Source organism: Rhizobacter sp. P5_C2, assembly GCF_054049715.1.
The window spans coordinates 1-51,479 of the sequence record NZ_JBFULV010000036.1 but is presented as its reverse complement, the minus strand read 5'-3'; the positions used below and the strand labels follow the sequence as shown (position 1 = coordinate 51,479).

The 51,479-nt window shown below is 66.4% G+C and carries 66 protein-coding genes (1 of these 66 running past the window's edge); 37 read left to right on the top strand and 29 right to left on the bottom strand.

Features of this window, described 5'->3' with window-relative positions:
- The 5 genes from ACXJLU_RS15435 to ACXJLU_RS15415 form a co-directional block, all read right to left on the bottom strand.
- Positions 1-5: the start of a Tsi2 family anti-toxin gene (locus ACXJLU_RS15435; protein ID WP_457332348.1), read on the bottom strand. Its footprint begins 223 nt before the window's first position; 5 of the gene's 228 nt are visible here — the first part of the coding sequence; its start codon is at positions 3-5; its stop codon lies off the left edge, out of view.
- Positions 6-123: 118 nt separating this feature from the next.
- Positions 124-270 carry a hypothetical protein gene (locus ACXJLU_RS15430; RefSeq protein WP_457332346.1) on the bottom strand — a complete coding sequence of 49 codons (147 nt, stop codon included), beginning with the start codon at positions 268-270 and terminating at the stop codon, positions 124-126.
- Positions 271-893: 623 nt separating this feature from the next.
- Positions 894-1,184, bottom strand: a complete 291-nt coding sequence (locus tag ACXJLU_RS15425) for a hypothetical protein (protein ID WP_457332344.1) — start codon at positions 1,182-1,184, stop codon at positions 894-896.
- Positions 1,185-1,451: 267 nt separating this feature from the next.
- Positions 1,452-1,751 carry a hypothetical protein gene (locus ACXJLU_RS15420; protein WP_457332342.1) on the bottom strand — a complete coding sequence of 100 codons (300 nt, stop codon included), beginning with the start codon at positions 1,749-1,751 and terminating at the stop codon, positions 1,452-1,454.
- Positions 1,738-3,882 (bottom strand): PHP domain-containing protein, encoded by a 2,145-nt coding sequence (locus ACXJLU_RS15415; protein ID WP_457332340.1) that lies wholly within the window; start codon positions 3,880-3,882, stop codon positions 1,738-1,740. Before ACXJLU_RS15415 ends, ACXJLU_RS15420 begins: the two co-directional genes overlap by 14 nt.
- Positions 3,883-4,193: 311 nt before the next feature.
- Here ACXJLU_RS15415 and ACXJLU_RS15410 point away from each other — a divergent pair, with 311 nt between their 5' ends.
- Both ACXJLU_RS15410 and ACXJLU_RS15405 read left to right on the top strand, forming a co-directional pair.
- Positions 4,194-5,345, top strand: coding sequence for a type I restriction endonuclease (locus ACXJLU_RS15410; protein WP_457332338.1), 1,152 nt, complete (start codon positions 4,194-4,196; stop codon positions 5,343-5,345).
- Between the two features lie 52 nt (positions 5,346-5,397).
- Complete coding sequence (locus ACXJLU_RS15405) at positions 5,398-5,691, top strand: hypothetical protein (RefSeq protein WP_457332336.1); 294 nt, start codon at positions 5,398-5,400, stop codon at positions 5,689-5,691.
- Here the strand turns inward: ACXJLU_RS15405 and ACXJLU_RS15400 are convergent.
- Both ACXJLU_RS15400 and ACXJLU_RS15395 read right to left on the bottom strand, forming a co-directional pair.
- A complete protein-coding gene (locus ACXJLU_RS15400; protein ID WP_457332334.1) occupies positions 5,688-6,134 on the bottom strand; it encodes a GNAT family N-acetyltransferase in 447 nt (148 codons plus the stop codon). The genes ACXJLU_RS15405 and ACXJLU_RS15400 overlap by 4 nt on opposite strands.
- A gap of 39 nt (positions 6,135-6,173) precedes the next feature.
- Entirely contained in the window at positions 6,174-6,419 is a 246-nt protein-coding gene (locus ACXJLU_RS15395) for a hypothetical protein (RefSeq protein ID WP_457332333.1), read from the bottom strand.
- A 119-nt stretch (positions 6,420-6,538) separates the two neighbouring features.
- Between ACXJLU_RS15395 and ACXJLU_RS15390 the strand changes: the two genes are divergently transcribed.
- From ACXJLU_RS15390 to ACXJLU_RS15355, 8 genes are all read left to right on the top strand, one after another.
- Positions 6,539-7,192, top strand: coding sequence for a uracil-DNA glycosylase family protein (locus tag ACXJLU_RS15390; RefSeq protein WP_457332331.1), 654 nt, complete (start codon positions 6,539-6,541; stop codon positions 7,190-7,192).
- Positions 7,193-7,204: 12 nt separating this feature from the next.
- Positions 7,205-7,828, top strand: a complete 624-nt coding sequence (locus tag ACXJLU_RS15385) for a hypothetical protein (protein WP_457332329.1) — start codon at positions 7,205-7,207, stop codon at positions 7,826-7,828.
- Positions 7,829-7,838: 10 nt separating this feature from the next.
- Complete coding sequence (locus ACXJLU_RS15380; RefSeq protein ID WP_457332327.1) at positions 7,839-8,330, top strand: hypothetical protein; 492 nt, start codon at positions 7,839-7,841, stop codon at positions 8,328-8,330.
- A 77-nt stretch (positions 8,331-8,407) separates the two neighbouring features.
- The gene (locus tag ACXJLU_RS15375) at positions 8,408-8,926 is read left to right on the top strand and encodes a YcxB family protein (RefSeq protein WP_457332325.1); all 519 of its coding nucleotides are present in this window, start codon (positions 8,408-8,410) and stop codon (positions 8,924-8,926) included.
- Positions 8,927-8,989: 63 nt separating this feature from the next.
- The gene (locus ACXJLU_RS15370; RefSeq protein ID WP_457332323.1) at positions 8,990-9,448 is read left to right on the top strand and encodes a hypothetical protein; all 459 of its coding nucleotides are present in this window, start codon (positions 8,990-8,992) and stop codon (positions 9,446-9,448) included.
- Between the two features lie 361 nt (positions 9,449-9,809).
- Positions 9,810-11,021 (top strand): hypothetical protein, encoded by a 1,212-nt coding sequence (locus ACXJLU_RS15365; protein ID WP_457332321.1) that lies wholly within the window; start codon positions 9,810-9,812, stop codon positions 11,019-11,021.
- Between the two features lie 18 nt (positions 11,022-11,039).
- Positions 11,040-11,666 carry a hypothetical protein gene (locus ACXJLU_RS15360; protein ID WP_457332319.1) on the top strand — a complete coding sequence of 209 codons (627 nt, stop codon included), beginning with the start codon at positions 11,040-11,042 and terminating at the stop codon, positions 11,664-11,666.
- 127 nt (positions 11,667-11,793) lie between these two features.
- Positions 11,794-12,303, top strand: a complete 510-nt coding sequence (locus tag ACXJLU_RS15355) for a hypothetical protein (RefSeq protein WP_457332317.1) — start codon at positions 11,794-11,796, stop codon at positions 12,301-12,303.
- Positions 12,304-12,325: 22 nt separating this feature from the next.
- Here the strand turns inward: ACXJLU_RS15355 and ACXJLU_RS15350 are convergent, their stop codons facing one another.
- Positions 12,326-12,904: a hypothetical protein gene (locus tag ACXJLU_RS15350; RefSeq protein ID WP_457332315.1), complete on the bottom strand. Its 579-nt coding sequence runs from the start codon at positions 12,902-12,904 to the stop codon at positions 12,326-12,328.
- A 247-nt stretch (positions 12,905-13,151) separates the two neighbouring features.
- Between ACXJLU_RS15350 and ACXJLU_RS15345 the strand changes: the two genes are divergently transcribed.
- On the top strand, positions 13,152-13,478 hold the full coding sequence (locus ACXJLU_RS15345; protein WP_457332313.1) for a DnaJ family domain-containing protein: 327 nt from the start codon (positions 13,152-13,154) through the stop codon (positions 13,476-13,478).
- Between the two features lie 16 nt (positions 13,479-13,494).
- On the opposite strand, the gene ACXJLU_RS15340 is transcribed toward ACXJLU_RS15345, so the two are convergent.
- The gene (locus tag ACXJLU_RS15340) at positions 13,495-13,944 is read right to left on the bottom strand and encodes a hypothetical protein (protein ID WP_457332311.1); all 450 of its coding nucleotides are present in this window, start codon (positions 13,942-13,944) and stop codon (positions 13,495-13,497) included.
- A 53-nt stretch (positions 13,945-13,997) separates the two neighbouring features.
- Entirely contained in the window at positions 13,998-14,543 is a 546-nt protein-coding gene (locus ACXJLU_RS15335; protein WP_457332309.1) for a GNAT family N-acetyltransferase, read from the bottom strand.
- 150 nt (positions 14,544-14,693) lie between these two features.
- Here ACXJLU_RS15335 and ACXJLU_RS15330 point away from each other — a divergent pair, with 150 nt between their 5' ends.
- Both ACXJLU_RS15330 and ACXJLU_RS15325 read left to right on the top strand, forming a co-directional pair.
- The gene (locus ACXJLU_RS15330) at positions 14,694-15,071 is read left to right on the top strand and encodes a VOC family protein (protein WP_457332307.1); all 378 of its coding nucleotides are present in this window, start codon (positions 14,694-14,696) and stop codon (positions 15,069-15,071) included.
- Positions 15,072-15,578: 507 nt separating this feature from the next.
- Positions 15,579-15,971 carry a hypothetical protein gene (locus ACXJLU_RS15325; protein ID WP_457332305.1) on the top strand — a complete coding sequence of 131 codons (393 nt, stop codon included), beginning with the start codon at positions 15,579-15,581 and terminating at the stop codon, positions 15,969-15,971.
- Here ACXJLU_RS15325 and ACXJLU_RS15320 read toward each other — a convergent pair.
- From ACXJLU_RS15320 to ACXJLU_RS15300, 5 genes are all read right to left on the bottom strand, one after another.
- Entirely contained in the window at positions 15,943-16,305 is a 363-nt protein-coding gene (locus tag ACXJLU_RS15320) for a hypothetical protein (protein WP_457332303.1), read from the bottom strand. The two genes, ACXJLU_RS15325 and ACXJLU_RS15320, sit on opposite strands and share 29 nt — an antisense overlap.
- Positions 16,306-16,307: 2 nt before the next feature.
- The gene (locus ACXJLU_RS15315) at positions 16,308-16,703 is read right to left on the bottom strand and encodes a GFA family protein (protein WP_457332301.1); all 396 of its coding nucleotides are present in this window, start codon (positions 16,701-16,703) and stop codon (positions 16,308-16,310) included.
- 205 nt (positions 16,704-16,908) lie between these two features.
- Positions 16,909-17,529 (bottom strand): hypothetical protein, encoded by a 621-nt coding sequence (locus tag ACXJLU_RS15310; protein WP_457332299.1) that lies wholly within the window; start codon positions 17,527-17,529, stop codon positions 16,909-16,911.
- 1 nt (position 17,530) lies between these two features.
- The gene (locus tag ACXJLU_RS15305) at positions 17,531-18,046 is read right to left on the bottom strand and encodes a hypothetical protein (RefSeq protein ID WP_457332297.1); all 516 of its coding nucleotides are present in this window, start codon (positions 18,044-18,046) and stop codon (positions 17,531-17,533) included.
- Positions 18,047-18,083: 37 nt separating this feature from the next.
- On the bottom strand, positions 18,084-18,704 hold the full coding sequence (locus ACXJLU_RS15300) for an FMN-dependent NADH-azoreductase (protein WP_457332295.1): 621 nt from the start codon (positions 18,702-18,704) through the stop codon (positions 18,084-18,086).
- A 75-nt stretch (positions 18,705-18,779) separates the two neighbouring features.
- Between ACXJLU_RS15300 and pdxR the strand changes: the two genes are divergently transcribed.
- The 3 genes from pdxR (at position 18,780) to ACXJLU_RS15285 (ending at position 21,088) form a co-directional block, all read left to right on the top strand.
- Positions 18,780-20,201 (top strand): MocR-like pyridoxine biosynthesis transcription factor PdxR, encoded by a 1,422-nt coding sequence (pdxR, locus tag ACXJLU_RS15295; protein WP_457332293.1) that lies wholly within the window; start codon positions 18,780-18,782, stop codon positions 20,199-20,201.
- Between the two features lie 109 nt (positions 20,202-20,310).
- Entirely contained in the window at positions 20,311-20,769 is a 459-nt protein-coding gene (locus tag ACXJLU_RS15290; RefSeq protein ID WP_457332291.1) for a carboxymuconolactone decarboxylase family protein, read from the top strand.
- A 1-nt stretch (position 20,770) separates the two neighbouring features.
- Positions 20,771-21,088, top strand: coding sequence for a DMT family transporter (locus ACXJLU_RS15285; RefSeq protein ID WP_457332289.1), 318 nt, complete (start codon positions 20,771-20,773; stop codon positions 21,086-21,088).
- Here the strand turns inward: ACXJLU_RS15285 and ACXJLU_RS15280 are convergent.
- A complete protein-coding gene (locus ACXJLU_RS15280) occupies positions 21,081-22,694 on the bottom strand; it encodes an esterase/lipase family protein (protein ID WP_457332287.1) in 1,614 nt (537 codons plus the stop codon). The genes ACXJLU_RS15285 and ACXJLU_RS15280 overlap by 8 nt on opposite strands.
- 30 nt (positions 22,695-22,724) lie before the next feature.
- On the opposite strand from ACXJLU_RS15280, the gene ACXJLU_RS15275 reads away from it, so the two are divergent.
- On the top strand, positions 22,725-23,144 hold the full coding sequence (locus ACXJLU_RS15275) for a hypothetical protein (protein ID WP_457332285.1): 420 nt from the start codon (positions 22,725-22,727) through the stop codon (positions 23,142-23,144).
- Here ACXJLU_RS15275 and ACXJLU_RS15270 read toward each other — a convergent pair.
- Positions 23,125-23,877 carry an SDR family oxidoreductase gene (locus ACXJLU_RS15270; RefSeq protein WP_457332283.1) on the bottom strand — a complete coding sequence of 251 codons (753 nt, stop codon included), beginning with the start codon at positions 23,875-23,877 and terminating at the stop codon, positions 23,125-23,127. The genes ACXJLU_RS15275 and ACXJLU_RS15270 overlap by 20 nt on opposite strands.
- A gap of 100 nt (positions 23,878-23,977) precedes the next feature.
- On the opposite strand from ACXJLU_RS15270, the gene ACXJLU_RS15265 reads away from it, so the two are divergent.
- Positions 23,978-24,886, top strand: a complete 909-nt coding sequence (locus tag ACXJLU_RS15265; protein ID WP_457332281.1) for an AraC family transcriptional regulator — start codon at positions 23,978-23,980, stop codon at positions 24,884-24,886.
- Here ACXJLU_RS15265 and ACXJLU_RS15260 read toward each other — a convergent pair.
- Entirely contained in the window at positions 24,883-25,815 is a 933-nt protein-coding gene (locus tag ACXJLU_RS15260; protein ID WP_457332279.1) for an AraC family transcriptional regulator, read from the bottom strand. The genes ACXJLU_RS15265 and ACXJLU_RS15260 overlap by 4 nt on opposite strands.
- Positions 25,816-25,914: 99 nt before the next feature.
- Between ACXJLU_RS15260 and ACXJLU_RS15255 the strand changes: the two genes are divergently transcribed.
- The 3 genes from ACXJLU_RS15255 to ACXJLU_RS15245 all read left to right on the top strand — a co-directional run bounded on the left by ACXJLU_RS15255 (position 25,915) and on the right by ACXJLU_RS15245 (position 27,454).
- On the top strand, positions 25,915-26,664 hold the full coding sequence (locus tag ACXJLU_RS15255; RefSeq protein WP_457332277.1) for an SDR family oxidoreductase: 750 nt from the start codon (positions 25,915-25,917) through the stop codon (positions 26,662-26,664).
- Positions 26,665-26,841: 177 nt separating this feature from the next.
- Positions 26,842-27,156 carry a transcriptional regulator gene (locus ACXJLU_RS15250; protein WP_457332275.1) on the top strand — a complete coding sequence of 105 codons (315 nt, stop codon included), beginning with the start codon at positions 26,842-26,844 and terminating at the stop codon, positions 27,154-27,156.
- Entirely contained in the window at positions 27,149-27,454 is a 306-nt protein-coding gene (locus tag ACXJLU_RS15245) for a helix-turn-helix domain-containing protein (RefSeq protein WP_457332274.1), read from the top strand. The genes ACXJLU_RS15250 and ACXJLU_RS15245 overlap by 8 nt, the downstream gene beginning before the upstream one ends.
- Positions 27,455-27,496: 42 nt before the next feature.
- Here the strand turns inward: ACXJLU_RS15245 and ACXJLU_RS15240 are convergent, their stop codons facing one another.
- On the bottom strand, positions 27,497-28,492 hold the full coding sequence (locus ACXJLU_RS15240; protein ID WP_457332272.1) for an AraC family transcriptional regulator: 996 nt from the start codon (positions 28,490-28,492) through the stop codon (positions 27,497-27,499).
- Between the two features lie 88 nt (positions 28,493-28,580).
- On the opposite strand from ACXJLU_RS15240, the gene ACXJLU_RS15235 reads away from it, so the two are divergent.
- A complete protein-coding gene (locus ACXJLU_RS15235) occupies positions 28,581-29,774 on the top strand; it encodes an MFS transporter (protein WP_457332270.1) in 1,194 nt (397 codons plus the stop codon).
- 16 nt (positions 29,775-29,790) lie between these two features.
- Entirely contained in the window at positions 29,791-30,828 is a 1,038-nt protein-coding gene (locus tag ACXJLU_RS15230) for an NADP-dependent oxidoreductase (protein ID WP_457332268.1), read from the top strand.
- 1 nt (position 30,829) lies between these two features.
- Here ACXJLU_RS15230 and ACXJLU_RS15225 read toward each other — a convergent pair whose 3' ends face one another.
- On the bottom strand, positions 30,830-31,672 hold the full coding sequence (locus ACXJLU_RS15225) for a helix-turn-helix transcriptional regulator (RefSeq protein WP_457332266.1): 843 nt from the start codon (positions 31,670-31,672) through the stop codon (positions 30,830-30,832).
- A gap of 90 nt (positions 31,673-31,762) precedes the next feature.
- Between ACXJLU_RS15225 and ACXJLU_RS15220 the strand changes: the two genes are divergently transcribed.
- The 3 genes from ACXJLU_RS15220 (at position 31,763) to ACXJLU_RS15210 (ending at position 33,542) form a co-directional block, all read left to right on the top strand.
- The gene (locus ACXJLU_RS15220) at positions 31,763-32,653 is read left to right on the top strand and encodes an SDR family oxidoreductase (protein ID WP_457332264.1); all 891 of its coding nucleotides are present in this window, start codon (positions 31,763-31,765) and stop codon (positions 32,651-32,653) included.
- Positions 32,654-32,727: 74 nt separating this feature from the next.
- A complete protein-coding gene (locus ACXJLU_RS15215) occupies positions 32,728-32,955 on the top strand; it encodes a hypothetical protein (RefSeq protein ID WP_457332262.1) in 228 nt (75 codons plus the stop codon).
- Positions 32,952-33,542 carry a hypothetical protein gene (locus ACXJLU_RS15210; RefSeq protein WP_457332261.1) on the top strand — a complete coding sequence of 197 codons (591 nt, stop codon included), beginning with the start codon at positions 32,952-32,954 and terminating at the stop codon, positions 33,540-33,542. Before ACXJLU_RS15215 ends, ACXJLU_RS15210 begins: the two co-directional genes overlap by 4 nt.
- A gap of 8 nt (positions 33,543-33,550) precedes the next feature.
- Here ACXJLU_RS15210 and ACXJLU_RS15205 read toward each other — a convergent pair whose 3' ends face one another.
- On the bottom strand, positions 33,551-34,867 hold the full coding sequence (locus ACXJLU_RS15205) for an aspartate aminotransferase family protein (RefSeq protein WP_457332259.1): 1,317 nt from the start codon (positions 34,865-34,867) through the stop codon (positions 33,551-33,553).
- A gap of 99 nt (positions 34,868-34,966) precedes the next feature.
- Between ACXJLU_RS15205 and ACXJLU_RS15200 the strand changes: the two genes are divergently transcribed.
- The 3 genes from ACXJLU_RS15200 to ACXJLU_RS15190 are packed head-to-tail and all read left to right on the top strand — an operon-like array spanning position 34,967 to position 36,565.
- Positions 34,967-35,836 (top strand): LysR family transcriptional regulator, encoded by an 870-nt coding sequence (locus ACXJLU_RS15200; protein ID WP_457332257.1) that lies wholly within the window; start codon positions 34,967-34,969, stop codon positions 35,834-35,836.
- 52 nt (positions 35,837-35,888) lie between these two features.
- On the top strand, positions 35,889-36,068 hold the full coding sequence (locus ACXJLU_RS15195) for a GFA family protein (RefSeq protein ID WP_457332255.1): 180 nt from the start codon (positions 35,889-35,891) through the stop codon (positions 36,066-36,068).
- Positions 36,065-36,565 (top strand): hypothetical protein, encoded by a 501-nt coding sequence (locus ACXJLU_RS15190; RefSeq protein ID WP_143171749.1) that lies wholly within the window; start codon positions 36,065-36,067, stop codon positions 36,563-36,565. The genes ACXJLU_RS15195 and ACXJLU_RS15190 overlap by 4 nt, the downstream gene beginning before the upstream one ends.
- A 111-nt stretch (positions 36,566-36,676) precedes the next feature.
- Here the strand turns inward: ACXJLU_RS15190 and ACXJLU_RS15185 are convergent, their stop codons facing one another.
- Both ACXJLU_RS15185 and ACXJLU_RS15180 read right to left on the bottom strand, forming a co-directional pair.
- A complete protein-coding gene (locus tag ACXJLU_RS15185) occupies positions 36,677-37,600 on the bottom strand; it encodes a hypothetical protein (RefSeq protein WP_457332253.1) in 924 nt (307 codons plus the stop codon).
- A gap of 178 nt (positions 37,601-37,778) precedes the next feature.
- Positions 37,779-38,957, bottom strand: a complete 1,179-nt coding sequence (locus tag ACXJLU_RS15180; protein WP_457332251.1) for a Fic family protein — start codon at positions 38,955-38,957, stop codon at positions 37,779-37,781.
- Positions 38,958-39,095: 138 nt separating this feature from the next.
- Here ACXJLU_RS15180 and ACXJLU_RS15175 point away from each other — a divergent pair, with 138 nt between their 5' ends.
- Genes ACXJLU_RS15175 through ACXJLU_RS15150 form a run of 6 tightly spaced genes read left to right on the top strand, consistent with a single transcriptional unit; the run spans position 39,096 to position 46,168 of the window.
- On the top strand, positions 39,096-40,067 hold the full coding sequence (locus ACXJLU_RS15175) for an ABC transporter ATP-binding protein (protein ID WP_073468028.1): 972 nt from the start codon (positions 39,096-39,098) through the stop codon (positions 40,065-40,067).
- 8 nt (positions 40,068-40,075) lie between these two features.
- Positions 40,076-41,134: an ABC transporter ATP-binding protein gene (locus ACXJLU_RS15170; protein ID WP_457332249.1), complete on the top strand. Its 1,059-nt coding sequence runs from the start codon at positions 40,076-40,078 to the stop codon at positions 41,132-41,134.
- A 19-nt stretch (positions 41,135-41,153) separates the two neighbouring features.
- Positions 41,154-42,668: an ABC transporter substrate-binding protein gene (locus tag ACXJLU_RS15165; protein WP_457332247.1), complete on the top strand. Its 1,515-nt coding sequence runs from the start codon at positions 41,154-41,156 to the stop codon at positions 42,666-42,668.
- A gap of 7 nt (positions 42,669-42,675) precedes the next feature.
- Positions 42,676-43,617, top strand: a complete 942-nt coding sequence (locus tag ACXJLU_RS15160) for an ABC transporter permease (protein WP_457332245.1) — start codon at positions 42,676-42,678, stop codon at positions 43,615-43,617.
- 2 nt (positions 43,618-43,619) lie between these two features.
- Positions 43,620-44,510 carry an ABC transporter permease gene (locus ACXJLU_RS15155; protein WP_457332243.1) on the top strand — a complete coding sequence of 297 codons (891 nt, stop codon included), beginning with the start codon at positions 43,620-43,622 and terminating at the stop codon, positions 44,508-44,510.
- A gap of 38 nt (positions 44,511-44,548) precedes the next feature.
- The gene (locus ACXJLU_RS15150) at positions 44,549-46,168 is read left to right on the top strand and encodes a gamma-glutamyltransferase family protein (RefSeq protein ID WP_457332241.1); all 1,620 of its coding nucleotides are present in this window, start codon (positions 44,549-44,551) and stop codon (positions 46,166-46,168) included.
- A 162-nt stretch (positions 46,169-46,330) separates the two neighbouring features.
- Here the strand turns inward: ACXJLU_RS15150 and ACXJLU_RS15145 are convergent, their stop codons facing one another.
- From ACXJLU_RS15145 to ACXJLU_RS15130, 4 genes are read right to left on the bottom strand one after another with little or no spacing between them, the layout of a single operon-like run.
- Positions 46,331-47,074 (bottom strand): VWA domain-containing protein, encoded by a 744-nt coding sequence (locus ACXJLU_RS15145; RefSeq protein ID WP_457332239.1) that lies wholly within the window; start codon positions 47,072-47,074, stop codon positions 46,331-46,333.
- Positions 47,074-48,024, bottom strand: coding sequence for a hypothetical protein (locus tag ACXJLU_RS15140; protein ID WP_457332237.1), 951 nt, complete (start codon positions 48,022-48,024; stop codon positions 47,074-47,076). The genes ACXJLU_RS15145 and ACXJLU_RS15140 overlap by 1 nt, the downstream gene beginning before the upstream one ends.
- A 34-nt stretch (positions 48,025-48,058) precedes the next feature.
- A complete protein-coding gene (locus ACXJLU_RS15135; protein ID WP_457332235.1) occupies positions 48,059-48,700 on the bottom strand; it encodes a TerD family protein in 642 nt (213 codons plus the stop codon).
- A 7-nt stretch (positions 48,701-48,707) separates the two neighbouring features.
- Positions 48,708-49,904, bottom strand: a complete 1,197-nt coding sequence (locus ACXJLU_RS15130) for a hypothetical protein (protein WP_457332233.1) — start codon at positions 49,902-49,904, stop codon at positions 48,708-48,710.
- Between the two features lie 125 nt (positions 49,905-50,029).
- On the opposite strand from ACXJLU_RS15130, the gene ACXJLU_RS15125 reads away from it, so the two are divergent.
- Positions 50,030-50,434, top strand: a complete 405-nt coding sequence (locus ACXJLU_RS15125) for a nuclear transport factor 2 family protein (RefSeq protein ID WP_457332231.1) — start codon at positions 50,030-50,032, stop codon at positions 50,432-50,434.
- 46 nt (positions 50,435-50,480) lie between these two features.
- Positions 50,481-50,723, top strand: a complete 243-nt coding sequence (locus ACXJLU_RS15120; protein ID WP_073468039.1) for a glutaredoxin domain-containing protein — start codon at positions 50,481-50,483, stop codon at positions 50,721-50,723.
- A gap of 6 nt (positions 50,724-50,729) precedes the next feature.
- Here the strand turns inward: ACXJLU_RS15120 and ACXJLU_RS15115 are convergent, their stop codons facing one another.
- Together ACXJLU_RS15115 and ACXJLU_RS15110 are read right to left on the bottom strand one after the other, a co-directional pair.
- The gene (locus ACXJLU_RS15115; RefSeq protein WP_457332229.1) at positions 50,730-51,137 is read right to left on the bottom strand and encodes a DUF1801 domain-containing protein; all 408 of its coding nucleotides are present in this window, start codon (positions 51,135-51,137) and stop codon (positions 50,730-50,732) included.
- 90 nt (positions 51,138-51,227) lie between these two features.
- Positions 51,228-51,479: di-heme oxidoredictase family protein (locus tag ACXJLU_RS15110; protein WP_457332227.1), on the bottom strand; the 252-nt coding region annotated here is incomplete at its 5' end.

The window sequence follows — 51,479 nt, the reverse complement described above, 5'->3', positions numbered from 1 at the left end:
GCCATTCTTGACTCTTCCTTCCATGTGACCAGGTTCAACGGAGCGAGCGGCGGCTGCTCGCGCCGGATTGTCTGTCCTGTGCAGGAGAGGGTGCTGCCTGCACGCCGGCAGCACCCCGGGGCATCAACCCGGCTGAGCCGGCGGCCTGCGGCGCCGCGGCTGCATCACGCCGAACTCGGGCACGTGGAACTGCTGGTCGCCGACCCAGCCGGTGAGGCGCTTGGCCTGGTCGCCGATGAGTTCGAGCGAGGCGATGCACAGGCCGCGCATGGTGGACGGTGGATGACACGTCGTCGGGCGGGGGCTTGGGGCGCTCGCGTTCATCGACCTCGAGCCACGCGGCGACGCCGTCGCTGACATCGATGACGTGCTCCAGCAGGCGATGCACCAGACCGGCCTTGAGCGTGAACTCGACGCTGTCGACCGGGGAGTTGCGGCAGGCGTGGAGCCGGGGCTTGAAGCGCGGGCCGTGGGGCTCGCTGGATGCGGGGGAGGCGATCGGATCGGTGGCGGTCATCTTGACGGCCTCCTCGCGGCGGAGGGAGAACCCGCTTGGTCGGACTGCGATGAAGAAGCGGGAAAGGTCGGCGCGTGCGGGGCGCCAACGGGGGTACCAGCCATGTGAAGGGCTCCTTGGTTGCGGTTAAAGCCGCCAAGCGCGCTGTCAAACACGGGTGGCGGCCCAAAGCAGGGTTGACAGACCGGAACCAAGGGACCGGCGAGCCCGAAGGCTCCCCCACCCGGGCCGCCCAAATCTGGAGAGGCATAGGTGTGCGACGCGCAAAAGAAAAGCCGCTGTAGCGGCTGCGCGCCTGTGTGTTCAGGCTGTCAAACCCGGCCTGCGATGTGGCAAGCCGGGGGACTGTAGCACTGGCGATGCGGGCGGTTTTCAGTCAGTCCCGCGGGTCGCCAAACGTCTCGATGAATTCGTCGATGAAGCGTTGCGATCCGGTGAGGGTCAGCGTGATCGCATGCCACCCGCCGTCTTCGACGTTCACCTGCAGGTCGTGATCCCAGTCCATGCCTTCATCGGCGGGGCCGTGCGTGTGTGGGAAGCGGCGCCAGGCCCAGTCAAGGAGGTGCTGGGCTTCGGCCAATGCGGCGGGGTGGTGCTCGGCGGTGGTGGAGGCGAGGGCTTCCAATGTGGAGATGCCTTCGGAGTTGTCGCTGAGGTCGAAAGTCAAATACTGCATTGGTCGAGCATACAAAGGATGACTGCTTCAGCTGATCTGAGTCGCTCAAAGCGGATCGCCGGATGACGGCTGTCGATGGCACCGGTTGTTGTCGTGAGGTCGCATCGAGTGTCACCTGCACTCTCAATATTGTCATTCGACCGCCGGCGACCAGTACGCGCCCGAGGGCCGCTTGTGCTCCAAGCGATGTACTCGAATCGAGGCTATGCGGCGCATGGTGATGGGTGCGTGAAGCCCCGGCGGATCGAAGCGAAGCTACTAAGCTTGCTCTACCTTGACTAGGTCATATTCCTTCATCTGACTACGCACCTCTTGAATCTCACGATTCAATTGGGCGAGGTACTCATTTGCGACCATAGAGAACAAGTCTTCACCGACTATATCCAGCTTGATGGTGAACTCCCCGATGCTGATCCGCTGTATGAGCTTGTTGAAAGCGCTTTTCACCGCATTTGGGTTGTCGTCGGACAGCGGAATCGTGATAGGGCCTTCTTCTACGTTGATCTTGAGAAAGTACTTTTCCTCAACGCACTCTACTGTTGCATCAAGCGTGACCATAGATTTTCCCTCTCTCTCCAAATGCGGCCTTGCCGCCCTCGAGGGTGCGCATGCTGACCATCTTCCAGTCAAGCAACTCCTCAGGGTTCGCTACGTTCACGAGGTTGTTAGTGAACGGGTTGCCGATGAATGTGTTGTACCCCGCCGCCCCATGAGTGCGGTAGATTGAGCAGTACGGCAGTGTTCGCACCGCGATGTTGGCATCGTGCGTTGAGATGAATACTTTCCGGCCCGACTTCGCTCGCTCCTTGATGAGCGGGACGATAACGTCGTTGATGTATTCGTTCCCGAGGCTCTTCTCGGGCTCATCGAGAATGTAGACATCCTTGTCAGAGCCGAGCTCCTTTTGCAGCATTACCATTGACGCCTCGCCACTCGAGGGCGTATAGGGCAGGCCGTCGAGAGTGAAGTACCTCTTGAACAAAAGCAATTCGTTGACCGTCTTCACCTCATCGACGTCCTCGATGCCATTGAACTCGGAGATGTAGTGGAACAGGTCGTCCTGGAACACGTGCCTTCCAACGTCACGGAGAGCATTGACGAACTTCTTCTGAACACCTTTCTTGACACTGGTCAGGCTGGACATCTCTCCGTCGGTGACGGTGCCATGCTGAAATAGGTACCGAGTCACGAACTTCAATTCACCCTTGTCTGAGCCGAGGTCGCCAACAATCTCTTCGTCATTCGCAATTGCGGACTTTAGGCTCTGACCGATCGCTCTGACACTGGCAGAGATCTTGATGCGGTTCATCGCGTAGTCACGAAAACCTGTCGTGGTTGGCTTCGCGCGCAAGCCTGTCTTGCGTTCTACTTCATTCCGAAAGGTCTTGATCGCCGAATTGAGCAACGAGACCTCTTTCCAATCTACAAACCCGGACCATTCCTTACCATTGAGGCGGGCGAGAAGCAGCCCGAGGACGCGCTGCAGCTCGTTGAACTCGTTGTCCGTAAGCTCCTTCCTGACGAGCGGATCATTTCCCAGCAAGGTAGAGAATGCCTCGATCCTTGAAGCAGTGTCGTGGTACTTGGAGAAGTTTCGCTCTGCGCCACCTTCCTCCTGAGTGTCGATGTCTTTGATTAGGATCAGCTTCGCATTCTTGTTCGAAACAGTGGACTCGAAGAACGCCTTGAACTTGGTCACGCTCGTGACGTCCACTTCGACAGCGATGCGCACCACCTGAATCTCGTCTTGGCAGTAGTTGATCCCCAAGGGATTGAGGTTAAGGCTTAGGCCCTTCCCCTTGACATCAAAGATGTCGTTGAGACGTCCGCTCGCGGACTCATACACCTTGGCATCGATCCCATTTTTGGTGTAGTGCTTGGCAATAGCATTGAGGATGCAAGACTTCCCGGTCCCTTTCGGTCCGAAGATGATGTTGATGTCGTTGAACACCCTGATCGTGAGCTTCTTACCGTCTTCGAAGGGAACCACAGTGAGCTCCTCAGGCGTCTTGCGATCCATTACCGTGTTGATGGTCGTGGGGTCCTTCTTCAAGAGCAGGCAGAAGTGCTCGAAGCTATCGATGGGAAGGCGTAGGTCAGGCAACTGAGCGGCACCCTCGACATACTTCCCCCAATCGTGGATGTCCGAGCCGTAGATCGAAGACCGCCCATGCGAAATGTGAATGCCAGCGGAAATTGCGTTGCTAACTTCTTTGAGGATGCTCCACTTGTTCCGCGTTCCCGCTTCGAGGACTGCAAGCATTTCGTCCGAGACGCTCGGGCGCTTCTGCTTGTAGTGGGCGACGTAGAGCGGTTCCATTGCATCAAACGTCGCGAGAACATCAGGCATCGTCACCTTGAACGAGTCCGGCGTGTAGCCGTTTGTTAGAGCGGTCACTGCGGCGGAGAACTGTGTCGCGAGATTGGGCGAGGTAATGACTAGCAGGTGGCCTTTGCCTTGAGCGTCGTAAACGTCAAGCTCCACGCCCGGCCATACCTGGGCATCCGTTTCGATGCGCGCCTGAATTGCCTGGAACTGAGAGAGGTCGAACACGTTGTGGTTCGTGATCGCAACGATCCGAACTTCGGTCGACAGGATCGCGTCGCAGAAGCCCTCTGGCGAAATCTCTCTCGTCTGAGCGTCACCAGACTTGCATTTCCTGGTGTGCGTGTGGATATCGATCTTCACAGTCGCATCTCCCATAAGTGTCCCGGACATCGGGTGACGACACATGTGACCCATCCGCTAACGCCCGATTGCGACCCTTTTTAACAGCCTGCATGTGTGCCTTGAACATAGGCGACATTGCAAGAATGACGCCCCGGGGTTATCCAGAATGAGAGCTGTGGAGGCGCGCAATTCTCACGTTCTTCTGCAATGTGGCAGCGTCGAAGTCATCTTCAATGGAGGTTCCGTCGTCGGCATCATCAATCTGGCGGTTGACCTGACAACAAAAACGGCAGCAGCATCGTGATCGACTTCGGACAACGAAAGGCCACATGGACTTCATCGACCACCTCCGCGTGCTTGCCAACCGCATCGCGAACACAAAGGATCTGATTCAGACCGAGGAGGCGACCAAGAATGCGATGGTCATGCCCTTCATCCAGATCCTCGGCTACAACGTGTTCGACCCGTTGGAGGTCACGCCCGAGTTGATCGCCGATGTCGGCACCAAGAAAGGCGAGAAGGTCGACTACGCCATCCTTCGAGACGGCAAGCCGATCATGCTGTTCGAGTGCAAGAAGTCAGGGGGCGACCTCAGCATCAACCATGCGGGGCAGCTCTTCCGCTACTTCCATGTCACAGATGCCCGCTTCGGCGTGCTCACCAATGGCTTGGTCTACCGCTTCTTCACGGATCTCGAGCAGCCGAACAAGATGGACGAGAAGCCGTTCTTCGAGTTCAACATCCTCGATTTCAAGGAGCGCGATGTCGAGGAGCTCAAGAAGTTTGCGAAGTCAGCGTTCGACCTGGAGACGATCCTCACGACAGCCAACGAGCTGAAGTACACCAGAGCGATCCAGACGAGGTTGAGCCAATGGATCCATTCGCCATCCGAGGACTTTGTGCGCATCCTCTCCGTCGATCTGCTCGGCAACAGGCGGTTCACGCCGGCAGTGAGGGAGCAGTTCACCGTTATCGCGAAACGGGCGTTCGATCAGTTGATCGGCGAGAAGATCAATGAGCGCTTGAAAGGCGCCATGACGCCTGAGTCACCCAGCTTGGTGGAGACGATTCCCATCGTGGCACCGGTGGCCGGGCCTGCATCGGGCGGCGCAGCGCCTGCAGCGAGTGACAACGGAACCAATGCCGAGCCAACCGTTGCCACCAGCGCAGAAGAGCTGGAAGGCTTCCACACGGTTCGAGCCATCGTGCGTGATCTCATCTCGACGAAGCGCGTGGTGATGCGCGATGCACAGAGCTACTGCGCCATCCTGCTGGACGACAACAACCGCAAGCCCATCTGCCGTCTTCGCTTCAACAACACCGAGAAGCTTCGCATCGGCATCTTCAATGACAAGCGAGAAGAGGAGCAGTTCGCCTTGGACGATGTCGATGCTCTCTACACGTACTCGACACAGTTGAGGGCAACCGTCAGCGGCTACCTTGTGAACGGTGGCAAGACAGTCGGTGGGCAGCAAGAATGATGGCCGCGCGCCTCAGTTGCAGAATGCAGCCTCCGAACTTGGGAGGCCCGCGATGAGGCTTGCTGAAATCATCGCCAACCTGGAGGCGGCCGACGACTCGCTTTGCATCGTGGCACGCCGCCCGTGGACGCCTGATGCTGAAGCGAAGTTGATTGCATTGACCGACGACTACCGCGTGCCGCAAGACGTGCTGGCCGACCGCTATGAGTACTTCCTCGAGGTCAATGTCGCTCGAGAGGAGGTTCTCATGGATCGGCTGCGGCTTTCACCCGAGCAGCGAGTGGCTGCGTGCATCTACTACGCGGAGTACGACGCATATCCCGAATGGATGAACGATCTTGGCTAGCCGCCAGTTCCGCGCGCGGCAGCCGCGCTGTAGGCGTCGGGCACATGAACCTCCGTCATCCGGTCGGGTGCCGCGAGCGGCGTGAAGCCGAACTTTGCGTACAGGCCGTGGGCGTCCCGCGTCACCAGCATCATGCGGCGCAGGCCCTGCAATTCAGGATGGGCCTTGACCGCTTCCATCAGACGGAGAGAGAGGCCTTTTCCGCGATGTTTTTCCAGCACATAGACATCCGCCAGGTACGCGAAGGTCGCCTTGTCCGTCACGAGCCTCGCGAAGCCGACTTGCCGACCTTCGAGCAGGACGCCGAAGCACAGTGAGTTGTCGATGGCGCGCTGGACAATGTGGCGCGGGATGCCAGGCGACCAATAGGCCGTCGACAAGAAGGCGTGGATCGCATCGACGTCCAAGCGGGCAGCATCGGAGGTGATTTCGTAGTCAGGCATGCCTGGATTCCGGACGATGCGGAGGTTGGGAATGCTTGGTCATTCGCGCCGAGGAGCCTCAACCCAGATCATCTGACCCGGGTGGTGCTCTTCAACGGTCGCGATGGCGCCATCATCCAGCGTCAGATCTGCAAGGCTGTAGCTGAACCGACTCATGTTCGGGCGCCGCAGCTTCACATACTCAACCTCGGAAATCGCATCGCTGCCGCACCAGATCGCGTCATCGGCCGCAGCCCGGTCAAGAGCTTCCGCCAAACCAGAGGGCGTGATCGCAACGAAGACCATTGGGGTGTCCTTCCATGTTTCGCCAGCGGTCAGTTTGCCAGCTGGGCTGGTAGTCGAAACGACCAGTGCCTGATTGGAGAGCTGGGCGCTGCAGTCGCACCAGCACGCAGAATCCCCGAATGACTGAAGCGATCATCAGCGAGTTGCAAAACATCGTGCGGCGACACGCCCAGCTGGATACCGACGCGCACGGACCGGAACTTCGGCCGGTGCTCCCCCGCGGCCCGCGAGACGCCGCCATCTGTTTCGTCGGCAGGGATCCCGGCGAAAAGGAGGCGAAGTGCGGCATCCCCTTCATCGGCGAGTCCGGGCAGCGCCTGCGCAATGGCTTGCTGGAGTTCTACACGCCGTCCGTCCTGCCAAGCAAGCAAAGCAGGCTCGAAGTCGGTGAGCGTTTTTTCTGGATGAGCACGGTGCCGTTCAAGCCCAGGGGCAACAAGCCCTGGAGCCAGCAGGTTCGGGGCGCGTGCCAGCCCGTGCTCCTGCAGCTGATGCATGACCAGTGGGGCGGCCGCGATGTCGTGACGTTCGGCAACGAGGCGTTCTTCTGGTTCGGCATCGGTCAACCGGACGAAACCCAGCAGAAGCTCCACGCCTTCTGGAACCAGGGCGACACCAAGTACGAGCGGAGCATCGAAGTGCCGTTGCCCGGCCTGGCGCGCAGCGTCTGCCTGCACCCGATGCCGCATCCATCGCCCGCCAACGCCCGATGGCGCGCGCGGTTCCCGGAGCTGTTCAAGCAGCGGCTGTCGTCGTTGTCATCGCCACGTTGAACAGTTGGCACAATGACCGCTGCTGCATCAACTCCCTCGGCCCACTCAATCATGCTTGTCAACGGTGCCTTCGCGAGCGATGGCGAATCCACGGCGCCTCTCCATCGTTTGCGTGATCTGTACGCGGTGGCCGAGATCGCGGCCGCACAGTACGGGCTGAGCGCTGAAGGCGTATTCGATCCATGCGGGCTCTTGCTCGAAACTCCGCCTCAGTCCGGCTACTACCGGTGCACGCCCAAGAATGCCTTGACGTTCGCAAGAACCGGCGGTGACGGGGTTCACTACAGCTATCTCGCGATGCCGGGGCTACCCGAAGGCATTGTTCCCATCGTCATGACGATGCCCGCGGTCGCGCAGAACTTCGTCGTGGCCGAGAGCTTCGACGAGTTCCTCGGCGTGGGGTATCACGTGGGCTGGTTCGCGGTCGAGCAGATCGCCTATCAAGCGACCGAAGCAGAAGCGTACTTCGCGCAACCTGATCGGGACGCAGGTCCACGCAAGACTGCGTTGATGGCGTTGCTGCGAGAGCGGCTGGCCCTTCAGCACGTGCAGCTCCGTCGGGAACGAGTCGAGTTGCTGACGCAGCGCTACGCGGAGCATCTTGTAGTTCCAGATGATCCCGAGTCCTTCCAATAGGAATCGAGGAATGGAAACCCGCAACCACTACGCTCCGCCACGAGCGCCGCTCAACAAGGAGCCAGCGCTCTGGGGCAGCCCGGTCTCGCTGCGCGCTCGCACGAGGCTCGCATTCGTCGCGGGTGCCGTGGCCTTCGCGATCTTTCATACCGAGTTCGTCTACTCGCCTGTGGCGTTCCCCTGGTCAGAAAGCATCGTCTGGGGCCTTATCAGCTCCGCCGTGTCTATCGCAGGTTGCCTGGTGATCATCAGTCCCGCATGGGTGCCGATGTTGATCCCGCAGAGATACCCGAAGGTCGCGCGCACGGCGTTTGTGTTGGGCGGGCTGATGTTGCTCGCCGCGGGTGGCGGCGCCGCCTTCGCCGAAGTTCACGGCATTCCGCACGACGGGTTCAGCTTCCTTGCGCTGTACGGGCTTCTCGCATCGATCATCGGCACCTGCTTTCTTTGGTTGGCGGCGTCTCGGACCGATGCGAACGCGCCGCCTGTGAGCGACAGGTGACGACATGCATTCGGTAAGCCCGTTCCGACGCCTGCCTCGCGCTGGTGCAACTCAGTTCGTACCCTCCAATCCTTCAAATGACTGAACAAACCTTGAACGTCACCGGCACCTACACCGCGAGCGACATCTTGTCTGCCACGTGGCTGTCCCTGCGGCCGCGTCGCAGCTGGCGCGTCGCCGGCGTTATCGTCATCCTCCTTGTTGTGTGGGCGGGGTGGGCGGAGTTCTACGGGCCCCACGCCCAGACCGACGGCTGGATGCGATGGATGATTCCCGGTGGCGCGCTCTACTTTGCGTTTGCTTTGGGAGTCCTCCTCCCGATCAAGTCGCGCCGCACCTACCAGCAGCGCAAAGATCTGCAGCGCCCGTGCTCATTCACCGCCAGCGATGCCGGGCTGCTCTTTTCGGCGGAGGGCGTGGCGGGCCTGAAGCCCTGGAGCGACTACCTCAAATGGAAAGAGAGCGATTCGACGCTGCTGCTCTACATGTCCGACAACATGTACCAGATCATCCCGAAGCGCTTCTTCACGTCGACCGCCGATCTGGATGCGTTCAGGGCGGTGGTGAGCCATAAGATCGCAAACCGAGTGGCATGACCCGATGACAAGCTCGCAGCGGCGAGCCATCAAGAACAATGAACGGAGCGGGAGGATGTGGATATGAAACCATTTCTGATGGCCGTGGCCCTGCTGGTCATCGCGGCGCAGGCGCATGGCCAGACCGCGCCTCTCGCGAAGTATTCCTCCAGGGAGGAGTACCGCGCGTGCTTCAAGGAAGAAGACGCGCTCAAGGCACAAAAGGCGGTGTTCAGTGAGCAGACCAAGGCTCACGGTGCGAACCTGAAGCGCGTGCAGGATGAATTGCAAGCCCATGTGGCGACACAACCGAAGCCGGGCCAAGCCGATGATGCGGCAGTGGATGCGTTCAACGACAAGATCGACGCCCTGAATGCGCGTGTCGATGCGTCGAACCAGGAAGCCGAACGCCTCAACCAGGAAACTCGCAGCCTGAACGCCAAGGTCGCCGCATTGAACCGGCGCTGCGCCGGCATGGTGGTCTCGCATGCCGACCATGTGACCGTCTTGAAGGAGCGAGCCGCATTCGGGAAGCAGAAGTGAGGCCGCGAAACTCACCTTGAGGCAGGTCGATCACGAAGTGTCCGACGTATGGATCGAAGCGTTCGATCTCGGGCCGCCCGTGCTCATCGCCAAGAATTTGACGGGGTTCTTCGCGACGTACTGCAGGCGGCCCAGTCTGATGTTGGATCCGCCGTCACGATAAAACATCGAACGCAGAGGCATCGAGATCGGCGCACCACCACCCACTACGCTCCGCCACGAGCGCCGATCAACAAGGTGCCAGAGCTCCGGGGCAGCCCGGTCTCGCTGCGCGCTCGCACGTGCCCCCTAGAACCAGGGGGTACGGCATCCCAACGAATTCCTATGCTGGATTCACGTTCATCCACAGGGGGATCCGTCCATGAAAACAGCATTGCGCCTCATCGCTTCACTCGTTGTCGGTTCCGCCGCCGTCGTCTGCGCGCCCGCCCATGCCGCCGGCTATTCGGTGTTCGACATCGGCCAGTTGTCCGCCGGCACTGCAACCTACGCCACCGGCGTCAACAGCAGCGGCCAAGTGACGGGCTACTCGTACCAATTCGACAACGAAGGCGACGAGATCAACTACCAGGCCTTCGTCACCGGCGCCAACGGCGCGGGCATCACCGGGCTGGGCACGCTCGGCGGCGCGTGGAGCAAGGCGTGGGCCATCAACGACTCGGGCACCGTGGTGGGCCAGTCGCAAACCGCCAGTGGCGATGCACGCGCCTTCATGAGCGGCCCGGGCAACACGCTCACCAACCTGGGCACGCTGGGCGCGGGCACCCACAGCGTTGCCACCGGCATCAACCGGTTCGGGCAGGTGATCGGCATGACGATGTCGTACTCAGACCCCGCCTACTTCTACGCCTACGGGCAAGAGGGCTTCATCACCGGCGAACATGGCCAGAACATGCGTTCGCTCGGCACGCTCGGTGGCGAACCGTTGCTCGGCACGGCCATCGGAGACACGGAGCAGATCGTCGGCCGCATCGGCAACAGCGGGGGCTCGCCAAGCAAGCATTTCGCCATTGGCGTCTACAACGGGCAACCAATGCCCCTGGCGTTCTCCGTCAGTCGCATGGATGCCATCAACATCAGCGGGCAGACGGCCGGAGAATATTCACCCGACGGTGTCAGCAACAACGTCTTCATCGGCGACGTCAACGGCGTCCTGATCCCGCTCGATTTCCACCACACAACCGGCTACAGCTACGGCTGCGCGGGCGCCTTTTGCCAATATGGCCCGGCGTCGCGAAGCTACGCATTCGACATCAATGATTCCGGTCAGATCGTCGGGCACTTCAACAACGCCACGCTCACGACGCACTTCGACTGGGGCTTCGTCACCGGCCCCAACGGGCAAGACCCGGTGAGCCTGGACGACATCGTGACCCTCGCCGGCGGGGACCGGTTCATCTCGGCCACCGGCATCAACAATGCCGGCCAGTTCATCGCCAACACGCAGTACGGGCACGCCTACCTGATCTCGCCGATACCGGAGCCCGCCATGGCGGCGCTCTGGCTTGGCGGGCTGGTGCTGGTCGGCCGCCGCACCCTTCGCGCAGGCGGTCGCCGATTCGCGCCGGGGTAGTCACACGCCGTTGGCACAATGACCGCTGCTGCATCAACTGCAACGGCCTACTCAATCATGCTTGTCAACGATGCCTTCGCGAGCGATGGCGAATCCGATGCGCCTCCCCATCGCTTGCGTGATCTGTACGCAGTGGCCGAGATCGCGGCCGCGCAGTACGGGCTGAGCGCTGAAGGCGTATTCGATCCATGCGGGCTCTTGCTCGAAACATCGCCTCAGTCCGGCTACTACTACTGGTGCAGGCCCAAGAATGTCTTGACGTTCGCGAGAACCGGCGGTGACGGGGTTCACTACAGCTATCTCGCGATGCCGGGGCTACCCGAAGGCATTGTTCCCATCGTCATGACGATGCCCGCGGTCGCGCGGAACTTCGTCGTGGCCGAGAGCTTCGACGAGTTCCTCGGTGTGGGGTATCACGTGGGCTGGTTCGCGCTCGAGCAGATCGCCTATCAAGCGACCGAAGCAGAGGCGTACTTCGCGCAACCTGATCGCGACGCTGGTTCACGCAAGACTGCGTTGATGGCGTTGCTGCGAGAGCGGCTGGCCCTTCAGCACGTGCCACTCCGTCGGGAACGAGTCGAGTTGCTGACGCAGCGCTACGCGGAGCATCTTGTTGTTCCCGATGACCCGGAGTCCTTCCAATAGGATTCGAAGAATGGAAGCCCGCGGCAAGGTGATGTTGATCGGTCTTTCAGATAAATGACAGTCGGAGCGATATGGAGGAGGGTGTATGGCGTTGATTGGTGCCTGGGGCCGCGCGATTGGAACGTTCATGATCCTGTTCCTCTTGCTGGCGGTCACGTCGATGTTGGGCCGCAATGTCTGGGCCGCGCTCTTGTCCATCGGCCTCGTCATGTTCTGGCGTGGCGCCACATGGTGGCTGCTCCCATGGCGTGCTCGCAGATGGCGAAAGATTGAAGTCGTGGTTCGAGGGGCGACACTGCGCAAGCGCGGCGAAATCGTCGCTGGGACGATTCGCACCGATGTCGCACCCGAACTGATCCTCTGGCGTGAGGACGAACGCAGAGAGGTGCGAGGCTTCGGCTTGCTTCGAGGCGACCACCGGATCGGCGCGACGGAAGATGAACTCGAGAGCATCCTGGCGGCGAACTTTCCGCGCGGGATGCAAAGACCCGCCCTGGTTCACCCAGGTGATTCCGAATGGGTCGTCGTGGTTCCAAGGCTGTCCCGGCGCTTGCTCCAGCGCAGCATCGTGTTGACCGTGGGCGGGCTGCTTTCCACCGCCTGGGGCGTGTGGATGGTGGTGAACGACCTTCACTGATTTGCGTCGTCGTCGGCGACGCTCAGGGCACTTCTTTGACGGCAGTGATCGAATCGACTTTGAACTGCAGCAGCGTCCCCTCCTGGCCGCCGTTGATCTGCAAGACCCCGTACGACAGGGACTCGTAGGCGTCGAACGCGGGCACGTCAACCTTGCGCGGAAGCTTCGTGCCTTTCAGTACGTCGCGGTGCAGCGGCGCGCTCGACAAGACGAATCCAAAGACGCCCTCGGGGAAGGTCGTGCCGTCCAGGACCATGGACTCGCCCATGACAGTCAGCGAGTCTTCGATGTTGCCCTTGAAGTTGTTCACGACGGTCACCGTCAGCCTTTCCGTCGTGATCGTGTGGCCGGCCACAGTCGCAGAGATGATGTGAGGCGCAGGGATCTGGTAGGACGAGGACCCCTTGAAATGGATCGCCGGCTCGGTCTTCGCGTCGTACGAATAAGACCCGGTGATGGGCGTGCCGACCGGTACGGACACGCCCGCACCATACGTGACGGTGCCGGTGAACTGGAACGTGAAGGTCGCGGCGGTTGCAGCACCCGCTGCAGCCAAGGCAGCCGTGGCGACAAGAGCACGAGCGACATTTTTGAAAGACATGGAACCTCCTGATGTTCATTGGCATGCGCACCCGCGCAAGCCTTCTTCTCGCCGACCATCACGGCATCGGCTGCTGCCATGCTCACAAAATGAACGGTGCGATGCCATCCCTCTCGCGGGGGCACCCGATTTCGGATCGCGGATCGTGGGGTCCGCCGCTACCACAGACGGCGCGCAGCGCCGTGCTGCAAATGCGCTGATAGACTTTCCCGCGCCTTGATTGACGACTTCGAACCTGGGAGGGAACGTGACCGATCACAGAACGCTGGACCAGCACATCGCGGACAGCCTGAAGAAGGACGCAGCCAACGGAGAGTTGCAGTCAGCCAAGAGCTGGGGCAAGCCGCTTGATTTCGGCGACGGCTTCAGCGAGACCCCCGAGGAATTGCGGACGGCATTCAAGTTTCTGAAGGACGCCGGCTACGTTCCCCCAGAGGTGGAAATGCTTCGCGAGCTTGAAGCCCTGAGAGCCCAGCTCCAGCACGCATCAGGCGTTGAGCGACAAGAGCTGATCGCGAAGATCACTGACCTCCAACTGCGGGTACAGGTTCGGATGGAAAACATCCGCAGCTAGCAAGGATTGCTCATCCCTACGCACCAAAGTCAAAGTCTTCACCGAGGGCAAACTCGCCGCGCTTGTATGCAGCGATGACCTCCATGGCTTCCGGGGCGAACTGCACCGGGACGCGCAAACAGGCTCCGCCAACGGCGCCAGCCAGCAGCGAGTGTGCTTGGACCAGATTGGTATCTCCCGTCTCGGCAGGAACTCCGGCCGCCTGAAGGCAAGAACAGAGCATGTGTGCTTCCGTCGGCGTGAGGTAGCGCGCGACGATCTGCATGTCGCCGTGATACGCCCCTTCGGCTGGAATTGCTTCATCCATTGGCTGCAGCGCAGGCAATGAGAGGCCGCGCGCCTGGGCCTCTGCAATGGCAACGGATTGCGCGAGTGCCGTGAGGCCTCCGGAGGTTCCACGCGACACAAGTTCCTCATCGGACAGGAGGTGGAACTGCGCGGCGAGATCGTCTCGATCTGAATTCATAGGATTGATATTTGATGCTTGATACCGCCCTGAGCATTCTGCAGCGTTACTGTCTAGTCGTGGGGCCCACGCTGCACCTCACCGGGAATGACCGAATACATCCAGTAGTCGGTTGGCTGGCCTCGCACGAGCCTGAAGTTTCGGACGAGCCCCTCGCGCTTGAAGCCACAGCGTTCCAGCACGCGCTGAGAGCGCACGTTCGGCAGGACCGTGGTCGCCTGAATCCGGTGCCAGGCCTTTGCTTCGAAGCCCCAGCGTGCGGCCGCTCGACATGCGGCGGTCGCGATGCCCAAGCCCCAATGGGAGGGCGCCACGTCGTAGGCGATCTCTGCGGTACCCGACACCGCGGATATGGTGTGAAAGCCGACCGTGGCGACGACAAGCTCGCTCGCCGGTGAAACAAGAACGAATCGAATGGGTGTGTTGGGTTCGCCGGCAAGCGTGCGCTGAATCTCGGCCTTGACGTCATCCACGGTCATCGCGGTAGAACTCGTGTGCTCCTTCACTTCGGGCAGGCATGCATAGCGTGCCCACGAAGCAGCGTCTTCGAGCAACGCGGGACGGACCGTGAACCCTGGAACTTGTGGCAGCAGCGTCATGAGATCCGCATGATGCCAGCCTCCGCGCGACCGACGGCAGCACGAACGAAGAGCGATGCCCCGACCTCTTGCCGGAGCTGACCGCGGGCGACGAGAATGCCGCCTGAACTTGGCATGCACGCATTGCGCAGGCCCACACAAGGAGAGTTCATGTTCGACCACGTCAAATTCGGTGTCAGCGACTACGCGGCGAGCAAGTCGTTCTACCTCAAGGCGCTCGCGCCGCTCGGCGTCGTTGCCGTCTCGGAGGGCGTGCCGACCTACGGTATCGAGCTCTGCCCACCCGAGGGCAAGGTGTCGCTGTGCCTGTTCCAGACGGAAGAGAAGCCGGCGCACCTCCACATCGCGTTCGTGGCCGAAACCCGGCAGCAGGTCGACGCGTTCCATCGCGCGGCGTTGGAGGCGGGTGGCAAAGACAATGGCGCGCCCGGCCTCCGCCCGAAGTACCACGCGAACTACTACGCGGCATTCATCATCGATCCGGACGGGCACAACATCGAAGCCGTGTGCCACGCCGCTGGGGCTTGAAACATGTCGAACGCGCCTGATGCCCGAGCACCCGCGCCAGTCTTGCTCGCAGCACTTCTTCTTGTCGCTTCCATTGGCGTGGGAATTTCGGACTTCCTTGATTTCCTGCATGCCGGATACGGAATGGCCGGCGGGAATTTGCCGGCCACCTTCTTGGTCGTTCTGATTCCTACGGCAGTGCTCACAGTCTTTCCCCTCGCTGTCGTCTATGGAATCCTTCGCGGCGTCGGTTGGGTCAGGTACCTCGTTGTTCTACTGGGTGCGTACGCACTGTTGGGCATCAGTGAACAGGACGGCACGGGATCATTCTTCTTTCGAGCCTGGCCTTGGCTGGACAGTGCGCTTCACCTCGTGGCGATTGTTCTTTTGTTTCTGCCCAGCTCCCATGCGTGGTTCCGAGCGCGACGAACCCGACGTGCTGACGCAGCGCACCCCTGATCCCTCCATTACGTTCTCATCACCCTTGCCATGTCCAATACGCAGTACGCCTTCATCGACAAAACCCGTGTGCCCGACCGCGCCGCGCTGCAGTCATCAATCGACGCCTTGGGCTTCGACCTGAAGCTGCATCCCGACTTCATGCCGTTCTCGGATTCAGGCTTTTCGCCGTTCGTCCTCAATGGCGAAGTCGGTCCGGGCTTCGAGATCTTCTACCAGCCCACCGACGATGTCGTCGGTGGCGACAAGGCCTTCCGCGCGCTGGCCGCAGGGCGCGACCACTGCATCAGCATGTCGTGGCGCGGCAGCATGAAGGACCTGGCCTGCGTGATGATCGTCAGCTGCGCGCTGACGAAAGACTTCGGCGCGATCGTCAGCTACGAAGGCGATGAGCCGGAACCGCTCGATGAGATGCTGGAGGGCACCAAAGAGATCATTCGCGATGCCGCGGATGAGGCTTGATCTGCCGGTGCCAGCCAAGGACCCGATAAAGAAGCCACAGGGCAGCCGCGCAAATGGCCCAATCCACGATGAACGCCAGGGGCACGAACTGGTCTTCGCCTAGGAAAAGCTGGTTCTCAATGGAGACGCCCGGCGTGTCCACCAGGAAGGTCAGGGGATACCCGCCCTTGAGCGACGGTCGCATGCAGGGTTGGTCGTGCGTCGCGCCGCACAGGTTGCCAAATTGCACGAGCTCGGGGCCTCTTCGTTCGATCTTCACGGACAGAAAGGCAACAGCGGCTGAGACAAGCAACAGGCCGGCAAGCTTGGCGAGTGTCCTGGTGGTTCCTGGCATGCCTAATCCATGTGCTCCATGTCGACGGGCATCTCGACCCAGCTGTGCATGCGCTCTTCGTACACCGAGAACGCGGGTGCGGGAAAGGCCGGGTCGGCGAACGCCCCGACGGGAATGGCGATGTTGTCTTCGCCGCCCTGGCAGGTGTAATACACGGTGGCGCCGCAGGTGGGGCAGAAGTGGAACGTGCAGCTGCCTCCGCCATCACCGACCCGAACGAACGTGGTCGCAGCGCCGGCAATGGCCACCGAGCTGGCGGGAAACCGCGCCTGCGCAGCGAACACGCTGCCCGTTCTGCGCTGGCAGGCAAGGCAGTGGCAGACGGAGATGCGAATCGGCTCGGCCGACGTGACGGCAGTGAGCTGGCCGCAAGAGCAACTGGCAGTTCGGGTCGTCATGTTGAACCTCCAACGTCTATGTCTCGACTCGGAATGGTGCCGCGATCTTGCCGCTTCAGCTCTTGCTCCGCGGCCTGCGGTACCGACGCGCCATGCTCTTCGCGGGCGTCGAAGGCACTCAACGGATCGGACGTGGGTGGACGCTTCAGGATGGCAATGCCAGCGAGGATCACCAAGCACGTGAAGGCCACGGCCAAGCACAGCGTCAACGCACCCACAGAGCGTGACCCGCTGCGAGCGCCAGGCCTCCGGTGACGAGTTGCAAGAGACGCAGGAAGCCGCGTATCTCTCCGACGTCGTGGCCATCGCGCAGGATGAGTTGCTGCAGACGCGAGGAACGAGGGGTGAGGCTGGCAACTGCGAAGGCGAGAGCAAGCGCCAGAAAGGAATACGGCCCCAGCTTGCTCGACGTGTCGAACAGGCTGCCGCCCCGATCAAGCAGGAACAGCGCATTCCACAAGAGCACGAAGACAACGATGGCGCTGACCTTGACAGGAAAGCCCCGCTTCGTTTGCACGGCAAGCTCGCCGACTGGAAAGCCGGCGGCGCCTGCGGCTTGCAGCAAGCTGTCCCGGCCACCCACGCTGTAGAAGATGACCTTCTCCGGGTAATCCGCCCGCGTGTGATGAATGCGAATCCCGGTGTTGAGTACCGGTATCGAGCCGATCGCCTCGATGGCATGGACTTGCGCCGGCACGAAGGTGTACTTTTCGAGAACGCTCACGGTCAACGCGTCAGGCGTGATCTGGATGGAAGCCAGCGGCCATGAAGCGTTCAGCCAACCGACCTGTGCTCCGCCACGTCGCGAAACCTGGATCGCGCTCATCTCAAGAGCACCCTTCGGCACGCCGTATCGCCGGCTCTGCGCCGACAAACAATTCGTCGACCGCCTGCTTCCCGTCGACGCGAATCGCGAACTGCTTGTCGCCCGACACCAGCACGATGCTGCGGTCTCCCGCGTCTGCGGATCTGTGCTGCTGAACTTCTTCGATGCGCGATCCGAAAGAGCGCCGAACCCTGTCGAGACTGGAGCCGACCCGGATGCCCGATGGCGTCACCACATCCGGCTCACGCGTCTCGATCCGGACGATCTTCTGGTCTTCGGTCATGAACTGCAGGTCTGCCGACGCCTGGTAGAAATCGCAACCGACCTTCGCCACGCCACGCGGGCTCGGAAGATTCTTGCGCCCCAGCTTGGTCAGCAGCTGGTGCGCCTGCGAGATCGGCATTCCGACTTGCACAGGCCCGTATGAATTCATCGTCAGGACCGTATCGGCTGCGGACGCGCCGGTGGACGCAATCAATTGCGCCGCGACAAAAGCCAAGGTGGCGAACACTCTCATGATCTTCGGGGGTGCCCGACGTGGGGCAGTGATGGGCTCAGCCGCACTGTACCGTCTGCGCAAAGTGCGCCTCCAGCGCCCGCTCCGCCCGAGCCCGCGCCGCCTCCACTGCCTCCGGCCCGCCCCCCGTCCCCTCCACCGAAAAGAAGCGCACATCGTGCAGCCCGATCATCCCGAGGATCACCTTGAGGTACGGCGTCAGGAAATCCGGTTGCCGCGCCTGCTCGCCCGAGAACCTGCCGCCTGACGCGATGGCGACGAACACCGGCCGATCGCGCAGCGCGCCCACCTTGCCCTCGGCCGTCACATGAAACGTCCGCCGCGCCCGCACCACGTGATCGATCCACGCCTTCAGCATCGACGGCACGCCCAGGTTGTGCATCGGCGTCGCGATGACGATCACGTCTGATCGCTCCAGCTCGCGGATCAGCACATCCGATTGCGCAATGCCCCCCAGCGCCGACACCTCGGCCGTCGCCGAGTGCTGCGCCAGCGCGTAGTTCGCGTCGACGTGCGCCAGGCTACCGTCGCCGATCACCCGCTCCACCACGCTGGCCGCCGGCTCGCGCGCCAGTAGGCGATCAACGATCTTCTGCGAGAGCCGTTGGCTCTCGGACGAGGGCCCGCGCGGGCTGCAACTGATGCGAAGGATGTTCATGCGATCAGTGTGGCGCCGCCGTGGCTCAGTCCAAAGAGCCAAGAGTGGTCTTCTCGGCTGGTCCATGATGGCCGCATGCCCATCGAAGCCCCCAGCCCCCTCGCGCCCTTGGACCCCTCGGCGGCCGAGCCCTACTACCGCCAGATCTACGACCGCTTCCGCGCCGCCATCGCCTCCTGCGTGCTGAAGCCCGGCGACCGCATCCCGTCGGCCCGCGCGCTGATGAAGGAGCTGGGCCTGGCGCGGGGCACCATCGAATCCGCCTACGCGCTGCTGACGGCCGAGGGCTACATCCAGGCCCGCGGCCAGGCCGGCACCATCGTCACGCCCGACCTGAAGCCGCAGGCCCCGCTGCCCAGCGCACCACCGCCCACCGACCCGGCCACCGCCGAGCCCAGCTTCCGCCCCGACACCACGCTCCCCTTCCAGATGGGCCTGCCCGCGCTCGATGCCTTCCCGCGCAAGATCTGGGCGCGCCTGGGTGCGCGCTGCATCCGCGCGATGCAACCGGCCGACATGGCGCATCCCTCGGTCCCGGGCCTGCCGTCGCTGCGTACCGAGATCGCCGCCTACCTGCACCTGTCGCGCGGTGTCAGCTGCTCGCCTGCGCAGGTCTTCGTGACCACCGGCTACCGCCACAGCATCCAGCTGATCGGCCAGGCGCTGTTCAAGGCCGGCGATCGCGTCTGGCTCGAAAACCCCGGCTACCCGCCGACGCGCGAGTTGCTGCAGCACATGGGCATCGCGCCCATACCGGTGCCGGTCGATGCCGATGGCATCGTCGTCGACGAAGGCCTGCAGCTGGCGCCGCGCGCGCGGGCCGCCATCGTCACGCCGGCGCACCAGAGCCCGCTGGGCGTGTCGCTGTCGCTGCCGCGGCGCCTGGCGCTACTCGATTGGGCGACGCGCAGCAAGGCCTGGATCGTCGAGGACGACTACGACGGCGAGTTCCGCTACGTCAGCCGCCCGCTGCCAGCGCTGAAAAGCCTCGATCGCGATGGCCGCGTGCTGTATGCCGGCACCTTCAGCAAGCTGCTGTTCCCGAGCCTGCGGCTGGCGTACCTGGTGGTGCCCGAAGCGCTGGTCGAACGCTTCGAGAAGATCAGCCAGGCCTTCGCCGGCGGCAGCCCGCAGATCACGCAGGCCATCGTCAGCGCCTTCATCACCGAAGGGCACTTCGCGCGCCACATCCAGCGCATGCGACGGCTCTATGCCGAGCGCCGAGAAGCCACCGTGGCCGGCCTCGAGAGCGTGTTGGGCCAGCACCTGCGGATCGATACGCAACCCGGCGGCATGCACCTGATCCTGCGGCTGCAGAGCCGGCGTTCCGACCGCAAGCTGGCATCGCGCATGCTCGAAGCCGGCCTGTTTGCCGAAGCGCTGACCGACTGGACCTTCGACCGCGACGGCCCGCCGGCGCTGATGCTCGCCTTCACGAACATCGATTCCCGGCGCACCGCCGAGAAGCTCGCGAAGCGCATCCTCGATCTGCTCTGATTCGCAGCCTTGATCATGGTCCAGTCTGCAAGCCATATCTTGGCTCTTCTGTGATGGACCAAGACAACGCACGATGACGTCCTTCCATCACCGAACCACAAGGATCGTCATGAGCCATCGCATCGACTACGCCAAGGCCGCTCCCGAAGGCTACAAAGCCTACTTCGGCGTCTACACCGTCGTCCAGAAAAGCGGCCTGCCCAAGGAACTGATCGACCTCGTCTACCTGCGCGTCTCGCAGATCAACGGCTGCGCGTTCTGCATCGACATGCATTCGCGCGACCTGCTGAAATCCGGCCTCGCCGTCGACAAGCTGGTGCTGGTGCAAGGCTGGCGCGAAGGCGGCGCGTTGTTCAGCACCCGTGAACGCGCGGCACTCGCCTGGGCCGAGACCGTGACCCGCGTCGCCGACACCGGCGTGCCCGATGCCGAGTACGAGGCCGCCACCGCCGAGTTCAACGAAAAGGAGCTGGCCGACCTCACCTACGCGATCGGCCTGATGAACGCCTTCAACCGCCTCGGCGTCGCATTCCGCGCGACCCCCGCCGCAGCGGCCAAGGCAGCATGACATGGCCTGGCTGATGCTCGTCGTCGCGGGCGTGCTCGAGATCGCGTTCGCCTACGGCATGAAATCGTCCGAAGGCTTCACGCGGCTGATGCCGTCGCTGCTGACGGTGGCTACCGGGCTGACGAGCGTCGTGCTGCTGTCGCTCGCGATGCGCACGTTGCCGATGGGCACCGGCTATGCCGTCTGGACCGGCATCGGCGCGGCCGGCACCGCGCTCGTCGGCATCCTCGTGATGGGCGATTCGGCGGCGCCGCTGCGCGTGCTGTGCATCGTGCTGATCCTGGCCGGGGTGGTCGGGCTGAAGCTGGTCGTCAAATGATGTCGAGCACCGCATAGACGCTGGCGAAGATCCCCAGGGCCCACGCCGCGGGAACGATGTTGAACTTCCCGCCCCAGAACACAAGGAAGCCGGCCCCGATCACCAGCCCGAGCACGAATGCCTTCGCGACGTACGGCATGCTGTTCGACAGCTGCCGGTAGTAGCCCGGCGTCGTCAGTCCGGTGGGCGCGACCGTCGTGTCGCCGAGCGCAAAGCCGGCCAGCATGTCGAGGCGTTCTTCCTTCAGCGCCTCGCCGTGCCCGCCGGCGTAGTACGCGACCTCGTCCGTCATGCCGCCGAGAAAGCCCGAGAACCCTGCCGTGCCGACATCCTTCATCCGGATGCCGCTGAGTGCATTGCACAGCAGCGCCACCGGCCAGTCGCGGTTGGCGCGGTCGTTGCGGATGCGGCCCACCTGGCGTTCGAGGTTCCGGAAGCGCTGCAGGAAATCCTGCGGCAGCACGCTGCCCGCCAGCGCCACGTTGGTGAAGCGCATGCCCGGCGTGCGCAGCAGGCTGTGGCCGAGGAGGTAGGTGCCGTTGCTGTGGGCAATGATGTCGAACTCGGCGGCGGGGTGCTTCGCGAGTTCTTCGGTGTACCAATCCTGGAACACGCGGATGTTCCTGCGGCGCACCGACGGCAGCGCGAACTGTGCGGCCGTGAAGTAGCCGTAGGTCGGGTTGCGCACGACCACGCGCGCGCCCTCGCGGGCCTTGATGCGCGCCTCCAGCCCCTCGACCCAGCCGTCGACGTTCGACGCGCGGATGCCGTGCAGCAGGAACACGACGCGGCGCACCGGATCGTCCGGCGCGGCGGCCTTGCTCGGGAAATCGCCCAGCAGCGCCTGCCGCAGCACCGAGTAGCGCAGCTCGGGATCGTCGGTCAGGTCGAGCCGGTAGATGCCGCGGTGATTGGCCTCGGGCACCTCGAGGTAATGCCCATCGGGGAACGCGAGGATGTCGCGGCTGTCGTCGGCATTGACCAGCCCGTCCGACGTGCCCAGCACCTGGATCACCGACGGCGCGCCCGAGGCCGGTGCCGGTGCGCGGAAGTGGCGGATCCAGTCGATGCGCAGGTTGGTCAGGAAATCGGAGCCGCGCAGGATGTCGATCGCGGTGAAGTGCGGCACGAGTGGCACGACGCGGGCGAGGTACGCCATCAGCCGTTCCGACCACGAGGCCGAGCGCAGGTCGATGCCGCGGTTGAGCGACGCCATCAGCACGATGCGCGACACGCGCGCGGACCACGCGGACGGGCTCACGTCGGCCACGCCGCCCGCGGCCAGCAGGTAGGCCTGCCGCACGACCAGCCCGCCCATGCTGTGGCCGATCAGCAGGATGTCGTCGTAGCCGCCGCTGCGCAGCCACTCGGCCGCCACCAGCGCATTCAGCCGCTTGCCCAGGCTGTCGAGGCGGCCCATGCTGAACCATTGGGTCTTGTGGTCGAAGCGCAGCCACGTCACCTGGGCCTGGCTGAAGGACGGCTCCTTCTCGATCCGGTCGATCAGCGGCTGCCACAGCCGCGTGTCGCCGCCGATGCCCGGCACCAGCACGACCAGGCGTTTGCGAGGCGGGGTCTCGGGAACTTGCGCGATCTCGTCCGTCATGGCATTCCTCCTGGCGGGCAGAATACGCGAATGACCCGCATCAACCTCAAAGCCGTGGCCCTCGGATTCCTGCTGACCCTCGGGCTCGACATCCTGACCGGCATCGTCATGCTGTTCCTGCACGGCGACGAGGTCAGCGTGGCCGGCCGGTCGTCCGAGCAGGTGTCGCAAGACCTGGCGAACGTCACCGGCAGCACGAGCTTCCTGGTGGTGAGCATCGTCCTCGGCACCTTCACCACGATGGTCGGTGGCTGCGTCACCGCACGGCTGGCCAAGCGCTACCCCTACTTCAACGGGCTCGCCGTCGGCGTGCTCGGCGCGCTGTTCGGGCTGGTCTTCTGGTCCGAGAACCCGATGTGGTTCAACCTGTTCGCGCTCGTCACCGTGATCCCCACCGCGCTGCTGGGCGCGCACATCGCGGTGCGCATGGCTACACCGGGCGATCGTTGACGGCCAGAGCCACCGCATCCGCACCCGCCGGGTAGCGCAGCTGCCCGCTCGCGTCGTTCGCGGCGCGCCAGACGGTTTGCGCCACGTCGGCCGCGGTGGTCACTGCGGCGGGGTTTCCCAGCGCGGCAAAGATCGCCTGCGCGAACGGTGCATAGGCCTCGGGGATCAGGCCCTGCATGCGCTCGGTGCCGTTCTGCGTGAAGCGCGTGCCGGGGCCGTATCCCGGTTCGACCAGCTTCACGTGCACGTTGAAGGCTTCGAGCTCCAGCGCGAGTGACGTGGAGAACCCCTGGATCGCCGTCTTGCTCGCGGTGTAGGCCGCCACCAGCGGCATTGGCGCCATCGTCACGGTCGAGGTCACGTTGATCACCAGCCCCGCGCGGCGGCTGCGGAATTGCGGCAAGACCGCCTGGGCCATCGCCATCATCCCGAAGGTGTTGGTCTCGAAGATCTCGCGCACGGTCGCCATCGGGGTCGCTTCGAAGGCGCCGAACAGCCCAAGGCCGGCGTTGTTGACGAGCACGTCGATCGGCCCGGCCGCCTCGATGGCGGCGGCGATGCTGTCGGGCCGGGTCACGTCGAGCGGCAGCACGCGCAGGCGCTCGGCGGCGGGCAGCACGTCGGCGCGGGGTGTGCGCATCGTGGCGATCACGTTCCACCCTTGTGCGTGGAAGTGGCGGGCGGTCTCGAGTCCATAGCCGGACGAGCAGCCGGTGATCAGGATGGTTTTCATTCGGAAGCCTTGGCGGTGTGTTGAGGTGTTCGAACGATACCGACGCCCGGCGGGACGATCTACAATCAAGAGTCCGTCATAAGTTTGCAGGAGTCCGGCCATGGTCGATCCGCTGGCAGAGGTGATCGCGCTGCTGCGGCCGCGGGCGGTGTATTCCAAGGTGATCAGCGGCGCCGGGTCGTGGGCCGTGCGCTATTCAAGCTTCGGCCAGCCGAGCTTCTGCACGATGCTCGAGGGCGAATGCGTGCTGGCGGTCGATGGGCAGCAGCCGATCACGCTCCTCGCGGGCGACTTCCTGCTGATGCCGGCGACGCCCGGGTTCACGATGTCGGGCACGTCGCCGGCCGTTCCGGTCTTCATCGATCCGAAGGCGCAGCCCGCACCCGAGGGCGAGGTTCGCCATGGCCGGCGCGAGGGCCCGCCCGATGTGCGCATGCTCGGCGGCTACTTCGCGTTCGATTCGCCCGATGCGGCGTTGACGGTGTCGCTGCTGCCCAGCGTGCTGCATGTGCGCGGCGTCGAGCGGCTCACGCTGCTGGTGCAACTGGTGCGGGGCGAATCCGTCGAGCAGCGATCCGGCCGCGAGCTGGTCCTCACGCGCTTCGTCGAGGTGCTGCTGATCGAGGCGTTGCGCTCCGCGCCCGGCGGCACCGCACCGCCGGGGCTGCTGCGTGCGTTGGCCGATTCGCGCCTGGCCACCGCGATCCGGCACATGCACGGCGAACCGGCGCGCGCCTGGACGGTCGATGAACTGGCGAAGCAGGCGGCGCTGTCGCGCTCGGTGTTCTTCGAGCGCTTCACTCGCGCGGTGGGCGTGTCGCCGATGGCCTACCTGCTGGGCTGGCGGATGGCCCTCGCGAAAGACCTGCTCAGCCGCAGCGATGTCGCGCTGGCCGACGTGGCCGAGCGCGTCGGCTATGCCTCGGCCAGCACCTTCAGCACGGCGTTCAGCCGGTATGTGGGGCTGGCGCCGGGGCGGTTTGCGCGGCAGCAGTCGGCGGTCGCCTAGCCGGCCAGTGCCTGCATCTGCACTTGCGAAGAGGCCGCCTGTTCGCGCGCGTATTGCGTCGGCGGCCGTCCGACGTGGCGCGTGAAGGCGACGCTGAAGGTGCTCGCCGAGCTGTAGCCGACGCGCTCGGCCACGTCGGCCATCGCGACGCCGTCGCGGCGCAGCAGCTCCTTCGCGAGGGCCATGCGCCACGCGAGCAGGTACTCCATCGGGGCCACGCCCACCGTGCGGCTGAAGCGCTCGAAGAACGCCGAGCGCGACAGCGCGGCCTGCTTCGCCAGCTCGACGACGGTCCAGGTCCGCGTCGGCTGCTCGTGCATCGCGCGGATCGCGGCGGCCAGGCGCGGATCGGCGAGCCCGCGCGCCAAGCCCGGCGAGGCGGCTGTCCCGGCCGTCGAGCGCAAGGCCTCGATGAACAGCACCTCCAGCAGCCGCGCGAGCACCACCTCGCGCGCAGGCCGCTGCTCGCGCGTTTCCTCGCCCACCAGTTGCACGAGGGTCGCCAGGCGCTGCTCGCCGTGAACGTGAACGAGCTGCGGCAGCAGCGATACCAGCAAGGCCGCGTCCGGTGAACCGAAGCTGCAGTGGCCCGCCAGGATGCGCAGGTCCGTCGGGCCCTCCGGCGCGCCGATCCTGAACAGCCCCTGGCCCAGCGCGACCGGCAGCGAGTCGGCCGCGTCGGCCGGCGGCTCGATGCTGGACATCGCGACGCCGAAGGCCGCGGGGATCAGCACGAAATCGCCGGTCTGCAACACGATCGGTTCGTGCCCGTCGAGCGCGAGGCGGCAGCTGCCCTCGAGGACGACGCAGTAGAACGGTTGCCCGGCGTCCGAGCGGCGAATCTGCCACCGGCCCGCGCCGACGACGTGCTTCGAAAACCGGGCAGTCGGCTGCAGCAGCGTGACCACCTCGGCCATTGGATCCACCATGACCGGACTCTCGCCAATGAGATATGGACTCGTGATTGTAGGCAGTACGGTCCTCGCGACCTATCGTGAAGCCATCGCTCATCTCCACGAAGGAATCCCATGAAAACCGTCCTGATCACCGGCTGCTCGTCCGGCTTCGGCCGCGAGACCGCGCGCTACTTTCTGGCCCGCGACTGGCAGGTGATCGCCACGATGCGCACGCCGCGCGAGGACGTGCTGCCGCCGTCCGCCCGCCTGCGCGTGCTGCAGCTCGACGTGACCGATGGGCAGAGCATCCGCCGCGCCATCGCGGCCGCAGGCCCGATCGACGTGCTCGTCAACAACGCCGGCTTCGGCGCACCCGCACCGTTCGAGCTCACCAGCAGCGAGACGGTGCGTGCGCTGTTCGAGACCAACACCTTCGGCACGATCGCGGTCACGCAGGCGGCGTTGCCGCAGATGCGCGAGCGCAAGTCCGGCGTCATCGTGAACGTGACGTCGAGCGTCACGCTGAAGCCGCTGCCGCTGGTGGGCATCTACCGTGCGGCCAAGGCAGCGGTGAATGCATTCAGCGAATCGCTGGTGAGCGAGCTCGAACCGTTCGGCGTGCGCGTGCGCATCGTGCTGCCCGGATCCTCCGGCGAGACGAAATTCCGCGACACCGCGCGCACCCGGCTGCGCGGCATCGACGACGAGGTCTATGGCGAGTTCATGAAGCAGACCATCGCCCGAATGATGGCGTCCACGGGTCCCGGCACGCGCGCAGCGGACGTGGCCGAGGCCGTGTGGCGCGCGGCGACCGATCCGTCGGCACCGTTGCGCATCCCGGCCGGTGCGGATGCGGTGCAGTGGGCGGCCGAGGCGCTCTGAGCCGACTGAGGTTGTCGTCCTCGTGGCGACCGGTCACCGCCCACCGGGTCACTATGGACCGGTCGTCAGCGAGTGAGCTTGGCGATAGGCTTCGCCGCGCCGACGGCAGTGGGGTCGGATCCCAGCCACCTCGTCTGTACGTCATTGACGTGCATACGTCTGAGACGTACATTCCCCATGTTCAGCTTTGCCGAGACACCGACCTTTGCCATTGAAGCGGACAAGTTTTGGACGGAAGAAGAACGCTTCGATTTCTTCCGCTGGCTCGCAGCCAATCCGCAGGCGGGCGATCTGATTCCGGGGAGTGGCGGATGTCGCAAGGTGCGATGGTCGCGTGCCGGCATGGGCAAGCGAGGCGGCGTCAGGGTCATCTACTTCGTCCGCCTGGCTTGCGGCGAAATCTGGCTGCTGTTGGTGTATGCGAAGTCCGTGCGAGACAACATTCCCGGCCACTTGCTCAAGGCGATACGAGAGGAGATCGAACATGGCTAGCCGCCCTTCCACGAAGAGAACGTCTGCTGGCGAGGCCCTGGGGCTGAAGCTGCTGCAATCGGTGCGCGAGATGAAGGCTGGTCAAGCCGCGCGTACGACGAAGGTCGAGCCGAATGAAGTGGTGCAGGCACGCGAGAACACCGGCTTGTCGCAGGCGCAGTTCGCCGAGGCGCTGAGCATCTCCAAGCGCACGCTGCAGGAATGGGAGCAGGGGCGTCGATCGCCATCGGGCGCTGCCCAGACCTTGATCCGCATTGCAATGAAGCATCCGGAGATCGTTCGCGAGGCGCTGGCGTGAACAGAAGCCGGATGAACACCAGACGCGCCAGTACCCGACGCGCTACGCCCTGACAGCGGCGAGCCCCCGATCCTCCACCCGCGACGCGCTCGGCGGGTGCCCGATCACCCGCTTGAACGCCCGGCTGAACGACGCCTCGGAGTCGTAGCCGAGCCGGTCGGCTGCCACCGCGATGCGCATGCCGTCGTTCGCGATCCAGTGCCGGGCCTGGAACATCTTCACCTTGGCCACGTACTTCGCCGGGCTCTCGCCCATCGTGCGCGTGAAGGCCTCGGCGAAGCTGGAGCGCGAGGCACCCATCAGGTCGGCCATCATCGGCACGCTCCAGTCGCGATCGGGCGCCGCGTGGATGGCCGCGATCACCTTGCCGATCTTCGGGCAGCGCACCGCGGCGATCCAGCCGGTGGAATCGCTGCAGCCGCACTCGACCCACGCGCGGATGATGCTGGCGGCCAGCACGTCGGCCAGCCGCGCGAGGATGCCGCAGGCGCCAATGCGGTCGAGCGCCACCTCGCGCTCCATCGCCTCCAGCAGCGCCGGCACGGTGACGTCGCGCTTCGCGAGGTCGCCGGCGTGCATCACGTCCGGCATCATCGTCAGCAGCGGGTGCAAGGGGTCGAGGTTGAAGCGCAGCGCGCCGCAGAACATCACGTCGGGCGGCACGGCGCCCTCCGCCTCGCCCACCGGGTCCCGCGGCCCGATGTTCTCGGCCCCCACCAGGTAGATGTTGTCCGACACCGCCACCCGCGCCAGCGAATCGATGTCGACCGCCGGCACGTCGGGCGAGCTGGCCAGGATGTGGAAGCTGCCGCGTGGCAACAGCACCGCATCGCCCGGGTTCAGCCGCTTCCAGTCGGTCGACGGGGTGCGCAGCCAGCTGCCGCCGCTGCCGACGAAGTGAAAGCGCGCCGCGCGCTGCGCCGGAAACGCCACCGCCCACGGCGCGCGCAGCACGCAGCGGCCGTACTCCACGCCATCGAGCCGCAGCCCCAGCAGGATCTCGGTGAGTTCGTCACGGTCGGACAAAAAGTCATTCATTTCGGCTCTTTCGGCATTCAAACGCCGAAATCCTAGCCCTAAGCTCCCAACCCAGTCCACCACAAGGCCACTCGTCGGCCTGCCCACCGTGTCTTCTGCCCCGATCGCCGCACTTCCAGAGACCCCCGCCGGCCATGCCGACTGGCCCGCCATCGCCTCGCTGACGCTGGGCGTGTTCGGGCTCGTCACGGCCGAATTCCTGCCCGCCAGTTTGTTGACCGCGATGGCCACCGACCTCGGCGTCACCGATGGCGCGGCCGGCCAGGCCGTGACGGCCACCGCGCTGATCGGCGCCATCGCGGCGCCGTCGATCCCGCTGCTGACGCGCCGGCTCGACCGCCGGATCGTGATGCTCGCGTTGACCGCGCTGCTGATCCTGTCCAACCTGATCGCGGCCACCGCCAGCAGCCTGCCGGTGCTGCTGGTGGCGCGCGTGATGCTCGGCGTCGCGCTCGGCGGTTTCTGGTCGATGTCGGCCGCGCTCGCGCTGCGGCTGGTGCCCGAGGCGCAGTTCGCGCGGGCGATGTCCGTCATCCTGACCGGGGTCTCGGTGGCCACCGTCGGCGCCGCGCCGATCGGGGCGTGGATGGGCTCGGTGTGGGGCTGGCGCAGCGCGTTCATCGCGGCCGGGGTCGTCAGCGTGCTGACGCTCGCAGTGCAGTTCTTCACGTTGCCGGCGCTGCCGCCGCGCGACAACCCGAACCTGCGCGTGCTGGGCGAGCTGCTGCGGCGCCCGCCGGTGCGCGTCGCGCTGCTGGCGGTGCTGCTGGTGGTGTCGGGGCACTTCGCCGGCTTCACCTACATCCGCCCGCTGATGGAGCACGTGACGCACCTGTCGGTGAGCGCGGTGTCGGCGGTGCTGCTCGGCTATGGCATCGGCGGCTTCTTCGGCAACTTCGCCGGCGGCTGGGTGGCCCAGCGCAGCGAGCGCCACGCGATCGTCTTCGGCGGCGTGCTGATCGCGCTGCTGGCGGCCAGCTTGCTGGTGGGTGGCAGCTCGGTGTGGGTCACCGCGATCGCGGTGCCGCTGTGGGGCTTCGCGTTCGGCGCCTTCCCTGTGGGCTTCCAGACCTGGATCGTGCGGGCCGCGCCCGACCAGGCCGAAGGCGCGGGCGGCCTGCTGGTGGCAGCCTTCCAGATCGCGATCGCGAGTGGCGCCATCGGCGGCGGCTTGCTGGTGGATCACATCGGTGCGCTGGGCGGGCCGGCCTTCGCGGTGGTCGCGCTCGTGCTGGGCACGCTGCTGACGCTGCGCCACGGGCCGCGGCCGGTGCCGGCTTGATCAGGCGGCTGCGACCATGAGCGAGACCCTCAGCCGCCGCATCGTGCTCGCCGCCCATCCGCACGGGTTGCCGGCGGCGCACGATTTCCGCATCGAGACGCAGCCGATCCCGGTGCCCGGCGAGGGCCAGGTGCTGCTGCGCACGCTGTACTTGTCGATCGATCCGTACATGCGCAACCTGATGGACGCCATCGGACCGGGCTATGCGCCGCCGGTGGCGATCGGCGAAGCGATGGTCGGCGGCACGGTGAGCCGCGTGATCGCGTCGCGGAATCCAAGGGTTGCGGTCGGCGAGTTGGTGCTGGCCAACGCCGGCTGGCAGGACCGTGCGTTGTCGAACGGCGATGACCTGCTGGTGCTGGGCGACATGGCACAGCCTTCGCTCGCGCTGGGTGGCTTGGGCATGACGGGCTTCACCGCGCACGTCGGCCTCGAAGACATCGGCCAGCCGCGGCCGGGCGAGACCGTCGTCGTCTCGGCGGCCACCGGGGCCGTCGGCGCGGTGGCGGGCCAGCTCGCCCGGTTGAAGGGCGCCCGCGTGGTCGGCATCGCCGGTGGCGCCGACAAGTGCCGGTACGCGGTGGACATGCTCGGCTTCGACGCCTGCGTCGATCGGCGCGACCCACGGTTCGCCGAGCACCTGGCGGCCGCGTGCCCGAGCGGCATCGACGTGTACTTCGAGAGCGTCGGCGGGGCCGTGTTCGACGCGGTGCTGCCGCTGCTGAACATCGGCGCGCGCGTGCCAGTCTGCGGCTTCATCGCGCACTACAACGAGGGTGATGCCCCGGCCGGGCCGGACCGCCTGCCGCAGGTGCATGCCGCGCTGCTGCAGCGGCGGATCCGCATGCAGGGCTTCATCGTGCTCGATCACTACGGCGACCACGGCGAGCGCTTCGCGGCCTTCCGCCGCGAGATGGCGCAGCGGGTCGCCGACGGCGCGGTGACCTTGCGCGAGGACATCGTCGACGGGCTGGAGAACGCGCCGGCCGCATTGCGCGGGCTGCTCGAAGGGCGCAACTTCGGCAAGCTGGTCGTGCGCGTGGCGCAGGGGTGAGTCAGCGCACCACGCGCTGCTGGTCGATCAGCGACGCGATGGCAAGCGTGGCCTCGGGCGTGGTCGGCGTGAAGACCACCATGCTCAGCCCGTCGGCGGCGTCGAAGGCGAAGCTCGAGTACTCCAGCGTGATCGGCCCGGCGACCGGGTGCGCGATGCGCTTGCGGCCGACCCAGTGCCGGCTCACCTCGTTCTCGGCCCACATGCGGCGGAAGTCGGGGCTGCGCGCCTGCAGCTCGGTGGCGAGCGCGACGGCCTCGGCGGACCCACCGGTGCGGGCCACGTCGATGCGGAACACCGCGAGCGCGAAGCGCGCATCGGATTCCCAATCGGGCCAGCGGTCGGTGGTGCTGAGTTCGCCGAACAGGCGGCGCAGCAGGTTGCGCTCGCCGACCGGCAGCGCGGCGTAGTCGGTCAGCACCGCGGCGGCGGCCGTGTTCCACGCGACGATGTCCCAGGTCGGCGTCTTCACGATGGCGGGGCTGGTCGCGAACGCATCGAGCACGCGTTGCAGCGATGGCGGAACGGCAGAGGGCGGGGCCGGGCTGAGCGGCGGCGGCCGCTGCTGCGCGAGCAGGAACAGCATCTCGCGGCCGGCGGCGTCGAGTTCCAGCGCGTGCGCCAGCCGCTCCAGCACCTCGTCCGACGGCGGGCCACCGCGCCCCTGTTCCAACCACGTGTACCAGGTGATGCTCACGGCCGCGCGCGTCGCGACCTCTTCACGCCGCAGGCCGGGTGTGCGGCGCCGGCCCGGCGCATCGGGTGCGGGCAGCAGGCGGGCGCGGCGGTCGCGCAGGAAGGCGCCGAGCGTGAGGACCGGGTCGGGAAGGGTGTCAGCGCCCATGCCTGTTAACTCTCATACCTGTATGCGCTCTCGGCTTTTCGCGGCCCCGGCAACGAAGGACAGTACGCCCTTCACCAATCGGGAGTCAGTATGCGTGTATTCGTGACGGGAGCCACCGGCTTCATCGGGTCGGCCATTGCGCGGGAGCTGCAGGCCACGGGGCACCAGGTGCTCGGGCTGGCGCGCAACGATGCGGCCGTCGCCAGCCTGGCGGCGATGGGCGTCGAGGCGCATCGCGGCGAGCTGTCGGACACCGACGGCTTGGCCGCTGCGGCGCGGGCCTGCGACGGCGTGATCCACATGGCCTTCATCCATGACTTCAGCGCGTATGCGGCGTCGGTCGAGACCGACCTGCGCGCGGTCGACGCGATGACCCGCGCGCTGGAGGGAACGGGCAAGCCATTCATCGGGACCTGCGGCACGGCACTGCTCGCGGGCGGTCGCGTCGGCACAGAAGCCGACGCGCCGACACCCGGCACCGCGGGCCACATGCGGGCCGCGTCGGAGGCCAAGGTGCTGGCCTCGGCGGCGAGCGGCGTGCGATCTGCCGTGGTGCGGTTGTCGCCCACGGTGCATGGCGCCGGTGATCACGGCTTCGTGCCGATGCTGATCGACGTCGCGCGCCGCACCGGTGTCGCCGCGTACATCGGCGACGGCGCGAACCGCTGGCCGGCGGTGCACCGCTCTGACGCGGCGCGGCTCTATCGGCTCGCGCTGGGGGGCGCCGTGCCAGGATCGCGCCTGCATGGCGTCGCCGAGCAAGGCGTGCCGATGCGCGAGATCGCCGAAGCGATCGGCCGCGGCCTGGGCGTGCCGGTGCGCAGCCTCACGCTCGACGAAGCCCGCGCGCATTTCACCTGGATGACGGGTTTCGTCGCGATGGACAACCCGTGCAGCAGCGAGATCACGCGCAGCACGTTGGGATGGCAGCCGAGCGGGCCAGGGCTGCTGGCGGACCTGCGGGACGGGGGATACTTCTGACCGATCGATCCACGGAGTTGCGTTGATCACTGCAGCCGTTTTCACGACGGCGGTCTCGATCGCGCGGTTCAGGCATGATCCGGCCCGCCGAAGCTGCAAGAGGTCGTCTCGCCGTGAAGAGAATCCGGGTCATACAGTTTGTCTTTTTCGCCATGGCCTTGGCGCTGTACGTGGCGGACTGGAAAAGCGCTGGGGCTGGCTTCGGTCTGCTGGGCGTCGCGTTCGAAGTGGCCGCGTGGATCTCCTGCTTCGCAGAGAAGCGACCGCTGGTGCACGAGCACCGCGACGAGTCGAGCCGATGAACCGAACCGCACAGAGAAAGATCGCGCAAGGTCTCTACGTTGCCGTGAGCCTGTGCGTGGGGCTGTGGATCGGAACACGTCCGCACCTGGGGCTGGGCATCAAGATGGCGATGGCATTCGTGCTGCTGATCCCCGGGCGGATCAACAGCTTTCTCTACCGCGATCTCTACACGTCGTTGCGGGCCTTCAACCGCGAGGACCACGATGGAGCGCATGTGGCCGCGACCCGCTTCGTCGATGACCTTCGACGCCACCCGTGGAAGCAACGGGTGCGGCTTGGTTGGAGCGGGATCTATTCCAACGACCTCGCGTCGCTCGGCTTCAACAACATCGGTGCGGCGGATCTTCACTGTGGCCGAGCCGAAGCGGCCGAACGCGCGCTGCGCACCTCGATCGAGCACGATCCGCTGAACCCGTTGCCGTACTTCAACCTGGCCGTTCTTGAGAGTCTGCGCGACGCCCCAAACAAGTCCGATGAATTCAGGCGGCGGGCATTCGAATTGGGCTACAGCGGCAGCACCGGCGATGCGATCGTGCAGCAGGTGCACGCCATCTACGCTCGCCTGGAGGGGCGCAAGGCCGCCTGATGTCGCGCTCAGCGGCGAGCCGCCACCGCTCCCTCGATCGCCTTGTCCAGCAGCTCCAGCCCCAGGTCGATTTCGCCATCGCTCACCGTCAGCGGCGGCGCCACTCGGAACACCCCGCCCATCGCCGGCAGCTTGACGATGTTCATGCTGAGCCCGAGCTTCATGCACTCGCGCGTGATCGCCTCGCCGAGCTCGAAGGCCGGTTCCTTGCTGTCGCGGTTCTTGACCACCTCCAGCCCCAGCAGCAGCCCGCGCCCGCGCACGTCGCCGATGCATTCGTGCTTCGATTGCAGCCGCCGCAGCCCTTGCAGCAGCCGCTCGCCGGCGACGCGGGCGCGTTCGACGAGGCCGTCGCGCTCCACCACCTCCAGCACCTTCAGGCCGACCGCTGCCGGCAGCGGATCGGACACGTGCGTCGTGTAGAACAGGAAGCCCCGCGCATGGGCTTCTTCCTCGATCGCCGCGGTGGTCACCATGGCCGCCAGCGGCAGCCCGGCGCCGAGCGTCTTCGACAGCGTCAGGATGTCGGGCGCCACGCCGTCGCGCTCGCACGCGAACATCAGCCCGGTGCGGCCGACGCCGGTCTGCGCCTCGTCGAGGATCAGCAGCATCCCGCGCTCGACGCACTTCTGCTTCAGCGCCGCCATGTAGCCGGTCGGCAGCTCGAGGATGCCACCGCTGCTGAGGATCGGCTCGGCGATGAACGCGGCCAGCGCACCGGTGGATTGGCGGTCGACCTGCTCGAAGCCGTCCTCGAGCTCGCGGCGCCAGTCGAGCGCGCCATCGGATCCGGTGAATCGTGGCCGGTACGCATTCGGTGCCGGGATCGCCATCGAGCCGACCGACGCCGGCCCATAGCCCTTGCGCCCCGCGCTGTAGGTGGCCGATGCCGCGGCACCCGTCATGCCGTGCCACGACTGGGTGAAGCCGACCACCTCGTGCCCACCCGTCACCAGCTTGGCCATGCGCAACGCGGCCTCGTTCGATTCGGCGCCGGTGCTCAGCAGCAGGCAGCGTTCCAGCCCCGGCGGCGCGTGCTGCGCGATCTTCGCCGCGAGTGCCACGACCGGGCGCGACAGCATGCCGCTGAACAGGTGGTCGAGCGAATGGATCTGCTCGGTGACGACCGCCGCGATGTCCGGATGCGAATGCCCCAGCACCGCGCTCATCTGCCCCGACGTGAAATCGAGGATCGCCCGGCCATCGGCGTCGTACACGAAGCTGCCCTTCGCGCGCTCGATGATCAAGGGCTCGAAGCTGCCGCCATAGCGCACCAGGTGCCGGCGGGCCTGCTGCCAGAACTGCGGATCGTCGTTCCTGCTCATGATGTCGGTGCCTCGTGGTGGAGTTGTGGCACCTTACGCACCGGCACGCGCTTCGTGAAGCGAATAGTTTTGGAACGAGCCATCAGGAGAACTCATACCGTGGGCCAATCCCTCGACATCGACCTGCTGCGCAGCTTCGTCGCGATCGCCGAGACCGGCGTGCTGGGCCAGGCGGCCGCCCGCGTCGGGCGCACGCAGTCGGCGCTGAGCATGCAGATGCAGCGGCTGGAGGGCGTGGTCGAGCAGCCGCTGCTGTTCCGCACCGGGCGCGGCGTCACGCTCACCGCGGCCGGCGAGCGGCTGCTGGCGCATGCGGCGCAGCTGCTGCGCCTGCATGACGAGACGCTGGCCGAGTTGCGCGGCGAGCAGCTGTCGGGCGTGTTGCGCTTCGGCTGCCCGGACGACTATGCGGTGGTGTTCCTGCCGCACCTGCTGCGCGGCTTCGCGAGCCTGAACCCGCGCGTGCAGCTGGAGGTGGTGTGCGCGCCGACGCCGCGGCTGCGCGAGCTGCTGGCCCGGCATGCGATCGACCTCGCGCTGGTGTCGGTGATGGTGTCAGAGACAGGCCAGCTGGACGGCACCGACGTGATTCGCCGCGAGCCGCTGGTGTGGGTCGGGCAGCGCGGCGGCCATGCCGCGTCGCTCGACCCGCTGCCGCTCGCATTGGGCGCGCCGGATGGGTTCGATCACCAGGCGCCGCGGCAGGCGCTCGACGCCGCGGGCCGTGCCTACCGGCTGGCCTGCGCGAGCAGCAGCCTGGCCGGGCTGGTCGCGATGGCGCGCTCGGGCCAGGCCATCACGGTGCTCACGCAGACCGCCGTGCCCGACGACCTGCAGGTGCTGCCCGCCGATGCCGGCCTGCCGGCGCTGCCGACGGTCGGCATCGCGCTGGCCTTCGACCGCGAGCAGCCGTCGGCGCTGGTGTCGGCCTTCGGCGCGCATGTGCGGCAGGCGCTGCCGCTGGCGTAACGCGGCAGCCGCGGCCGGCTACAGTTCCCGCTCCACCCTGACGGAGCCCACCTTGCACACCGGCACCTGCCTCTGCGGCACCATCCACTACGAGATCGACGGCCCGATCGGGACCTTGAACACGCCGTTGCCGCAGGCGCCTGCGGCGCACATCTTCGTCGGGTCGAAGGCCGAGTGGTTCGGCATCCACGATGGTCTGCCTCAGCATGCCGAGCGGCCCCTGTCGCCATGACACGAAAGCTTGCAGCGCTGCATCTTTCACTGGCGATGCTGATTGCGGGCAGTCCGGGCGTGGCGCCTGCGGCCGACCTCTTCGATGGACCGAATTGCGACCTGGTGGAACCCCCGGCGGAGGCCGGCGACGTCATCTCCCCCAAGGGCATTCATGGAACGATGTCCGGCCGCATCTTCCCTCGTCTCTCCAGCATGTCGCCCGACTACACCGGCTGCCAGGTGCTTTGGTCCGTCATCAACAACGGTGCGCGATATCGCTCGCTCATTGCGCTTCGCCATGGCCGCGTCGAAGCGGTCCGACCGAATCCGCCGGTGCCTCTGTGTGCATCGGGAGAGAAGACCATCGACACCGGATGCTCACCGCGACAGCGGGGGCTTCTGATCTCGTTTCCCGCAGGTTGCGCCAAACGGACGGTCGACCTGGGAGTCATTCCGGTCGATTGCATGAAAGAGTTTCGGCGCGAAGCTGCCATCTACGACTTGATGGAGGAATGACGCACGCGTCGAGGCGAAAAGAAAGGGCGCCGACGGCGACCTCCCACCGCGAGACCATCTCGCGGGACGGGCGCCGATCTCGCCCGTCCCGGCGCCTGATGCCTGATCTGATCAGGGGGTCGTGCTGCTCGCCGACGAAGCCGGCGGCGACGGCGGGGTCGGCGTCGGCTTGACCAGCGCGGTGGCCTGCCAGGTGCCGGTGTCGTCGGTCGCCGGACCGGCGAGCGTGCCCGCCAGGCTGCCATCGGCCGCCAGCGTGCCGGTGCCGGTCAGCACCGTGCTGCCGGCCGTGAGCTTCAGCGTCAGGCTGCCGTCGGCCGCTTGCGTGCCGGTCACGTCGTAGACCGTCTTGCGGCCGTGCTGCTTGCCGCCATGGCTGCCCCAGGGCGTGATGCTGCTCGCGTCGCCGCCGGCTGCCGTCACCTTCTCCTGGTAGCTCGTCACCAGCGCGGTGCTGTCGGTCTTGAACTGCTCGCTGCGGGTCTTCACCGCATCGATGAAGGTCTTGATCGCGGCACGCTGGGCCTCGTTCAGGCGGTGGCCGGCATCGGGCGTCGCGGCGGCTTCGAGCGCGGCCTTCAGCGTCGCCTGCAGCGCCTCGACGTCGGTCTTGTAGGCCGTCTTCAGCGCTTCCAGTGCGGTGGCGAATTCGGCTTGCAGCGCGATCACCGCATCGCTCGGCGTGGCGGTCAGCTTGCCGCCGATCAGCTTGCCGGTGAGGGCGGTCGTGCCGTCGTCCTGCGCGACGCTCTGCAGCACCAGCGTGCCGTCGAGCGCCTGGCCGGCATCGGTGCCGGCGGCGATCTTGGCCGCGAAGGTGTACAGCGCTGCCTCGACATGGCTGCCGTTGAAGCGGCTGCCTTCACCGGTGGTGGTCCGCACCGACAGGCCGGCGGCCGACTCGCTGACGGTGACCGATGCGGCGCTGGCCGATCCATCGTCGGCGCTCTTGTCGGCGCCGCCGCAACCGAAGAGCAGCGCGCTGGCCAGGGCCAGGGCGGACCATTTGAATGCGGGGGCGTATTTCGATGTCATGTTCGAACTCCTCTGATGGCGTTGTGGGTCTTGGGCAGCGCAATGTAGGAGAGCGATCGCACGCTGTCGCGGCTTCGTAAGCCGCTTCGGCCTGCACTTACCAAATGCGGCAGAAGCGGGCGAAGTGCTTACGCACTGCACCGAAATCACACGACTGTGTCGCCGCTGAAATGAACGGTCACCGTGCCGGCTCGGCCTGCGCGGTCTCGCCGCGGTGGGTCCGCCCCGGCACGTTGACGAAGTAGCGCACCGCCCGGCCCTGGCCCGTCGTCCACAACAGCCGCTGCCGCACCAGGTCGGCCAGGTCGCGGGTGGCGGTCGGCTTCGACGCGCTGGTGAGCCGGATGTATTTCTCGGCGTTCAGGCCATCGGCAAAGCCGCCGTCGCCGTCGTCGAGCAACCGCTGCAGCACCGTGCGCTGGCGTTCGTTGAGTTCGAGGCCGGACTGCCGCGACCAGAACCTCGCCTTCTCGATCGCACGATCGATCACCTGGCTCGAGCGCTCGCACGCCAGCGCGAACTGCTGCGCGAACCACAGCACCCACTCGGTCGCGTCGCCGTTGCCGCGCTGCGCGACGTTCAGCGCGTCGTAGTAGCCCTTGCGAGACGCGAGCAGTTGGCGCGACAGGCTGTACAGCCGCACCGGAACGCGGTGGTCTTGCGCGATCGCCATGTCGACGAGGGCGCGGCCGACGCGGCCGTTGCCGTCTTCGAACGGATGGATGGTCTCGAACCAGAGGTGGGCCAGTGCGGCACGCGCCAGCCCGTCGAGCGGAGGCAGGCGACCCGGCACCGGCGTGGTCTTCGCGAACCACGCGAGAAAGCGGTCCATCTCTTTCGCGACCCGGCGTGACGGCGGGGCGTCGTAGGTGACGACCTCGTGGCCGGCCGGGCCGGTCACGATCTGCATCGGCCCGGACCGATAACGGCCCACGGCCATGGGGCGGATGCCGCTCGCCCCGCCGGCAAACAGCGCCGACTGCCAGCGCTGCAGGCGCTCGCCGTCGAGCGGCGCCGCAAACCCGTTCATCGCATCGTCGAGCACCTCGACCAGGCCCTCGACATGGCGGTCGCGAGGACCGGTCGCGTCCAGGCCGAGCTGGCGCATCACCGAGGACCGCACCGCGGCGAGGTCGAGGCGCTCGCCCTGGATGGCGGCGGTGGAGATCACTTCGTCTTCCATCAGTTCGCGCGCGACCTGCCCGTCGCGCTCGATGCCGATCGCCAGCGCCTTGCCTTCGACCACGCCCTGCAGGCGGCGGGCGTGCGCCAGCGCCGGCCCCACCCGCTGGTGGTCGAAGGTCAGCGCGGGCCAGCTCGGCCGCTGCCAGACATAGAAGCGCTGGGTGGAAACCATGAGCCGAATTCTAGGGGTCTCGGCTCAAATCATGAGCCGCAAACAGGGCGTGGCACACAGCTTGCAACCCTGTCGGTCTTCTGCCAGAGAACATCAATATGTCGTTGAGATCATGTTTGCACGCGCTTCGCTGACGCCATGACGGCCCTGCTCGAGGTGCGCCAGCTGCGCACCGTCTTCAAGACCGACGACGGCGAGTTCCCCGCGGTCGACGGCGTCAGCTTCGAGGTGCAGGCCGGCCGCACGCTCGCGATCGTCGGCGAATCGGGCTGCGGCAAGAGCGTGACGTCGCTGTCGATCATGGGCCTGGTGCCGTCGCCGCCGGGGCGCATCGACAGCGGCTCGATCCGCTTCGAAGGCCGCGAGCTGGTCGGCGCGCCGGCGCAGCAGATGCAGGACCTGCGCGGCAACGGCATCGCGATGATCTTCCAGGAGCCGATGTCGTCGCTGAACCCGGTGTTCACGATCGGCGAGCAGATCGTCGAGGGCCTGCTGCGCCATCGCCGCATCGGCCGCGCCGAGGCCCGTGAACACGCGCTCGCGATGCTGCGCAAGGTGCGCATCCCGGCGCCCGAGCAGCGCTTCCACGAGCACCCGCACCAGCTCTCGGGCGGCATGCGACAGCGCGCGATGATCGCGATGGCGCTGGCCTGCGAGCCGCGGCTGCTGATCGCCGACGAGCCGACCACCGCGCTCGACGTGACGATCCAGGCGCAGATCCTCGCGCTGATGCGCTCGCTGCAGCAGGAGACCGGCACCGCCGTCATCCTGATCACGCACGACCTGGGCGTGGTCGCCGAGGTGGCCGACGAGGTGGTCGTGATGTATGCCGGGCGCATCGTCGAGCGCGCACCGGTGCAAGCCTTGTTCGAGGCACCGCAGCACCCGTACACGATCGGCCTGCTCGGCTCGGTGCCGCGGCTCGACGGCGAACGCACGCGGCTCGCGTCGATCGACGGCCAGGTGCCGAGCCCGCTGCGGCGCCCGCCGGGCTGCGGCTTCGCCGACCGCTGCCCGTTCGTCGAGCCGCGCTGCCGCGAGGCGGCGCCCGAGTTGTACGAGCTGGCGCCGCGCCATGAAGCGGCGTGCTGGAGGGCGCCCCTTCCATGACTGACACCATGAGCGATCCGTTGTTGAAGGTCGAGGGCCTGGTCAAGCACTTCCCGGTGCGCCGCGGGTTGTTCGGCCGCGCGAAGGGCGCGGTGCGCGCGGTCGATGGCGTCGACCTGGTGATCGAGCGCGGCGAGACGCTGGGCGTGGTCGGCGAATCCGGCTGCGGCAAGTCGACGCTCGGCCGGCTGGTGCTGCGGCTGATCGAGCCGAGCGCCGGGCGCGTGCGCTTCGACGGGCAAGACCTCGGCACGCTCGACGCCGCCGCGCTGCGCGCCCGGCGCCGCGCGATGCAGATCATCTTCCAGGACCCGTACTCGTCGCTGAACCCGCGCATGACGGTCGGCCAGACGCTCACCGAGCCGCTGATGCTGCACGGCCTGCACACCGGCCGGCACCGCGAGCGCGTGGCCGAGCTGCTGCACACCGTGGGGCTCGCGCCCGAACATGCGCAGCGCTTTCCGCACGAGTTCTCCGGCGGGCAGCGCCAGCGCATCGGCATCGCGCGGGCGCTGGCGGTCGAGCCGCGGCTGATCGTCTGCGACGAAGCGGTGTCGGCCCTCGATGTCTCGGTGCAGGCGCAGGTGGTGAACCTGCTGCAGGACCTGCAGCGCCGCTTCGGCATCGCCTACCTGTTCATCGCGCACGACCTGGCGGTGGTCAAGCACATCGCGACGCGCGTCGCGGTGATGTACCTCGGCCGGGTGGTCGAGTTGGCCGACAAGCGCGCGCTGTTCGCGGCGCCGCGGCATCCTTACACGCAGGCGCTGCTGTCGGCGATTCCGGTGCCGGAACCGGGGCTGCTGCGCCAGCGCGTGCTGCTGGCCGGCGACGTGCCGAGCCCCGTCAACCCACCCACCGGCTGCCATTTCCACACCCGCTGTGCGCATGCGCGCGAGCGCTGCGCGCAGCAGGCGCCGGTGCTGGAGCTGCACGACGGCCATGCGGTCGCCTGCCATTTCTGGCGCGAGCTGCCGGCACCGCCGCCGCTGAAGCCGGCGAGCGCGACCACGCCCGCCAGCATTCGCCTCGCACGCCTGCAGGCGGCTTTCGAACCCACCACCTGATCTGTTCCCGGAGTTCACGATGATGTCCCTGATGACCCGATGGATCCCCGCGCTGCTGCTGGCGGCCGTGCCCTTGTTGACGCCCGCGCAGACGCTGCGCGTCGGCCTGGCCGAAGACCCCGACGTGCTCGATCCGTCGCTCGCGCGCAGCTTCGTCGGCCGCGTGGTGTTCAGCGCGCTGTGCGACAAGCTGTTCGATGTGGATGAGAAGCTCGCGATCCAGCCGCAGCTGGCCACCGGCTACGAATGGTCGGCCGACAGCAAGACGCTGACGCTGAAGCTGCGCCCCGGCGTCACCTTTCACGACGGCGAGAAGTTCGATGCCGCGGCCGTCAAGTTCAACATCGAGCGCCACAAGACGCTGCCCGGCTCGAACCGCCGCGGCGAACTGGCGCCGGTCGCCACCGTCGACGTGGTGGACCCGCTGACGGTGAAGCTGAACCTGTCGGCGCCGTTCTCGCCGCTGCTCGCGCAGCTGGCCGACCGGGCCGGCATGATGGTGTCGCCGAAGGCCGCGCAGGCGGCCGGCGACAAGTTCGGCACCAAGCCGGTGTGCGCCGGGCCGTTCAGGTTCGTCGAGCGCGTCGCGCAGGACCGCATGGTGTTCGAGCGCTACCCGCCCTACTGGAACAAGGACGCGATCCACTTCGACAAGATCGTCTACACGCCGATCCCCGACGCCACGGTGCGGCTGGCCAACCTGAAATCCGGCCAGCTCGATTTCATCGAGCGCGTCGCCTCCAGCGACATGGAGAAGCTGCAGTCCGACAAGAAGCTGAAGACCTCGCGCATCACCGAGATCGGCTACCAGGGCATCACCATCAACCTCGCGAAGAGCGAGAAGGCGAAGCAGAACCCGCTGGGGCGCGACGCCCGCGTGCGCGAAGCCTTCGAGCTGTCGCTCGACCGCCAGGGCATCGCGCAGGTGGTGATGGACAACGAGGCGACGGTCGGCAACCAGTGGGTCGCGCCGGGCAACGCCTGGTACGCGAAGAACGTGCCGGTGCCCAAGCGCGACATCCCGCGCGCCAAGGCCTTGCTGAAGGAAGCCGGCATTCCGAACCCGAGTTTCACGCTGGTGACGCCGACCACGTCGGACGCGCAGCGCCTGGCATTGGTGGTGCAGGCGATGACGCGCGAGGCCGGCTTCGACGTGAAGATCCAGGCCGCCGAGTTCGCGACCTCGCTGAACCTGGCAGACAAGGGCGACTTCGAGGCGCTGGTGCTTGCGTGGAGCGGCCGTGCCGACCCGGACGGCAACCTGTTCAGCTTCCACGGCTGCAAGCAGCCGCTGAACTACGCCGGGTATTGCGATGCCGAGACCGATGCGCTGCTGAACCAGTCGCGTGCATTGCGCGACCCGGCCGAGCGCAAGAAGGTGTTCGAGCAGGTCGCTGCGCGCGTGCTGAAGGAGCGGCCGATCGTCTACCTGTACCACCGCAACTGGCTGTGGGCCTACAACGCGAAGCTCGGCGGCGTGCGCAACGTGCCGGACGGCCTGCTGCGCGTCAGCGGCCTGAAACTTACGCCGTGATGCACTGATGTTCGAGTACCTCGTCAAGCGCGTCGCGACGCTGCTGCCGACGCTGCTGTTCGTCTCGATGCTGATCTTCGGGCTGCAGCAGTTGTTGCCCGGCGACCCGGCCAAGATCCTGGCCGGCGAAGACCAGGATCCGACGGTGGTGGCCTACCTGCGCGCCAAGCTGCACCTGGACGAGCCGCTGCCGCTGCGCTATGCCCACTGGATCGGCGGCGTGCTCCAGGGCGACCTCGGCGAATCGGTGCGCAACCAGCAGCCGGTGACCGAGCTGATCCTGCAGAAGCTGCCGGTGACGGTGGAGCTCGCGCTGCTGGCGATGGCGATCGCGCTCGCGATCGGCATCCCGTCGGGCATCGTCTCGGCGGTGGGGCGCGGCACCGCCTGGGACTGGGCGGCCAACGCGTTCGCGCTGTGGGGCATCTCGACGCCGAACTTCTGGCTCGGCATCCTGATGATCCTGCTGTTCTCGGTGCAGCTCGGCTGGTTGCCGGCCTCGGGCTACGTCAGCCCGTTCGAGGACCTGGGCGCCAACCTGGCCGCGATGATCATGCCGGCCTTCGTGCTCGGCAACGCGATCGCCGCGGTGCTGATGCGCCACACGCGCAGCGCGATGCTGCAGGTGATGTCGGCCGACTACGTGCGCACCGCGCGCGCCAAGGGGCTGAGCGAGCGCACCGTGGTGCTGAAGCACGCGCTGCGCAATGCGCTGACGCCGATCATCACGCTGGGCGCGTTGGAGCTGGGCACGCTGCTGTCGGGTGCGGTGCTGACCGAGCAGGTGTTCACGATCCCGGGCTTCGGCAAGCTGGTGGTCGATGCGGTGTTCAACCGCGACTACGCGGTGGTGCAGGGCGTGGTGCTCGTCACCGCATCGGCGTACATGCTGCTCAACCTGCTGGCCGACCTGGCCTACTTTGCGGTCAACCCGCGACTGAGGCGCTGACGATGGCTGCCGTGCTTCCTGTTGCCGACACCACGACCACCACACCGCGCTCCGAGGCCGGCCCGTGGCGCCGCGCCTGGCGCCGGCTGAAGCGCCGGCGCGGCGCGTTGCTCGGCCTCGCGGTCGTGCTGCTGTTCATCGCGATGGCGGTGTTCGCGCCGTGGTTCGGGCTGCAGGACCCGGTCGCCACCAGCTGGAGCGCGATCCGCAAGGCGCCGAGCGCCGAGCACTGGTTCGGCACCGACGAGATCGGCCGCGACGTGCTGTCGCGAGTGGTGTGGGGCACGCGCGCGTCGCTGCTCGCGGGGCTGGTGTCGGTGAGCATCTCGCTGCTGCTGGGCGTGCCGATCGGGCTGGCGGCGGGCTTCCTCGGCGGGTTCGCCGATGCGCTGATCTCGCGCATCACAGATGCCTTCCTGGCCTGCCCGTTCCTGATCCTCGCGATCGCGCTGGCGGCCTTCCTGGGCCCGAGCCTCAGCAACGCGATGATCGCGATCGGGGTGTCGGCGACGCCGATCTTCGTGCGGCTCGCGCGGGCGCAGGTGCTGAACGTGAAGGTCGAGGACTACATCGAGGCGGCGCGCGCGGTCGGCAACCCGCCGCTGCGCATCGCGCTGCGGCACGTGCTGCCCAACATCACGCCGCCGCTGATCGTGCAGGCGACGCTGGCGATCGCGTCGGCGGTGATCGCCGAAGCGAGCCTGTCATTCCTCGGGCTCGGGCAGCAGCCGCCGGCGCCGAGTTGGGGCAGCATGCTGAACACTGCGAAGAACTATGTCGACTCGGCCCCGTGGATGGCGATCTGGCCGGGCGTGTCGATCTTCCTGCTGGTGCTGTCTTTCAACCTGCTGGGCGACGGCCTGCGCGATGCGCTGGATCCGCGGCAGCGATGATGCATTCCCGGATTGGCATCCGGGCTACGAGGTCTCTCATGAACTTTGACTGGTCGAATCCTTATCCCACCATCCGCAGCCCGCTGATGGCCCGCAACGTCGTCGCGACCTCGCAGGCGCTGGCTTCGCAGGCGGGGCTGCGCATGCTGCTGAAGGGCGGCAACGCGGTCGATGCGGCGATTGCCGCGGCGGCGGCGCTGACCATCGTCGAGCCGGTGTCGAACGGCCTGGGCAGCGACAACTTCGCGATCCTGTGGGACGGCAAGGCGCTGCACGGGCTCAATTCGTCGGGCGTGGCGCCGGCCGCGTGGAACACCGGCTACTTTCGCCGCAAGTACGGCGAGGCCAACGGCCACAAGCTGCCGATGCGCGGCTGGGATGCCGTGACCACGCCGGGCGCGGTGGCGGGCTGGGTGGCGCTGTCGGAGCGCTTCGGCAAGCTGCCGTTCGCCGACCTGCTGGAGCCGGCCATCGAGCTGGCCGAGCGCGGGCATGGCGTGGGCCGCATCGTCTCCGACAAGTGGGGCCGCCAAGTGCCCGGCCTGAAAGACCAGCCCGGCTATGCCGAGGCCTTCATGCCGCGCGGGCGCGCCCCCGAGCCCGGCGAGCGCTTCGTGTTCGCGGCGGCGGGTGCCACGCTGCGGCAGATCGCGCTGACCAAGGGCGAGACGTTCTACCGCGGCGAGATCGCCGAGAAGCTGGTCGCGCATGCGAAGGCGCAGGGCGCTGCGATGGCGTTGTCCGACCTCGCGAACTTCCGGCCGGAATGGGTCACGCCGATCGCGAAGGACTTTGCCGGCCACACGGTGCACGAGATCCCGCCGAACGGGCAGGGCATCGCCGCGCTGATGGCGCTGGGCATGCTGGAGCGGATGGACCTCGGGCGCTTCGCGGGCGACAGCGTCGAATCGCAGCACCTGCAGATCGAAGCGATGAAGCTCGCGTTCGCCGACACCTACCGCTGGGTGGCCGACGAGCGCGCGATGACCGAGGTGACGGCGGCCGACCTGCTGAGCGACGGCTACCTGCGCGAGCGCGCGAAGCTGATCGACCCGAAGCGCGCGGCCGACCCGGCGCACGGCACGCCGCCTGCGGGCGGCACCATCTACCTGAGCGCTGCCGACGAGAGCGGGATGATGATCAGCTTCATCCAGTCCAACTACATGGGCTTTGGCAGCGGGGTTGTGGTGCCGGGTACCGGCGTGAGCCTGCAGAACCGCGGCCACGGCTTCACGCTCGACGAGGCGCACCCGAACGTGGTGGCGCCGGGCAAGCGGCCGTTCCAGACCATCATCCCCGGCTTCCTGACGCGTGACGGCCAACCGCAGATGAGCTTCGGCGTGATGGGCGGCAACATGCAGCCGCAAGGCCATTTGCAGACGCTGGTGCGCATGCTGGTGCACCGCCAGCAGCCGCAGGCCGCGTGCGATGCGCCGCGCTGGAAGGTGGGCCACGGGCTGGCGGTGGATTTCGAATCGACGATGGCGCCGGCCCTGGTCGACGGGCTGAAGGCGCTCGGCCACCGGTTCGAGCCGACGCCGGATGCGTACATGGACTACGGCAGCGGGCAGTTCATCTGGAAGCTCAGCGACGACCTCGAGGACGGGTATGTCGCGGCCAGCGATTCGCGGCGTGACGGGCAGGCGGTGGGATATTGAGCGAAGGAACCCGGCGGTTGCAAAGAAACCCCGTTCACCCTGAGCTTGTCGAAGGGTCGGACTGAGCTTGCCGAAGGCCCTGCGCGCTTCGGGCACAACCCTTCGACGGACGGGCCCTCGACAAGCTCGGTCCCTGCTCAGGGCGAACGGGCTTTCACGCGCTCACCCCTTCAGCCACGCGATCAACTCCCCGTCGATCAGCTGCGCATTCAGCTCTTCATCCGACTGCGCGACGAACTTGCGCAGGTTGTGGATGGCCTTGAAGCCGGTGTTGCCGAACTGGTCGCCGATGCGCTCCAGGAACGGGAAGGTCGAGCCCTGGTTCGAGATGCCGAGGAACAGGAAATAGACCTGGTCCTGGCGCTGCTCCGACTCGCGCAGCACGCGCATCGTGCGCTCCTTGTCGGCGTTGTCGCCGTCGGTCGCGACGATCACCAGCGAGCGCTTCTTCGCGACCGGGATCACCTCGTCCTTCTGCCCCATCAGCCGGCCGAAGAAGCCGGCCTTCTTCTCGATCGGGCCGGCCCAGCCGAAGTGCTTCAGCATGCGCTCCAGCAGGTGCGAGTAGTCGGTGCCGCCGTTCCAGCCGGGCACCTTCGCGATGATGTTGTTCGCGACGTAGCCGTCGTAGTTGCGCGCATCGACCGAGCCGACCTCGTGCACGCCGTTCGCACCGGACGAGAACGTGAAGACGTCGACCTTCTTGTCCGGATCGAACGCCAGGCCCCAGGGCACCAGCCGCGTCAGCAGCTGGTCGGTGATGCCGGCGCGGTGCTCGTCCTCGAACGAGCCGGAGACGTCGAGGCCGAAGCCGACCTCCAGCGCCGGGGGCTTGGCGATGCCGGCCTTCTCCAGGCTCAGCACCAGCGTGCGGGCAGACTTCTCGAGGTTCAGGGTCAAGGCCATCAGAGGGCTCGCTTCAGGGTTTGCAGGATGTCGGTGAGCTTGTCGGCCGCCAGGAAGCGCTGCGTTTCGCTGGGGCGCGAAGCCAGGCGGGCCAGTTGGGCGTGGACCGCGGGCAGTTTCAGCAGCACGCCGTCCTGCACCCAGGTCATCAGTTCTTGCAGTCGGCTCGCGTCCTGCTCCAGGTGCAGGCGGTGTTCCTGCAGCATGGCCTGCGATCCGGTCAGCGACGTGAGCCGTGCGAGCAGCGGGCCGCCCGCCTCGGGGCCGACCTGGTCCAACAGGTACTCGGCGGCCAGTGCGCTGGCCTCGAGCCGCTGCGCGCAGGCCAGCACCGGCTGCTGGAGCTGGCCGAGCGCCTGCAACTGATCGGAAAGCGCCGCCTTCGAGGCGCCGAGCAGCGATTCGAGCTGCACGACCTCGGCCCCATGCCCGGCCCACACGGCCGCGGCCGGCCTGCGGAAGAAGCCGCCATCGAGCGCTTCGAGCACGTCGGACAGCAGCTCCTGCAGCCGGCGCAGGTGCTGCGGCACGCTGCGCGTGGTGGCTTCTTGCGCCACTTGCAGGCGTTGCCGGATCAGGGCCGCGAGCTCTTCCTGCTCGGCCATGCCGAAGCGCAGCCAGCCGGCTGCATCGACGCTTTGCACGTGCACGCCGGCCAGTATGCCTTGCGTGCGTTGCAGCGCCGCGGCGTCGGCCTGCGGGAAGCGGCGCGCCAGCGCGGGCAGCGCCACTTCGACCGGCTTGCGCTGCACGCCGGGCAGCGCGGACGCGGTGAACGAGGGGGGCGTCGTGGCCGCAAGAGGCGACGTGGACGGCATCGCGGTGGCCGGCAGCGTCGCGCCCGGCAGCACCGTCGGCCTGACGCGCGCCGCGGGCCTGGATTCGGCACCGGGCTCATGCCCGGGCTCGGGCGCGGGGGCACCACCGATCACGGTGACCTTGATGCTCATGCGCTGCGCCGGTCGCGGACCATCGAGACGAGCATCAGGAGAAGTGGCCCAGCACCTGGTTGAAGTCGTTGTTGAAGCCGACCCCGACGCCGACGAAGGACGAGCCCGAGGCCTCCACCATGATCGAGCCCATCTGCACGCCGACGAACTCGCCGAACTGGTCCGACAGGCTGACGTTCAGCAGCTCCTTGCCCAGCGCGTTCTCGACGACCACGCGCGCGTTCTTCACGGTGCGGAACGAGCGGCCGGAGCCTTGCGGATGGATCATCGCGACCAGCGGGATCTCGATCACGCCGGCCGCCGGCGGGGCGAGCCGGTCGGGCTGGATCGAGACCCACTCGTCGTCGCCGGCGGCCAGGCCGTCGGTCGCATCGGGGCTGTGCACCAGCGCGCCGCCGTGCACCGAGAAGGTCTTGTCGGCATTCAGCGGCAGCGTGCCGGTGGCCTGGCCCCGGATCGTGCGCTGCACGTTGTAGGTCGACAGGATGTCGCCGAAGTCGGACACCTTCGCGCCGCTGCCGGTGTTCACCGCCACCAGCGCATGCAGGTCGATGTCGGTGTCGCCGTCCCAGGCCAGCCGCACCCGGAAGCGCTCGCCCTTGTCGAGCGACAGCGACAGCTTCGGGGCGGCATCGCCGGGCTTGGTCAGGTTCAGTTTGAGCGAAGGCGTGGTCATGGGCGTCTCAGCGGAGGGAGGTGTAGGTCTGGGCCGCGACGGCGGCGGCGGGGTTCATGCTCTTGCCGAGGGCCAGCATGTCTTCGCGGGCCTGGGCCATCAGCGCACGGGCTTCGTCGAACTTGCGCTGGTTGGTGTCGCGCGCGGCGTCGACCAGCGCGACCAGGTTCTGGGTGTCGGTCACCACCGACTGAAGCTGCTGCGCCTGCGCGAGGCGGTTGTCGCCGGGCGCGGTGGCGGCGGTCTCGACGACGTCCTTCATCAGCATGCCGCGCACCTTGTTCAGGTTGCTGTCGAGGTCGGCGCCCTGCTGCGCCAGGCGCTGCAGGTCCTGCACCATGCGCGCGCCGTGGATCGTCAGCAGCGTCATCTTGATGCTCGCGAAGCGCGAGGCCATCGTCGTGGCCAGCTCCTGCAGCGTCGCGACGCCGGCGTTCTGCAGCTGGCGGATCACGAGCTGGTCGGCCGGCAGCTTGGTCAGCGTGCCTTCGACGGCGAGCGCGCGCGATTCGAGCGACTGCAGCTTGTCTCGCACGTCGTGGCGGCGCTGCGGGTCGGCGGCGAGTTCGGGTTCCATCGCGGCGACCTCGGTGCGCGCCTTGGCCAGCACGCTGTTCAGGAAGGCCGCGTCTTCCGCGAACGCCACGAAGCTCTTGCGGTACTCGGCCTTCACGGTGTCGAGGTGGCGCAGCTCCTCGTTGAGGCGGGTCATCTCGGCGCGCAGCTTGGTCTCCATGCCGCCGATCAGCTCGGACAGCGCCTTCGACCGGCCCGAGGCGATGCGCGCCGCCTCTTCATAGGCGCGGTTGGCCGCCTGGCGCAGCGATTTCGGGTTGAAGAGGCCGAGGATGCGCGCCAGCAGCGACGGGCGGGCGTTCAGGATGCGATTCGCCAGTTCGGGCAGGTTCTCGTCCTGCACCTGCTGGTTCAGCGACGCGACCAGCGTGAACAGCTGCGGCGAGGTGCTCTTGTCGATGCGCGACAGGAAGCCGTCGAGCGTGCGGTTCAGCGCCAGTTCGGGCTCGAGGCCGAGCGACGCGATGTCGTGCTGCGAGATCTCGGCGAACCGGAAGGCGTCGACCCGGACGAGCAGGCTGTCGTGCTGCTGCGGCGTCAGCGCCAGCGGGAAGTTCTGCGGCAGGCTCAGCGTCAATGACGACTGCGTGGTGGGCGCGGTGGCCACGATGGCGTTGGGGTCGGTCATGGGCGCCATTCTCATACAAGCGGCGCGGATGTAGGAGCACACCTACGGGGGAACCCCGTCTTCTCCGATGTCCCTGGCGCGCAGGCGTATCAGGATGGCAGTCCTGTTGTTGAAAGGAGTTCCAGATGCCGACACCGCAAAAGACCCTCATCGACCTGGAGAAGAAGTTCTGGCAATCGATGGTGAATCAGGACACCGAGACCGCGCTGGAGATGCTCAGCGAACCCTCGCTGATGGTCAGCTCGCACGGCGTGATGAAGTTCGACCATGCGTCCTACCGCAAGATGGCGGAGCAGGGCAACATGGTGGTGACCTCGTTCGAGCTGAGCGACGTGGAGGTGGTGTTCCCGAACGACGCGACCGCCATCGTGACCTACCACGTCAAGCAGGCCGTTGCCCCGCGCGGCGACGGCAAGAAGGCCACCCAGCAGGAAATGAACGACAGCTCGACCTGGGTGAAGAACGGCAAGGGCTGGCAGTGCGTGATGCACACCGAAACGCCGGCCGAGGCCGCGCCGACGAAGCACTGAGGGGCGTGCGCAGCGGGCGATGGAGGGCGCCCGTAAACTGCGGCGCATGAACCTGAACATCGTCGTCTACTCGAAATCGGCCTGCCCGCAATGCGACTCGGCCAAGATGCTGTTGACCTCCCGGGCCCTCGCGTTCGAGGAGATCCGCATCGATGACGAGGCCGAGCGGCTGGCGTTCTTCGAGAAGTGCGGGCCGTCGGTGCGCCAGATGCCGCAGGTCTTCATCAACGACCAGCGCGTCGGCGGGCTGGCCGGGCTGCAGGCGGCGTTGGTGCAGCTTGGGCGGTGAGCGGCCTCACATCCGCTCTCCCGGCAACCGGCTCGCCTGCTCGACCCACGCGATGAACTGCGCCTCGTCCAACGGCTCGTCCTCGCGGATGTGCAGGTAGCGCGTCTCCTTGCTCTTCGAGTCGACCGGCGGCTCGGGCTTCAGATGCGCCCCGCGGAAGAACGCCACCTTCACGTAGTTCGTGAACACGTGGAAGCTGAGGAACCAGCCCTGGCCCTCGATGCCATAGAGCGGTGAGTTCCATTTGACCGCCTTGTGCACGGCGGGCACGGTGCGCACCACCAGCTCGTCGATGCGTCGCCCCACATTGCTCTTCCACCCCGGCATCGCGGCGATGAAGGCCTGCACGGGTGCATTGCCTTCTCCCTTCGGGATCTGCGGATTGCCGCCGGCCAGCAGGACAGGTGCGTTCATGACCGTGAACCTTACCGGAATGAAAAAAGCCGCCCCGAAGGGCGGCTTTCTTGCGGTGCCGGGCCGAACAGGGCCCGGCAGCAGCGTGCGTTACAGCGAACCCAGGAAGGACAGCAGCGCTTCCCGATCGGCCTTGCTCAGCGCGATGAAGCGGTCGCGGCTGGCTGCTCCTTCACCACCGTGCCAGACGATGGCTTCGGTCAGGTTGCGAGCGCGGCTGTCGTGCATGTAGCCGACCTTCGCGGTCTTGCCCGCGACCATCTCGGTGTAGCCGATGCCCCACAGGGGCGACGTGCGCCACATGTTGCCGGTGGCCAGGCCTTCGGTCAGGCCGTCGCCCAG

Excerpts from the sequence above, each read along its gene's own strand:
- ACXJLU_RS15430 (WP_457332346.1), bottom strand. The coding sequence starts at position 270 with ATGCGCGGCCTGTGCATCGCCTCGCTCGAACTCATCGGCGACCAGGCC.
- ACXJLU_RS15420 (WP_457332342.1), bottom strand. The coding sequence starts at position 1,751 with ATGGTCACGCTTGATGCAACAGTAGAGTGCGTTGAGGAAAAGTACTTT.
- ACXJLU_RS15410 (WP_457332338.1), top strand. The coding sequence starts at position 4,194 with ATGGACTTCATCGACCACCTCCGCGTGCTTGCCAACCGCATCGCGAAC.
- ACXJLU_RS15405 (WP_457332336.1), top strand. The coding sequence starts at position 5,398 with ATGAGGCTTGCTGAAATCATCGCCAACCTGGAGGCGGCCGACGACTCG.
- ACXJLU_RS15400 (WP_457332334.1), bottom strand. The coding sequence starts at position 6,134 with ATGCCTGACTACGAAATCACCTCCGATGCTGCCCGCTTGGACGTCGAT.
- ACXJLU_RS15395 (WP_457332333.1), bottom strand. The coding sequence starts at position 6,419 with ATGGTCTTCGTTGCGATCACGCCCTCTGGTTTGGCGGAAGCTCTTGAC.
- ACXJLU_RS15390 (WP_457332331.1), top strand. The coding sequence starts at position 6,539 with ATGACTGAAGCGATCATCAGCGAGTTGCAAAACATCGTGCGGCGACAC.
- ACXJLU_RS15385 (WP_457332329.1), top strand. The coding sequence starts at position 7,205 with ATGACCGCTGCTGCATCAACTCCCTCGGCCCACTCAATCATGCTTGTC.
- ACXJLU_RS15380 (WP_457332327.1), top strand. The coding sequence starts at position 7,839 with ATGGAAACCCGCAACCACTACGCTCCGCCACGAGCGCCGCTCAACAAG.
- ACXJLU_RS15375 (WP_457332325.1), top strand. The coding sequence starts at position 8,408 with ATGACTGAACAAACCTTGAACGTCACCGGCACCTACACCGCGAGCGAC.
- ACXJLU_RS15370 (WP_457332323.1), top strand. The coding sequence starts at position 8,990 with ATGAAACCATTTCTGATGGCCGTGGCCCTGCTGGTCATCGCGGCGCAG.
- ACXJLU_RS15365 (WP_457332321.1), top strand. The coding sequence starts at position 9,810 with ATGAAAACAGCATTGCGCCTCATCGCTTCACTCGTTGTCGGTTCCGCC.
- ACXJLU_RS15360 (WP_457332319.1), top strand. The coding sequence starts at position 11,040 with ATGACCGCTGCTGCATCAACTGCAACGGCCTACTCAATCATGCTTGTC.
- ACXJLU_RS15355 (WP_457332317.1), top strand. The coding sequence starts at position 11,794 with ATGATCCTGTTCCTCTTGCTGGCGGTCACGTCGATGTTGGGCCGCAAT.
- ACXJLU_RS15350 (WP_457332315.1), bottom strand. The coding sequence starts at position 12,904 with ATGTCTTTCAAAAATGTCGCTCGTGCTCTTGTCGCCACGGCTGCCTTG.
- ACXJLU_RS15340 (WP_457332311.1), bottom strand. The coding sequence starts at position 13,944 with ATGAATTCAGATCGAGACGATCTCGCCGCGCAGTTCCACCTCCTGTCC.
- ACXJLU_RS15335 (WP_457332309.1), bottom strand. The coding sequence starts at position 14,543 with ATGACGCTGCTGCCACAAGTTCCAGGGTTCACGGTCCGTCCCGCGTTG.
- ACXJLU_RS15330 (WP_457332307.1), top strand. The coding sequence starts at position 14,694 with ATGTTCGACCACGTCAAATTCGGTGTCAGCGACTACGCGGCGAGCAAG.
- ACXJLU_RS15320 (WP_457332303.1), bottom strand. The coding sequence starts at position 16,305 with ATGCCAGGAACCACCAGGACACTCGCCAAGCTTGCCGGCCTGTTGCTT.
- ACXJLU_RS15315 (WP_457332301.1), bottom strand. The coding sequence starts at position 16,703 with ATGACGACCCGAACTGCCAGTTGCTCTTGCGGCCAGCTCACTGCCGTC.
- ACXJLU_RS15310 (WP_457332299.1), bottom strand. The coding sequence starts at position 17,529 with ATGAGCGCGATCCAGGTTTCGCGACGTGGCGGAGCACAGGTCGGTTGG.
- ACXJLU_RS15305 (WP_457332297.1), bottom strand. The coding sequence starts at position 18,046 with ATGAGAGTGTTCGCCACCTTGGCTTTTGTCGCGGCGCAATTGATTGCG.
- ACXJLU_RS15300 (WP_457332295.1), bottom strand. The coding sequence starts at position 18,704 with ATGAACATCCTTCGCATCAGTTGCAGCCCGCGCGGGCCCTCGTCCGAG.
- pdxR (WP_457332293.1), top strand. The coding sequence starts at position 18,780 with ATGCCCATCGAAGCCCCCAGCCCCCTCGCGCCCTTGGACCCCTCGGCG.
- ACXJLU_RS15290 (WP_457332291.1), top strand. The coding sequence starts at position 20,311 with ATGAGCCATCGCATCGACTACGCCAAGGCCGCTCCCGAAGGCTACAAA.
- ACXJLU_RS15285 (WP_457332289.1), top strand. The coding sequence starts at position 20,771 with ATGGCCTGGCTGATGCTCGTCGTCGCGGGCGTGCTCGAGATCGCGTTC.
- ACXJLU_RS15280 (WP_457332287.1), bottom strand. The coding sequence starts at position 22,694 with ATGACGGACGAGATCGCGCAAGTTCCCGAGACCCCGCCTCGCAAACGC.
- ACXJLU_RS15275 (WP_457332285.1), top strand. The coding sequence starts at position 22,725 with ATGACCCGCATCAACCTCAAAGCCGTGGCCCTCGGATTCCTGCTGACC.
- ACXJLU_RS15270 (WP_457332283.1), bottom strand. The coding sequence starts at position 23,877 with ATGAAAACCATCCTGATCACCGGCTGCTCGTCCGGCTATGGACTCGAG.
- ACXJLU_RS15265 (WP_457332281.1), top strand. The coding sequence starts at position 23,978 with ATGGTCGATCCGCTGGCAGAGGTGATCGCGCTGCTGCGGCCGCGGGCG.
- ACXJLU_RS15260 (WP_457332279.1), bottom strand. The coding sequence starts at position 25,815 with ATGGTGGATCCAATGGCCGAGGTGGTCACGCTGCTGCAGCCGACTGCC.
- ACXJLU_RS15255 (WP_457332277.1), top strand. The coding sequence starts at position 25,915 with ATGAAAACCGTCCTGATCACCGGCTGCTCGTCCGGCTTCGGCCGCGAG.
- ACXJLU_RS15250 (WP_457332275.1), top strand. The coding sequence starts at position 26,842 with ATGTTCAGCTTTGCCGAGACACCGACCTTTGCCATTGAAGCGGACAAG.
- ACXJLU_RS15245 (WP_457332274.1), top strand. The coding sequence starts at position 27,149 with ATGGCTAGCCGCCCTTCCACGAAGAGAACGTCTGCTGGCGAGGCCCTG.
- ACXJLU_RS15240 (WP_457332272.1), bottom strand. The coding sequence starts at position 28,492 with ATGAATGACTTTTTGTCCGACCGTGACGAACTCACCGAGATCCTGCTG.
- ACXJLU_RS15230 (WP_457332268.1), top strand. The coding sequence starts at position 29,791 with ATGAGCGAGACCCTCAGCCGCCGCATCGTGCTCGCCGCCCATCCGCAC.
- ACXJLU_RS15225 (WP_457332266.1), bottom strand. The coding sequence starts at position 31,672 with ATGGGCGCTGACACCCTTCCCGACCCGGTCCTCACGCTCGGCGCCTTC.
- ACXJLU_RS15220 (WP_457332264.1), top strand. The coding sequence starts at position 31,763 with ATGCGTGTATTCGTGACGGGAGCCACCGGCTTCATCGGGTCGGCCATT.
- ACXJLU_RS15215 (WP_457332262.1), top strand. The coding sequence starts at position 32,728 with ATGATCCGGCCCGCCGAAGCTGCAAGAGGTCGTCTCGCCGTGAAGAGA.
- ACXJLU_RS15210 (WP_457332261.1), top strand. The coding sequence starts at position 32,952 with ATGAACCGAACCGCACAGAGAAAGATCGCGCAAGGTCTCTACGTTGCC.
- ACXJLU_RS15205 (WP_457332259.1), bottom strand. The coding sequence starts at position 34,867 with ATGAGCAGGAACGACGATCCGCAGTTCTGGCAGCAGGCCCGCCGGCAC.
- ACXJLU_RS15190 (WP_143171749.1), top strand. The coding sequence starts at position 36,065 with ATGACACGAAAGCTTGCAGCGCTGCATCTTTCACTGGCGATGCTGATT.
- ACXJLU_RS15185 (WP_457332253.1), bottom strand. The coding sequence starts at position 37,600 with ATGACATCGAAATACGCCCCCGCATTCAAATGGTCCGCCCTGGCCCTG.
- ACXJLU_RS15180 (WP_457332251.1), bottom strand. The coding sequence starts at position 38,957 with ATGGTTTCCACCCAGCGCTTCTATGTCTGGCAGCGGCCGAGCTGGCCC.
- ACXJLU_RS15175 (WP_073468028.1), top strand. The coding sequence starts at position 39,096 with ATGACGGCCCTGCTCGAGGTGCGCCAGCTGCGCACCGTCTTCAAGACC.
- ACXJLU_RS15170 (WP_457332249.1), top strand. The coding sequence starts at position 40,076 with ATGAGCGATCCGTTGTTGAAGGTCGAGGGCCTGGTCAAGCACTTCCCG.
- ACXJLU_RS15165 (WP_457332247.1), top strand. The coding sequence starts at position 41,154 with ATGATGTCCCTGATGACCCGATGGATCCCCGCGCTGCTGCTGGCGGCC.
- ACXJLU_RS15160 (WP_457332245.1), top strand. The coding sequence starts at position 42,676 with ATGTTCGAGTACCTCGTCAAGCGCGTCGCGACGCTGCTGCCGACGCTG.
- ACXJLU_RS15155 (WP_457332243.1), top strand. The coding sequence starts at position 43,620 with ATGGCTGCCGTGCTTCCTGTTGCCGACACCACGACCACCACACCGCGC.
- ACXJLU_RS15150 (WP_457332241.1), top strand. The coding sequence starts at position 44,549 with ATGAACTTTGACTGGTCGAATCCTTATCCCACCATCCGCAGCCCGCTG.
- ACXJLU_RS15145 (WP_457332239.1), bottom strand. The coding sequence starts at position 47,074 with ATGGCCTTGACCCTGAACCTCGAGAAGTCTGCCCGCACGCTGGTGCTG.
- ACXJLU_RS15140 (WP_457332237.1), bottom strand. The coding sequence starts at position 48,024 with ATGAGCATCAAGGTCACCGTGATCGGTGGTGCCCCCGCGCCCGAGCCC.
- ACXJLU_RS15135 (WP_457332235.1), bottom strand. The coding sequence starts at position 48,700 with ATGACCACGCCTTCGCTCAAACTGAACCTGACCAAGCCCGGCGATGCC.
- ACXJLU_RS15130 (WP_457332233.1), bottom strand. The coding sequence starts at position 49,904 with ATGACCGACCCCAACGCCATCGTGGCCACCGCGCCCACCACGCAGTCG.
- ACXJLU_RS15125 (WP_457332231.1), top strand. The coding sequence starts at position 50,030 with ATGCCGACACCGCAAAAGACCCTCATCGACCTGGAGAAGAAGTTCTGG.
- ACXJLU_RS15120 (WP_073468039.1), top strand. The coding sequence starts at position 50,481 with ATGAACCTGAACATCGTCGTCTACTCGAAATCGGCCTGCCCGCAATGC.
- ACXJLU_RS15115 (WP_457332229.1), bottom strand. The coding sequence starts at position 51,137 with ATGAACGCACCTGTCCTGCTGGCCGGCGGCAATCCGCAGATCCCGAAG.